The sequence below is a fragment of the Kribbella koreensis genome, assembly GCF_039525325.1.
GTDB lineage: Bacteria > Actinomycetota > Actinomycetes > Propionibacteriales > Kribbellaceae > Kribbella > Kribbella koreensis.
Map to the genome: position 1 here is coordinate 1 of NZ_BAAAHK010000003.1, position 56,394 is coordinate 56,394.

General features: G+C 69.4%; 53 protein-coding genes and 1 riboswitch (1 of these 54 only partly in view). Of the genes, 27 read left to right on the plus strand and 26 right to left on the minus strand.

From position 1 onward, the window contains the following. Positions 1–730, plus strand: a 730-nt coding sequence (gene narI, locus ABD116_RS03960) for a respiratory nitrate reductase subunit gamma (protein ID WP_343964882.1), incomplete at its 5' end; no start/stop codon positions are given. 25 nt (positions 731–755) lie between these two features. Here narI and ABD116_RS03965 read toward each other — a convergent pair. Further along, complete coding sequence (locus ABD116_RS03965; protein WP_343964883.1) at positions 756–2,186, minus strand: FGGY-family carbohydrate kinase; 1,431 nt, start codon at positions 2,184–2,186, stop codon at positions 756–758. Between the two features lie 120 nt (positions 2,187–2,306). On the opposite strand from ABD116_RS03965, the gene ABD116_RS03970 reads away from it, so the two are divergent. From ABD116_RS03970 to ABD116_RS04000, 7 genes are read left to right on the plus strand one after another with little or no spacing between them, the layout of a single operon-like run. After that, positions 2,307–3,200, plus strand: a complete 894-nt coding sequence (locus ABD116_RS03970; protein ID WP_343964884.1) for a nucleoside hydrolase — start codon at positions 2,307–2,309, stop codon at positions 3,198–3,200. After that, positions 3,197–4,495, plus strand: coding sequence for an ABC transporter substrate-binding protein (locus ABD116_RS03975; protein WP_343964886.1), 1,299 nt, complete (start codon positions 3,197–3,199; stop codon positions 4,493–4,495). Before ABD116_RS03970 ends, ABD116_RS03975 begins: the two co-directional genes overlap by 4 nt. Before the next feature lie 9 nt (positions 4,496–4,504). After that, the gene (locus tag ABD116_RS03980; protein ID WP_343964888.1) at positions 4,505–5,410 is read left to right on the plus strand and encodes a carbohydrate ABC transporter permease; all 906 of its coding nucleotides are present in this window, start codon (positions 4,505–4,507) and stop codon (positions 5,408–5,410) included. Beyond that, positions 5,407–6,297, plus strand: a complete 891-nt coding sequence (locus ABD116_RS03985; protein WP_343964890.1) for a carbohydrate ABC transporter permease — start codon at positions 5,407–5,409, stop codon at positions 6,295–6,297. The genes ABD116_RS03980 and ABD116_RS03985 overlap by 4 nt, the downstream gene beginning before the upstream one ends. 21 nt (positions 6,298–6,318) lie before the next feature. Then, entirely contained in the window at positions 6,319–7,320 is a 1,002-nt protein-coding gene (locus tag ABD116_RS03990) for a sugar phosphate isomerase/epimerase family protein (protein WP_343964892.1), read from the plus strand. Continuing rightward, positions 7,317–8,231 (plus strand): transketolase, encoded by a 915-nt coding sequence (locus ABD116_RS03995; RefSeq protein ID WP_343964894.1) that lies wholly within the window; start codon positions 7,317–7,319, stop codon positions 8,229–8,231. Before ABD116_RS03990 ends, ABD116_RS03995 begins: the two co-directional genes overlap by 4 nt. Continuing rightward, positions 8,228–9,193, plus strand: coding sequence for a transketolase family protein (locus ABD116_RS04000; RefSeq protein WP_343964896.1), 966 nt, complete (start codon positions 8,228–8,230; stop codon positions 9,191–9,193). Before ABD116_RS03995 ends, ABD116_RS04000 begins: the two co-directional genes overlap by 4 nt. Here ABD116_RS04000 and ribB read toward each other — a convergent pair. Further along, on the minus strand, positions 9,177–9,794 hold the full coding sequence (gene ribB / locus ABD116_RS04005) for a 3,4-dihydroxy-2-butanone-4-phosphate synthase (protein ID WP_343964898.1): 618 nt from the start codon (positions 9,792–9,794) through the stop codon (positions 9,177–9,179). The genes ABD116_RS04000 and ribB overlap by 17 nt on opposite strands. Before the next feature lie 117 nt (positions 9,795–9,911). Further along, positions 9,912–10,045: riboswitch (FMN riboswitch) on the minus strand. Positions 10,046–10,094: 49 nt separating this feature from the next. On the opposite strand from ribB, the gene ABD116_RS04010 reads away from it, so the two are divergent. From ABD116_RS04010 to ABD116_RS04030, 5 genes are all read left to right on the plus strand, one after another. Beyond that, positions 10,095–11,624: a glycoside hydrolase family 140 protein gene (locus ABD116_RS04010; protein ID WP_343964900.1), complete on the plus strand. Its 1,530-nt coding sequence runs from the start codon at positions 10,095–10,097 to the stop codon at positions 11,622–11,624. Positions 11,625–11,655: 31 nt separating this feature from the next. Next, positions 11,656–12,636 carry a sugar-binding transcriptional regulator gene (locus tag ABD116_RS04015; protein WP_343964902.1) on the plus strand — a complete coding sequence of 327 codons (981 nt, stop codon included), beginning with the start codon at positions 11,656–11,658 and terminating at the stop codon, positions 12,634–12,636. A gap of 282 nt (positions 12,637–12,918) precedes the next feature. Then, a complete protein-coding gene (locus ABD116_RS04020) occupies positions 12,919–13,329 on the plus strand; it encodes a hypothetical protein (RefSeq protein WP_343964904.1) in 411 nt (136 codons plus the stop codon). Further along, on the plus strand, positions 13,326–16,154 hold the full coding sequence (locus ABD116_RS04025) for a neutral/alkaline non-lysosomal ceramidase N-terminal domain-containing protein (protein ID WP_343964906.1): 2,829 nt from the start codon (positions 13,326–13,328) through the stop codon (positions 16,152–16,154). The genes ABD116_RS04020 and ABD116_RS04025 overlap by 4 nt, the downstream gene beginning before the upstream one ends. A gap of 2 nt (positions 16,155–16,156) precedes the next feature. Then, positions 16,157–17,599, plus strand: coding sequence for a WS/DGAT/MGAT family O-acyltransferase (locus ABD116_RS04030; protein WP_343964908.1), 1,443 nt, complete (start codon positions 16,157–16,159; stop codon positions 17,597–17,599). Here ABD116_RS04030 and ABD116_RS04035 read toward each other — a convergent pair. From ABD116_RS04035 to ABD116_RS04055, 5 genes are all read right to left on the minus strand, one after another. Then, the gene (locus tag ABD116_RS04035) at positions 17,568–18,302 is read right to left on the minus strand and encodes an esterase/lipase family protein (RefSeq protein ID WP_343964910.1); all 735 of its coding nucleotides are present in this window, start codon (positions 18,300–18,302) and stop codon (positions 17,568–17,570) included. The genes ABD116_RS04030 and ABD116_RS04035 overlap by 32 nt on opposite strands. A gap of 99 nt (positions 18,303–18,401) precedes the next feature. Further along, on the minus strand, positions 18,402–20,819 hold the full coding sequence (locus ABD116_RS04040) for an ABC transporter permease (protein ID WP_343964912.1): 2,418 nt from the start codon (positions 20,817–20,819) through the stop codon (positions 18,402–18,404). Between the two features lie 5 nt (positions 20,820–20,824). Then, positions 20,825–21,589: an ABC transporter ATP-binding protein gene (locus tag ABD116_RS04045; RefSeq protein ID WP_343964914.1), complete on the minus strand. Its 765-nt coding sequence runs from the start codon at positions 21,587–21,589 to the stop codon at positions 20,825–20,827. Between the two features lie 8 nt (positions 21,590–21,597). Further along, positions 21,598–22,296, minus strand: a complete 699-nt coding sequence (locus ABD116_RS04050; RefSeq protein WP_343964916.1) for a LiaF transmembrane domain-containing protein — start codon at positions 22,294–22,296, stop codon at positions 21,598–21,600. Between the two features lie 95 nt (positions 22,297–22,391). Beyond that, positions 22,392–22,667 carry a DUF1876 domain-containing protein gene (locus tag ABD116_RS04055; RefSeq protein ID WP_343966578.1) on the minus strand — a complete coding sequence of 92 codons (276 nt, stop codon included), beginning with the start codon at positions 22,665–22,667 and terminating at the stop codon, positions 22,392–22,394. Positions 22,668–22,878: 211 nt separating this feature from the next. On the opposite strand from ABD116_RS04055, the gene ABD116_RS04060 reads away from it, so the two are divergent. Both ABD116_RS04060 and ABD116_RS04065 read left to right on the plus strand, forming a co-directional pair. Beyond that, on the plus strand, positions 22,879–23,091 hold the full coding sequence (locus tag ABD116_RS04060; protein WP_343964918.1) for a DUF1918 domain-containing protein: 213 nt from the start codon (positions 22,879–22,881) through the stop codon (positions 23,089–23,091). A gap of 5 nt (positions 23,092–23,096) precedes the next feature. Then, positions 23,097–23,414, plus strand: a complete 318-nt coding sequence (locus ABD116_RS04065; RefSeq protein ID WP_343964920.1) for a hypothetical protein — start codon at positions 23,097–23,099, stop codon at positions 23,412–23,414. A gap of 6 nt (positions 23,415–23,420) precedes the next feature. Here ABD116_RS04065 and ABD116_RS04070 read toward each other — a convergent pair whose 3' ends face one another. Together ABD116_RS04070 and ABD116_RS04075 are read right to left on the minus strand one after the other, a co-directional pair. Continuing rightward, positions 23,421–24,170: a phosphatase PAP2 family protein gene (locus tag ABD116_RS04070; protein ID WP_343964922.1), complete on the minus strand. Its 750-nt coding sequence runs from the start codon at positions 24,168–24,170 to the stop codon at positions 23,421–23,423. A 17-nt stretch (positions 24,171–24,187) separates the two neighbouring features. Continuing rightward, positions 24,188–25,090 carry a hypothetical protein gene (locus tag ABD116_RS04075; protein ID WP_343964924.1) on the minus strand — a complete coding sequence of 301 codons (903 nt, stop codon included), beginning with the start codon at positions 25,088–25,090 and terminating at the stop codon, positions 24,188–24,190. A gap of 149 nt (positions 25,091–25,239) precedes the next feature. On the opposite strand from ABD116_RS04075, the gene ABD116_RS04080 reads away from it, so the two are divergent. Both ABD116_RS04080 and ABD116_RS04085 read left to right on the plus strand, forming a co-directional pair. Beyond that, entirely contained in the window at positions 25,240–26,139 is a 900-nt protein-coding gene (locus ABD116_RS04080; protein WP_343964926.1) for a lysylphosphatidylglycerol synthase domain-containing protein, read from the plus strand. Further along, entirely contained in the window at positions 26,136–26,777 is a 642-nt protein-coding gene (locus ABD116_RS04085) for a glycerophosphodiester phosphodiesterase (protein ID WP_343964928.1), read from the plus strand. Before ABD116_RS04080 ends, ABD116_RS04085 begins: the two co-directional genes overlap by 4 nt. Before the next feature lie 4 nt (positions 26,778–26,781). Here ABD116_RS04085 and ABD116_RS04090 read toward each other — a convergent pair whose 3' ends face one another. The 10 genes from ABD116_RS04090 to ABD116_RS04135 form a co-directional block, all read right to left on the minus strand. Beyond that, complete coding sequence (locus tag ABD116_RS04090) at positions 26,782–28,332, minus strand: heparinase II/III domain-containing protein (RefSeq protein ID WP_343964930.1); 1,551 nt, start codon at positions 28,330–28,332, stop codon at positions 26,782–26,784. Between the two features lie 533 nt (positions 28,333–28,865). Beyond that, the gene (locus tag ABD116_RS04095) at positions 28,866–30,062 is read right to left on the minus strand and encodes an acetate/propionate family kinase (RefSeq protein WP_343964932.1); all 1,197 of its coding nucleotides are present in this window, start codon (positions 30,060–30,062) and stop codon (positions 28,866–28,868) included. Then, the gene (pta, locus tag ABD116_RS04100) at positions 30,055–32,148 is read right to left on the minus strand and encodes a phosphate acetyltransferase (protein WP_343964934.1); all 2,094 of its coding nucleotides are present in this window, start codon (positions 32,146–32,148) and stop codon (positions 30,055–30,057) included. The genes ABD116_RS04095 and pta overlap by 8 nt, the downstream gene beginning before the upstream one ends. Positions 32,149–32,193: 45 nt before the next feature. Beyond that, positions 32,194–32,352 carry a hypothetical protein gene (locus tag ABD116_RS04105; protein WP_343964936.1) on the minus strand — a complete coding sequence of 53 codons (159 nt, stop codon included), beginning with the start codon at positions 32,350–32,352 and terminating at the stop codon, positions 32,194–32,196. A gap of 92 nt (positions 32,353–32,444) precedes the next feature. Further along, on the minus strand, positions 32,445–33,407 hold the full coding sequence (locus ABD116_RS04110; protein WP_343964938.1) for an ATP-binding cassette domain-containing protein: 963 nt from the start codon (positions 33,405–33,407) through the stop codon (positions 32,445–32,447). Positions 33,408–33,569: 162 nt separating this feature from the next. Beyond that, complete coding sequence (locus ABD116_RS04115) at positions 33,570–34,409, minus strand: universal stress protein (RefSeq protein ID WP_343964940.1); 840 nt, start codon at positions 34,407–34,409, stop codon at positions 33,570–33,572. Between the two features lie 27 nt (positions 34,410–34,436). Further along, complete coding sequence (locus tag ABD116_RS04120) at positions 34,437–36,074, minus strand: NAD(P)-binding protein (RefSeq protein ID WP_343964942.1); 1,638 nt, start codon at positions 36,072–36,074, stop codon at positions 34,437–34,439. Continuing rightward, the gene (locus ABD116_RS04125) at positions 36,067–37,074 is read right to left on the minus strand and encodes a thiamine pyrophosphate-dependent enzyme (protein WP_343964944.1); all 1,008 of its coding nucleotides are present in this window, start codon (positions 37,072–37,074) and stop codon (positions 36,067–36,069) included. Before ABD116_RS04125 ends, ABD116_RS04120 begins: the two co-directional genes overlap by 8 nt. A gap of 10 nt (positions 37,075–37,084) precedes the next feature. Beyond that, the gene (gene porA / locus ABD116_RS04130) at positions 37,085–38,329 is read right to left on the minus strand and encodes a pyruvate ferredoxin oxidoreductase (protein WP_343964946.1); all 1,245 of its coding nucleotides are present in this window, start codon (positions 38,327–38,329) and stop codon (positions 37,085–37,087) included. Beyond that, positions 38,313–38,903, minus strand: a complete 591-nt coding sequence (locus tag ABD116_RS04135) for a 2-oxoacid:acceptor oxidoreductase family protein (RefSeq protein WP_343964948.1) — start codon at positions 38,901–38,903, stop codon at positions 38,313–38,315. Before ABD116_RS04135 ends, porA begins: the two co-directional genes overlap by 17 nt. 121 nt (positions 38,904–39,024) lie before the next feature. Between ABD116_RS04135 and ABD116_RS04140 the strand changes: the two genes are divergently transcribed. After that, on the plus strand, positions 39,025–39,696 hold the full coding sequence (locus ABD116_RS04140) for a helix-turn-helix domain-containing protein (protein WP_343964950.1): 672 nt from the start codon (positions 39,025–39,027) through the stop codon (positions 39,694–39,696). Positions 39,697–39,740: 44 nt separating this feature from the next. Then, the gene (locus tag ABD116_RS04145) at positions 39,741–40,400 is read left to right on the plus strand and encodes an NAD(P)(+) transhydrogenase (Re/Si-specific) subunit beta (protein ID WP_343964952.1); all 660 of its coding nucleotides are present in this window, start codon (positions 39,741–39,743) and stop codon (positions 40,398–40,400) included. Positions 40,401–40,585: 185 nt separating this feature from the next. On the opposite strand, the gene ABD116_RS04150 is transcribed toward ABD116_RS04145, so the two are convergent. Beyond that, positions 40,586–41,242, minus strand: a complete 657-nt coding sequence (locus tag ABD116_RS04150; protein ID WP_343964954.1) for a response regulator — start codon at positions 41,240–41,242, stop codon at positions 40,586–40,588. A gap of 74 nt (positions 41,243–41,316) precedes the next feature. Here ABD116_RS04150 and ABD116_RS04155 point away from each other — a divergent pair, with 74 nt between their 5' ends. Next, on the plus strand, positions 41,317–41,769 hold the full coding sequence (locus ABD116_RS04155; protein ID WP_343964956.1) for a pyridoxamine 5'-phosphate oxidase family protein: 453 nt from the start codon (positions 41,317–41,319) through the stop codon (positions 41,767–41,769). A gap of 113 nt (positions 41,770–41,882) precedes the next feature. Here the strand turns inward: ABD116_RS04155 and ABD116_RS04160 are convergent, their stop codons facing one another. Together ABD116_RS04160 and ABD116_RS04165 are read right to left on the minus strand one after the other, a co-directional pair. Next, positions 41,883–43,538, minus strand: a complete 1,656-nt coding sequence (locus tag ABD116_RS04160) for a SulP family inorganic anion transporter (RefSeq protein ID WP_343966580.1) — start codon at positions 43,536–43,538, stop codon at positions 41,883–41,885. Positions 43,539–43,545: 7 nt separating this feature from the next. Then, entirely contained in the window at positions 43,546–44,472 is a 927-nt protein-coding gene (locus tag ABD116_RS04165) for a universal stress protein (RefSeq protein ID WP_343964957.1), read from the minus strand. A 167-nt stretch (positions 44,473–44,639) separates the two neighbouring features. Between ABD116_RS04165 and ABD116_RS04170 the strand changes: the two genes are divergently transcribed. Next, complete coding sequence (locus ABD116_RS04170; RefSeq protein ID WP_343964959.1) at positions 44,640–46,394, plus strand: GAF domain-containing sensor histidine kinase; 1,755 nt, start codon at positions 44,640–44,642, stop codon at positions 46,392–46,394. Here ABD116_RS04170 and ABD116_RS04175 read toward each other — a convergent pair whose 3' ends face one another. Both ABD116_RS04175 and ABD116_RS04180 read right to left on the minus strand, forming a co-directional pair. After that, the gene (locus ABD116_RS04175) at positions 46,395–47,273 is read right to left on the minus strand and encodes a universal stress protein (protein WP_343964960.1); all 879 of its coding nucleotides are present in this window, start codon (positions 47,271–47,273) and stop codon (positions 46,395–46,397) included. A gap of 5 nt (positions 47,274–47,278) precedes the next feature. After that, the gene (locus ABD116_RS04180; protein WP_343964962.1) at positions 47,279–47,845 is read right to left on the minus strand and encodes a hypothetical protein; all 567 of its coding nucleotides are present in this window, start codon (positions 47,843–47,845) and stop codon (positions 47,279–47,281) included. A gap of 196 nt (positions 47,846–48,041) precedes the next feature. Here ABD116_RS04180 and ABD116_RS04185 point away from each other — a divergent pair, with 196 nt between their 5' ends. Genes ABD116_RS04185 through ABD116_RS04200 form a run of 4 tightly spaced genes read left to right on the plus strand, consistent with a single transcriptional unit; the run spans position 48,042 to position 51,869 of the window. After that, positions 48,042–49,025, plus strand: a complete 984-nt coding sequence (locus tag ABD116_RS04185) for an Acg family FMN-binding oxidoreductase (RefSeq protein WP_343964964.1) — start codon at positions 48,042–48,044, stop codon at positions 49,023–49,025. After that, positions 49,022–49,513, plus strand: a complete 492-nt coding sequence (locus ABD116_RS04190) for a hypothetical protein (RefSeq protein WP_343964965.1) — start codon at positions 49,022–49,024, stop codon at positions 49,511–49,513. The genes ABD116_RS04185 and ABD116_RS04190 overlap by 4 nt, the downstream gene beginning before the upstream one ends. Next, entirely contained in the window at positions 49,510–50,889 is a 1,380-nt protein-coding gene (locus ABD116_RS04195; protein WP_343964967.1) for an MBL fold metallo-hydrolase RNA specificity domain-containing protein, read from the plus strand. Before ABD116_RS04190 ends, ABD116_RS04195 begins: the two co-directional genes overlap by 4 nt. Further along, entirely contained in the window at positions 50,883–51,869 is a 987-nt protein-coding gene (locus tag ABD116_RS04200) for an Acg family FMN-binding oxidoreductase (RefSeq protein WP_343964969.1), read from the plus strand. The genes ABD116_RS04195 and ABD116_RS04200 overlap by 7 nt, the downstream gene beginning before the upstream one ends. Positions 51,870–51,933: 64 nt before the next feature. On the opposite strand, the gene ABD116_RS04205 is transcribed toward ABD116_RS04200, so the two are convergent. Then, complete coding sequence (locus ABD116_RS04205) at positions 51,934–52,545, minus strand: Rv1733c family protein (protein WP_343964971.1); 612 nt, start codon at positions 52,543–52,545, stop codon at positions 51,934–51,936. 273 nt (positions 52,546–52,818) lie between these two features. Between ABD116_RS04205 and ABD116_RS04210 the strand changes: the two genes are divergently transcribed. Continuing rightward, the gene (locus ABD116_RS04210) at positions 52,819–54,264 is read left to right on the plus strand and encodes an HAD family hydrolase (RefSeq protein WP_343964972.1); all 1,446 of its coding nucleotides are present in this window, start codon (positions 52,819–52,821) and stop codon (positions 54,262–54,264) included. A gap of 99 nt (positions 54,265–54,363) precedes the next feature. Continuing rightward, positions 54,364–55,239: a universal stress protein gene (locus tag ABD116_RS04215; RefSeq protein ID WP_343964974.1), complete on the plus strand. Its 876-nt coding sequence runs from the start codon at positions 54,364–54,366 to the stop codon at positions 55,237–55,239. Positions 55,240–55,260: 21 nt separating this feature from the next. On the opposite strand, the gene ABD116_RS04220 is transcribed toward ABD116_RS04215, so the two are convergent. Next, positions 55,261–56,394: the 3' portion of an ABC transporter permease gene (locus ABD116_RS04220; protein ID WP_343964976.1), read on the minus strand. It continues 18 nt past the right edge of the window; 1,134 of the gene's 1,152 nt are visible here — the last part of the coding sequence; its start codon lies beyond the right edge, outside the window; it ends in the stop codon at positions 55,261–55,263.

Consider the following 56,394-nt stretch of genomic DNA (forward strand, 5'->3'; position numbering starts at 1 on the left):
GATGAACGAGTTCCTCTTCGTCATCGTCCCCTACCTGTGCCTGACGATCTTCGTAGCCGGTCACCTGTGGCGCTACCGCTACGACAAGTTCGGCTGGACCACCAGGTCTTCCCAGCTCTACGAGAACCGGTTGCTCCGGATCGGCAGCCCACTGTTCCACTTCGGCATGCTCGGCGTCGTGGGCGGCCACGTCATCGGTCTGCTGGTGCCGCAGTCCTGGACGGACGCCATCGGGGTCAGCGAACGGACGTACCACGTGGTGGCCGTGACCGGAGGCTTGCTGGCCGGCGTGATGACGGTGGCCGGTCTGGCCATCCTGGTCTACCGCCGACGCACGGTCGGTCCCGTCTTCTCCGCCACGACGGTGATGGACAAGGTGATGTACGCCTTCCTGGCGGCCGCGATCGTGCTGGGCATGTGGAACACGATCGCCGGCTCGATCCTGACGATCGGCGGCGAGTACAACTACCGCGAAGGCGTCTCGGTCTGGTACCGCTCGTTCCTCGCCTTCCATCCCGACGCCTCGCTGATGAGCCAAGCGCCGCTCGGCTTCCAGCTCCACGCCCTCGTCGCCTTCGGCCTCTTCGCGCTATGGCCCTTCACCCGCCTGGTCCACGTCTTCAGCGCTCCGGTCGGCTACCTGACCCGCCCCTACATCGTCTACCGCAGCCGCGACGACGCCGGCCTCGGCAGCCACCGCCCCCGTCGCGGCTGGGATCGGACCCGATGAGAACCAGCGTGGGTCTCGCCCGGGATCAGGAGGGTGCCTGTACCGCGGCGACGGCGCCGGCCCAGTGGGCGCGCTGTCGCCTGCGAGCGGACTGGTCGAGGGTGGGTTCGAAGACGCGGGTGGTTCGTTGCTCTGCCCAGCCGGTCGTCTGGCCGAGCGTCGTCCAGGCGAGTTCGGCGGCCCCGAGTGCTGAGATTTCGGCGACGTCGGAAACCTCCACTCCGAAGCCGAGCAGGTCGGCCTGGGTCTGCATCAACAGGCTGGACACGGTCGCGCCGCCGTCCGCGCGCAGCCGGCAAAGGGGAACTCCGGTCGCGCCGATCCAGTCGGTGATGTCGCAGATCTGGTGAGCGACCGCGTCGACACAGGCGCGGGCGATGTTCGCCCGCGTGGTGGCTGTGCTCATCCCGGTGATGGCCGCCCGGGCGTTGCGGTCCCAGTGCGGTGCCCCGAGCCCGGCGAAGGCCGGCACCAGGGTGACACCGCCTGCGTCAGGCACCGTCGCAGCCAACTCGACAAGCGTCCCGACGTCCGGCAGGCCGAGCAGTTCGGCGGTCCAGGCCAGCGCCGCACCTGACGAGACGATGTTGCCCTCGAGTGCGTAGACCGGCCGCTCGGTGAGCCAGGCCAGAGTGCAGCCGTCCGGGACGAACGATTCGACCGGCGTCATCACCGACGACCCGGTTCCATAGGTGGCCTTGACCAACCCCGCCGACCGGCACCCCTGGCCATACATCGCAGCATGCGAATCACCGAGGACCGCGACAATCGGAATCCCGTCCGGCAGTCCGCGGACGCCCGCGGTTGTCCCGAAGCCGGCATTCGAGGCGCGCACCTCCGGCAGCACGGAGCGCGGCACCCCGAAGGCGTCCAGCAGTTCGGTAGACCAGCCGAGCTCGACCACGTCGTACAGGAGGGTCCGGGACGCGTTGCCGGCCTCGGTCAGGTGCTCACGCCCACCGGTGAGTTGATGGATCAGCCACGAATCCATCGTGCCGACGTGCAGATCGCCGGGATCGAGCCGCGACAGTAGCCAGTTGAGCTTCGGTGCCGAGAACATCGCGTCAACCCTCAGCCCGGTGCGCGAGCGGACCAGTTTGCCGACAGCCGCCGGTAGCTGCGAGCACCAGGTGGATGCCCGCACGTCCTGCCAGCCGATCACCGGTGTCACCGATCGCCCGGAACCACGACTCCACCCGACGACCGATTCACGCTGCGTCGACAAGGCGATCCCGACGAGGCCGACTGGGTCCGCACCGGCGATCGCCTGCTCGACGGCCCGCAGGACGCTGCTCCAGATGTCGTCGGCATCCTGCTCGACCCAGCCAGGTCGAGGGCTCGAGAGCCCGACCGGCGCGGCGCCCGCGCCCAGTACCGCGCCGTCCGCGCCGATCAGAATCGCCTTCGTGTTCGTGGTGCCCTGATCGACAGCCAGTACGGCCTCTGCTCTCGCCACCTTCGACCGCACCCCTTCCGACAACTTTCAACCGAGCTCTTGACGGGACTCTAGCGGCGCGGTGAAACTCATGGCGAGCCTTTATGCGGTACTGAATATCTATTCACAGGATGGGAGCCGATGAAACCGAGCAGACGCCGGGTGATCATCAACACCGACGCCAAGAACGAAGCCGACGACCAGTTCGCGATCGTGCACGGACTGTTGTCGCCGACCTTCGACATCCGCGGCCTGATCCCCGCCCATTTCGGCACCCGCCGATCGAACCGGAGCATGGCGGAATCGCGCGAGGAGATCGACCTGCTGCTGGACCTGCTCGACCTGGCCGGCAAGGTGCCGGTCGCGAACGGCGCCCCGACCGGCATCCCGGACGAGCAGACTCCGGTGGACTCCCCCGGTGCCCGGCTGATCATCGAGGAGTCCAAGCTGGCCGGGCCGGGCGACCCGCTCTTCGTGTCCTTCCTCGGTCCGCTCACCGACATGGCTTCGGCGATCCTGCTCGACCCGGAGATCGTGCACCGCGAGGTGATCGTGATCTGGATCGGTGGCCGCGGCTACCACGGTCACAGCTCGTACCCCGGTATCGAGTTCAACCTGTCGAACGACATCCACGCGGCCAACGTGGTGTTCGGATCCGGCGTCACCGTCTGGCAGGTACCGAGCGACGTCTACACCAAGGTGTCGGTCAGCTACGCCGAACTCGACGAGAAGATCGGCGACGCCGGTCCTCTGGGCAAGTACCTCATCGAGCAGTTGCACGAGTGGAACGAGAAGTGGCACGGCGAGCCGATCGAGTCCCGCTCCCTCGGCGACTCGCCAGCCATCTCGTTGATGCTCTACCCCGACAGCGGCAACCTGCTGGTGCGTCCGGCCCCTCGGTTCGGCATCGACGGCTGGTATCTGCCCGGCACCAACAACCCGATCAGTGTGGTCGAACAGGTCGACGTCCGCTTCCTGCTGGAGGACATGTTCGCCAAGATCCGCCGGTTCGCCCGGCAAAGGAGCACATCATGACTGGCAGCACCTTCACCCGCCGGGGATTCCTCGGCCTCACCTCCGCCGCCGTCGCAGGCGCCGGTCTGACCGCCTGCACCGGGAGCGGTACGTCGACCAGCAGTGGCGCGACCGCGGCCGCCTCCAACAACCTGCGGTTGTTCACCTACGAGGACGACTCGACGATCGGCCTGCTGAAAGCGCAGCTGAAGAAGTTCGACGCGCAGAACGGTACGACGACCACCGTCGAGAGCCTGCCCGGATCGGGAGCGGCCGTCTACCCGGACAAGCTCCGGACCCAGCTCCTGGGCGGCAAGGGCCCGGACATCTGGCGGATCTGGGGTGGTCAGATCGGCAGCCCGTTCGCGAAGGCGAAGCAGGCACTCGACCTGACGCCGTACTACCAGAAGTACGGCTGGGACTCGAAGATCAACACCGCGGCGATCGGCGGGATGACGTTCGACGGTGTGAAGTCCGGCCTGCCGTTCGTCTCCCTCGGGATAGGTGCCTGGTACAACAAGTCGCTCCTTGCGAAGGCCGGTGTCAGCGCCCCGCCGAAGACCTACGCCGAGCTGGAGACGATGAACGACAAGCTGGTCGCCGTCGGGGTCACGCCCTGTGGTCTGGGCGGCAAGTACGGCTGGGACATCATGCGGCTGTTCGAGTACCTGCTCGAGCACACCGCCGGCCCGGAGCTGCACGACAAGCTGCTGACCGGCGCCGAGAGCTGGGACCGGCCCGAGGTCGTCGAGGCGTTCGCGTTGTTCAAGAAGTGGCAGGACAAGAAGTGGCTGCCGCAGGGCGCACTCGGCCTCGACCCGGCCGATATCGAACCCGGGTACGTCCAGGGCAAGACGGCGTACACGATCACCGGACCCTGGACCGAGGCGGCCGCCATCTTGTCGGCGAAGAAGAGCCCGGCCGCCTTCGGCAACTTCGAGCTGCCGACCGACCAGAGCCCGGCCCGGCACTCGGGCTTCGTCGAGGGCTACATGATCAACGCCAAGACCGGGAACGCCGACAAGAGCGCCGCACTGCTCGACTTCATCGTGCAGCCCGCGACGCAGAAGGCGATGCAGGTCAGTGCGTCGACGGTCAAGGGCGCCGAGCCCGACCCGAAGGCGCTGCCGCTGTCAGCGGAGTGGGCGCAGAAGTTCGGCGGCAACCCGTTCTACACGATCCAGGACCAGGCGTTCCCGAAGAAGCAGGCCGACCAGTACTTCAGCGTGCAGAGCGATCTGCTCCAGGGCTCGCTGAAGCCGGACGCCGCGGCGAAGAAGATGCAGGACATCGTCTCGGCCTGGGCGAAGGGCTGATCGGCCACCATGGCGACGATCGCACTGTCCAAGCCAACGAAGGTCAAGCGGGGCGGCAAGTGGTCGCCGTGGTTGTTCGCGCTGCCTGCCCTGGTGGTGTACGTCGCGTTCCTGGTGTACCCGGCGATGTCATCAGTGTGGTTCAGCCTGACCGACTGGGACGGTCTGAGCGCGACGTACAGGTTCGTCGGGCTGGAGAACTACGTCAAACTGCCGAGCGACCCGGTCGTCGTGTCCGCGGTCCGCAACAACGTGATCTGGACCGTGGTGACGATCGCGGTGCCGACCGTGATCGGCCTGGCGCTCGCGATCGCGCTGAACGGCAAGGTGCACGGCAAGCCGATCCTGCGGCTGGTCTTCTACACCCCGGCGGTCCTGCCGCTGGTGTCGATCGCCTCGATCTGGGGCTGGCTCTACAACCCGCAGTACGGCGCGATCAACTCGTTCCTGCGATTGATCGGGCTCGACGGGCTCGCGCAGCCGTGGCTGGGACAGGACTCGACCGCGTTGTGGGCGGTGATGGTGCCGGCGATCTGGTTGCGGACCGGCTTCCCGATGCTGCTCTACCTTGCCGCCCTGCAGGGAATTCCGGACGAGCTCTACGAGGCGGCGACCGTCGACGGTGCGAGCCGGTGGCAACAGTTCTGGCACATCACGATGCCGAGCCTGCGACCGGCCCACTACATCGTGCTCGCGCTGTCGCTGATCGACTCGTTCAAGGTCTTCGACATGATCTACGCGATGACGTACGGCGGTCCCGGTACGTCGACGCAGGTGATGGGAACCTGGATGTACTTCAACGTCTTCCAGTACTACCAGGCTGGTTACGGTACGGCGATCGCGGTCGTGATCACCCTCGTCGCAATCGCGGTGGGCATCCCGTACGTGCGGTCGCAGACCCGGGAGGCATCATGACGATCGCGCCGGTTCGGGTGCAGACCGCCGTACCCGCCGAGGTGGCACCGGCGAGCCGGCCGCCCAAGGGCCGGCGCGGGCTGGTGATGACTCTGGTGCTCGCGGTGGCGGCGATCTTCTGGATCTCCCCGCTGGCACTGCTGGTGGTCACCGCGGTCCGGCCGCTCGCGGACTTCATCGGCAGCGGGCCGCTGTCCTGGCCGGACCAGTTCACCCTGGCCAACTTCAAGGACGCGTGGGGCATCGGCAACTTCGCCACCACGTACCGCAACAGCGCGCTGCTGGCACTGATGAAGGTGCCGCTCGGAGTGCTGATCTCGGCCATGCTCGGGTTCGCCCTGGCCAAGCTGCGGATGAAGTTCCGCCGGACGGTGATGTTCACGGTCTTCCTCGGGCTGACCATCCCGATCTACATCGCGATCGTCCCGGTCTTCATCATGATGCGCTCGGCCGGCGCGACCGACAGTCTGTTCGGCCTGATCGGACCGTACCTCGCCTTCGGCATCCCGTTCGAGGTGCTGGTGCTGCAGTCGTTCTTCCGGCAGATCCCCGACGAGATCATCGAGGCGGCCAAGGTGGACGGCGCCGGCAACTGGCGGGTGTTCTTCACGATGATCCTGCCGCTGTCGTTGCCGGCCCTGGTGACGGTCGCGATCCTGGACGCGGTGGCGACCTGGAACGAGTTCCTGTTCGCGCTGATCCTGCTGAACTCCGACGCGCACAAGACGATCCCGGTCGGGCTGCTCAACTTCCAGGGCCAGTTCGCCAACAACAACACCGGTCTCGCGGCGGGCATCCTGATCGCCGTGGTGCCGATCCTGATCGCATACACCCTGCTCCAGCGCTGGATCGTCGGCGGCCTGACCGCCGGCGCCACCAAGGGCTGACCAGATATGAAGGAGATGACCATGACTGACATGCCGGTCTTCGGCGCGGGTATCTGGCACTTCGCGACCTACAAGGACCGCTACGCCACCGACGGCTACGGACCGCCGGTCGGGCTGCTCGAGCAGATCGACCGGGCCGGCGCCGTCGGGGACCTGTCCGTGGTCGACCTGAACTGGCCGTTCGTCGGCTACGACGGAACCCTCGACGAGGTGAAGGCCGCGCTGGCCCGCAACAACCTGAAGGCGATCGCGATCACTCCGGAGATCTACACCCGCGACTTCGTCAAGGGATCCTTCACCAACCCGGACCCCGCCGTGCGCAAACAGGCGATGGAACTGTTGCACCAGGCAACCGAGCTGGCGAAGGACCTCGGCTGTTCCTACGTGAAGCTCTGGCCGGGCCAGGACGGCTGGGACTACCCGTTCCAGGTGAACTACCACGACATCTGGAACCTGGCCCTGGACGGCCTGACCGAACTGGTCTCGGCCCACCCCGACATCAACTTCGTGATCGAGTACAAGCCACGCGAGCCGCGGGTGAAGATCATCTTCCCCAACGTCGCCCGCACCCTGCTCGGGATCGAGAAGATCGGGTTGCCGAACCTCGGAATCCTGCTCGACTTCGGGCACTCGCTCTACGGTCAGGAGACGCCCGCCGACGCGGCCCAGCTGGCGATCGACTACGGCCGGCTGTTCGCGATCGACGTCAACGACAACCTGCGCGGCTGGGACGACGACATGGTGGTCGGTTCGGTCCACCTGGTCGAGACGTTCGAGTTCTTCCACACGCTGCGCAGGAACAACTGGGAAGGCGTCTGGCAGCTGGACCAGTTCCCGTTCCGCGAGGACAGCGTCCAAGCCGCCAAGCAGGCGATCCGGTTCCTCAAGGCAGTGCACCACGCACTCGACCGGCTCGACGAGGACGCCCTGGCCGCGGCACAAGCCTCGCACGACGCACTGGCGGCGCAACGGCTGATCCAGAACGTCTTGCTCACCTGCCTGACCGAGCTGGGGGATGCATGACGCTGACGGTCGAACACACGACGATGCCGGTCCTCGGACGGCTGCCGATCCACAGCAGCCGTAGCGAGCAGGTGGCGCACATCGCCGAGGCCGCCCGGCAGATCCGGATCCAGGACCTCAAGCTGGTCCACCATGCCGGGGCCGGGCACATCGGCGGTGACTTCTCCGCGATCGACATCCTGGCGACCCTGTACGGCGCCGTCCTCGAGATCAGCCCGGACCAGGTCACCGATCCCGAACGCGACCGGTTCATCCTGAGCAAGGGGCACGTCGCCGGGGCGCTGTACACCACCCTGGCCGCGTTCGGTTTCCTCCCGGTCGAGGAGCTCGCCACCTTCCTGAAGCCGCTGTCCGCGCTGAACGGCCATCCCAACCGGCGCAAGGTCGCCGGCGTCGAGGCCAACACCGGACCGCTCGGCCACGGGCTGCCGATCGCGGTCGGCCACGCCTTGTCGGCCAAGCTGGACGTGTCCATGCGCCGTACCTATGTCCTGGTCGGCGACGGCGAGTTGCAGGAGGGCAGTAACTGGGAGGCGATGATGGCCGCCTCGCAGTACCAGCTGGACCGGCTGACCGTGATCGTCGACCGGAACCGGCTGCAACAGGGCGCCACCACCAAGGAGACCAACGACCTCGATCCGCTGCCCGACAAGGCGGCTGCGTTCGGCTTCGCGGTGGTCGAGGTCAACGGGCACGACCACGGCGAGCTGCTCGACGTGCTGTCCGCCGTACCGTTCCGGCCGGGCAAACCGACCTTCGTGATCGCCCACACCCACAAGGGCCATCCGATCTCGTACATGAGCAACAACGTCGCCTGGCACCACCGGGTCCCCGACAGCGCCGAGTTCCAGCAGGCGCTGACCGAACTGGAGTCCGTGGGCAGACCCCGATACGACAGGGAGTTGGTATGACCGTCGTCGACACCTCGATCGCCGACCAGCCGCGGTACGACTGCCGCGACGCCTACGTCGAGACGCTCGCCGAGCTGGCGCACGCGGATCACCGGATCGTCGGCGTGGTGAACGACTCGGTCGGTTCGAGCAAGCTGAACAGTTTCCGCAAGGCCTTCCCGGATCGGCTGATCAACGTCGGCATCGCCGAACAGGACATGGTCGGGGTCGCGTCCGGACTGGCCAACGGCGGCCGGATCCCGTTCGTCTCGGCTGCTTCCTGCTTCCTCACCGCCCGGGCGCTGGAGCAGATCAAGGCGGACGTCGCGTACTCGAACACCAACGTCAAGCTGTGCGGGATGAGCCCCGGGGTGGCCTACGGCGAGCTGGGCCCGACGCATCACTCGGTCGAGGACATCGCCTGGCTGCGCGCGATCGCCAATCTCACCGTCGTCGTCCCTGCCGATCCGATCGAGACCGCGGCCGCGCTGCGCTGGGCCGCGGCGGTCGAGGGGCCCGTCTTCATCCGGGTCAGCCGGATGAGCGTGCCGATGATCTACCGCGACGACTACCGGTTCCAGGTCGGCAAGGCGATCACCGTCCGGGCCGGGAACGACGTGACGCTGATCAGCAACGGGACGATCCTGTGGCGGGCCCTGGCCGCCGCCGAGCAACTCGCCGCCGAGGGAATCTCAGCCAGAGTGCTGTCGATGCCCACGGTCAAGCCGCTCGACGTCGACGCCGTCGTCGCGGCCGCGCGGGAGACGGCCGGAATCGTCACCGCGGAGGAGGCCGTGTCCGGCGGCGGGCTCGGCGGCGCGGTCGCGGAGACCGTCGTCCAGCACCACCCGACGCGGGTCTCGATCCTCGGCTTCCCCGAGTTCGCCCCGACGGGATCGGCCGGCTATCTCCTGGACCGCTATGGCCTGTCCCCCGCGGGCATCGCGGAGGCCGCGCGCCGATTGGTCAGGACAGGAAACTGACCAGATCGGCGATCGAGACCATCGCGAGGTCGTGCCTGTCGGCGAAAGCCCGCAGGTCCGGACCGGTCATCAGAGTGCCGTCGTCGTTCATCAACTCACCGATCACACCCACCGGTGGCAACCCCGCCAGCCGGACGAGTTCGACGGTGGCCTCGGTGTGACCCGGTCGCTGCCGGACGCCGCCCGGCACCGCACGCAGCGGCAGGATGTGACCGGGCCGGATCAGGTCCGTGGGCTGTGCCGCCGGGTCGGCCAGCACGCGGACCGTCCGCGCCCGGTCGGCGGCGGAGATGCCCGTCCCGACTCCGGTGGCGGCGTCGACGGAGACCGTGTACGCCGTCCGCAGGCTGTCCTGGTTGTCCGGAACCATCAGCGGCAACGCGAGCCGGTCGAGGATCTCGGGTGCGGCCGGTGCGCAGACGTAGCCGCTCGTGTAGCGCACCAGCAGCGCCATCAACTCCGGAGTCGCCAGGCCGGCCGCGAAGGTCAGATCGCCCTCGTTCTCCCGGTCCTCGTCGTCCACGACCACCACCGGCCGGCCGAGCGCTATCTCGTCGACGGCTCGCTGGATGGTGTCCAGCCTGGTCTTTACAGAACTCACGGTCGTTGTCCTCTCGGCATGGCGCTCCGGGGCAACGACAAGCTCCGCGACGGCAACGCGGACGCGACGGGTGGACTCACCCGGTCACGTCGGCAACGCACACCGTCCCGCAGACTGCCACGTGCATCTTCCCATCCGGACTTTTACCGTCGGTTCTGGAGTTTCACCAGATCAACCGGACGCTCTTGCGAGCGCACGGGTCGCGGACTGTCACCGCCGGCTCGGAATTTCACCGACCCCAGAGCACGTGTTCTACGTTTGCGCGCCAGTCTATCCGCACAGCTCACCACGTGGAGTGTCATGTCCATCTCAGTCCCTGACCCGGTCGTCTGGCGCGAGCTCGAGTTCACACTGTCGGGTCGGCACGCCGCTCCCTACGCCGAGGCCGAGGTCTGGGTGGATTTCGAGCACGAGGGTGGTACCCGGCTGCGGCGTCCCGCGTTCTGGGACGGTGGGGAGTCCTGGCGGGTCCGGTTCGCCGCACCCGAGCCTGGACGCTGGTCGTGGACCAGTGGCGGCGCGGTGGGCGGGCAGACCGGTCGCCTGGACATCGGTACGGCCGACGCCGACGAGCGCAATCCGTTCCTCGCCCATGGCTTCTGGCGGATGTCGGCCGGTGGCCGAAGCCTCGTCCACGCGGACGGTACGCCGGCGATCCTGGTGGCCGACACCGCCTGGGCACTCCCCTGGCGCGCGACCCCCGAACAGGTCCGGAGCTATGCCGCGGACCGGCAGGCGAAGGGCTTCAACGCGGTGCTCCTGATGACCGTGCAGCCGGACATGCGAGCGGTCGGGCCGCGCGACCGCACCCAGGACGAGGGTTTCGGCGTCGGTTTCGCCGACCTCGGCTCCGGTCACCTGAACGAGCTCGAGGTCGGCTATTTCCAGTACCTCGACGAGCTGCTCCGGATTCTCGTCGACCATCACCTGGTACCGGTCCTCCAGCCGGTCTTCCACGGCTTCGGCTGGAAGGGTCTCGACGTGGCCGGCCCGGTCGTGCCACCCGCGGAGTACGCGCGGTACTGCCGCTATCTCGTCGCGAGATACGGCGCGAGCCCGGCGATCTACCTCGTCGGCGCCGATGGCAGCGGCGACGAGCCCCAGATCGCCGCCGGTGGCGAAGAGGTGCACGCCTGGGACTGCTACCGGCAACCGACCGGCATCCACTACCGGCCGCACATCCGTCCGCAGGCCCATCAGGACGCCGACTGGCTGGACTTCCAGTGGTGCCAGACCGGTCACGAGGGTGAGCACGTCCCCGAGCGGGTCGCGGACATGTGGCGGAACCTGCCGGTCAAGGCCGTCGCCAACGGAGAACCGACGTACGAGAACACGGGACGAACCGGCAAGGCGAGCGGCTGGTGGCAGGGACACGAAGCCTGGAGCAACCTGTGCGCGGGCGGGACGATGGGAGTCGTGTACGGCGCCGGCAGCCTCTGGCAATGGCGTCTCCACCCCGCCGAGCCGGGGCACGAGGAGTACTTCCTCGCCCCGGGAGCCGACTGGCGTGCAGCGGTCGACTTCGAGGGATCGACCTACGTCGGTCTGATCAGCACGATCCTGGCCGGGCTGCCGACGACCGACATGGCGCCCGACTGGACGAAGGCGATCGCGGCGCGGGCCCTCGGCGTACCGGGGCGGCTGTTCATCGTCTACCGAGACCAAGGCGGGCCGGTTCCGGTGTTCGACGACACCGTCCCGCTCGGCTACCGGATCGTGGATCCCCGGGACGGCTCGGTCGTTGCGACCGGCAGGCGGCGGTCACCGGCCGATCCGCTCCCCGACGCCGGCGGCGCACCTCGGGTGTACATCTGTCTGGCTGGCCTATAGTCCAATCCTGATCGGCCTGAAGGGGGTCAAGGTGAACGGCAAGCGCGCAGTACGTCAGCCCGGGCTGGACGAGCTACGGCTGCTCGCGAAGGTGGCCCGGATGTACCACGAGAAGGGCATCCGCCAGCCGAAGATCGCGACCGAGCTGAACCTCTCCCAGGCGCGAGTGTCGCGGATGCTGAAGCAGGCCGTGGAGGTCGGGATCGTCCACACCGTGGTGACCATGCCGAGCGGCGTGCACAGCGATCTGGAGGACGAGCTGCAGAGCCGGTACGGTCTACGAGACGCCGTCGTCGTCGACACCGCGGGCTCGGCTGACGACGTACTCCCCGCTCTTGGTTCGGGGGCAGCCGCCTACCTCGACATGACGCTCAGCGGCGGCCACGTCATCGGGATCTCGTCCTGGAGCGAGACGCTCATCAGCGCGGTCGACCGGATGCCACGCAAGAGCGTGCCGGTGGTCGACAAGGTCGTCCAGATCGTCGGCGGTCTCGGCGATCCGGCGGTGCAGATGCAGGCCACCCGCCTGACCGCCCGCTTCGCCGAACTGACCGGCGCGATGCCTGTCTACCTCCCGGCACCAGGACTGGTCGGATCATCCGCGGTACGGCGCGCGATGATGAACGACGAGTCCGTTCGCGACGTTCTGGGCACCTGGGGTCAGCTCACCGACGCGATGGTCGGGATCGGCAGTCTCGAACCGTCCCCGCTCCTGCAACGCAGCGGCAACGCGGTCGCCGAACGGGACCAGGAGGAACTACGCCGGCTCGGCGCCGTCGGCGACGTCTGCTTCCGCTTCTTCGACGAGGACGGGAACCACGTCCCCTCGTCCTTCGACCAGCGGGTGATCGGCGTCAGCGCCAAAGAACTGCTCGCGGTACCCCGCCGCATCGGAGTCGCCGGCGGCGACCGTAAGTTCTCCGCGATTCGCGCCGCCCTGCTAGGCAGCTGGGTCAACATCCTGATCACCGACCTGGCGATGGCAACCCGCCTGGTCGAAGCCCCCCGATGACGCGATACATGGCGTCACGTTGAGCAGAGCCCGTGCGACGTAACCGGCCGGCCCGTCCGGTTGTTCTGGCGAACCCAGCGGCTGGATCGGGTTGGGCTCAGCCGTGCTCTTGCCGTACGGCGGCTGGTTCGCCGGCTCGAGCGTGATACCGGCCTGTGCCGCCTTCTGCGCAACGGCGATCTCGGGACGACCAAGCCTGATACCGATCACACACGGCGGATGTTGCGACGGGCCAACTCTTCAAGGCGGTCGAGCTCTGTCGCAGTCCACGGTTCGGCCGCGTTGCCGGCCCAGGAGTTGCATCGCCGCGGCGAACTGGCGCCGGTGTTCGACCATCTGAACACCTACGACGTGACGACGCATTTCAACGGCCAGAGCACGATCCGGACGCTCGCCGTACTGGCACCGGGACCGATCGCTCTCACGGTCTGGTACCTCTATGTTCACAGCCGCTTCGGGCAGTTCCCGTCGAACTACCAGGACGGCAACATCGGCTGGCCCGTCGCCGGCTGGCTGGAAGCATTCGACCGTCCGCATCTGCTGCCACTTCCAACAGTCAACCCACACACCACCCGCCCCATCCAGCTCTCGGCTGCTCACAGGACCAGTGAAGGGACCTTCGGCCCTGCCGTGAGCCGCGCGGGCGACGGATGCTGCTGCAGAGTGCGTGCGGACGGAGGCTCGCTGAGATGACCGAGTACCTCGTGGGTCGCGGCATCGCCGATATCACCGGTGAGCCGGTGGAGGTCGGCATGCTCGGCTACGGCAAGTCCTGGCAGCGCAGTGAGGGCATCCACCTGAGACTGCGGTCGCGGGCGTTCGCCGTGCTGCACCCGGCGAGTGGCCGGCGAGTGCTGTTGGTGATCAACGACCTGCCGATGGTCTTCGACAGCATCCACCGTGCGCTGCTGCACGCTCTGGCGCGGGAGTACGACGGTCTCTACACCGAGCAGAACACGATGGTGACCGCAACGCACACGCACTCCGGGCCGGGCGGCTACTCCCATCATCGGCTGTACCACTCGAACACCGGCGGCTTCCGGCCCAGGACCTTCACCGCGATCGTCGACGGCATGACCGAAGCGGTCCGCCGCGCACACGACGACCTGGCGCCGGCCGTGCTGACCCTCGCCCACGGCCGGCTCGAGAACGCCAGCGCCAATCGCTCCAAGGTTGCCTTCGACAACAACCCGGTGGGTGACCGGGACCATTTCCCCGACGGTATCGATCCACAGACGACGCTGCTGCGGATCGACCGCGACGGCAGCCCGGTCGGGGCGATCAACTGGTTCGCCACCCACAACACCAGCATGACGAACACCAACACGCTGATCAGCGCGGACAACAAGGGCTACGCCGCGTACCACTGGGAGCGGCTGGTCGAAGGCGTCGACTACCGCGCTCGCCGGTCCGCGGACTTCGTCGCCGCGTTCGCCCAGACCAACGCCGGCGATCAGACGCCGAACCTGGAGCTGAGACCCGGACACGGGCCGACCGCGAACGATCTGGAGAACACCCGCATCATCGGACTCCGCCAGTACGCCGCGGCCGCCGCGCTGATGACGGCCGGGGGCCGGACCCTGACAGCGGGAATCGACCACCGGCTCACCTATGTGGACCTCGCCGCCGTCACGGTACGGCCGGAATTCACCGGCGACGGCAGGGTGCACCAGACCGGCGACCCGATCGGCGGCGCCTCCGCACTGGCCGGCAGCCACGAGGACGGTCCAGCCTTCCGCGGCTTCCGCGAAGGCGGCAATCCCTTGTGGGACCGGCTCTCCCGGCTCGTCTATGCCCGTTCCCCACGGCTGCGGGACGCCCAGGCTCCGAAGGCGATGGTCGTCGGCGGGCGGGCGGTGAACCTGTTCGGTCCCTACGTCGCGCGGGCAGCGCCGATCCAGTTGCTGCGGATCGGTCAGCTCGTCCTGATCGGTATCCCCGCCGAGGTCACGATCGTCGCCGGACTGCGCCTGCGCCGGGCGGTCGCATCGATCCTGGCGGCTGACCTCGCCGATGTACTGGTCGCCGGCTACAGCAACGGCTATCTCCACTACGTCACCACCCCGGAGGAGTACGACACCCAGCAGTACGAAGGTGGCAGCACCCTGTTCGGTCGCTGGACCCTGCCCGCCCTGGTCCAGATCGTCTCCGAGCTGGCGACGGCGATGCGGGACGGGAAACCGGTCAGCATCGGCTCAGCCGGACCGGATCTCAGTGACCGTCAGCGGCACGCCCGGCCGCGGATTCCGCCTGACCAGCCGCCGCCCGGTCACCGGTTCGGCGACGTGCTCGTCGAACCGCGATCCCGGTACCGCCACGGCGACACCGTGACGGCGGTGTTCGCGGCGGCTTATCCGACCACGACCTGCATCGCAACGGCACCTACCTGGAGGTCCGCAGGTCGGACGGCCACAGCTGGACCACCGTCGCCGACGACGGCGACTGGTCCACCACGTTCCGGTGGCGGCGCGCCCGGCGCGGTCAGCTCGTGGTCGTCACCTGGACCGTGCCCGCTGCCGCGGAGCCCGGTGACTACCAGATCTGCTGGCACGGAGAGGTCCACGACCGGGTCCTTCGGCCCTACTCGGGATCGTCGCGGGTGTTCACCATCGAGAGCGGAGGAGGTGATGACGGTGCGGATCAGACTGCCGCGGCGCAACGGCCGGCGCGTTGACGTCCCCGGCGAACGGGCCATCATGCCGTTCGTCATGCGCCGGCGTACCGACTCAGAGGTCTACTTCGAGCAGCACATCGACATCGCGGCGGCGCAGGACTGGATCCGCCGCTGGAACGCGGCGGGCGGTCCGCCGCTGAGCCTCTTCGTCCTGGTACTGCACCAGGTGGCCCAGCTGCTGCACGACCGCCCCCGGCTGAACAGGTTCATCGCCCGCCGCCGGTACTACGACCGCGACGGCATCTACCTGTCCTTCGGCGCCAAGAAGGCGATGACCGACGACGCACCGCTGGAGATGCTCAAGCGGCGCTTCGAGCCGAACGAACCGCTCGCCACCACGATCCGCAGCCTCGAAGCCGCCGTGACGGAGGCACGCGTCGGGCATGGCGCCGACGTCGACAAGGAGGTGGACCTGTTCCTGACCCTGCCGACTCCCCTGCTGGACGTGGCGATCAGCTTGTCCCACTGGCTTGCCGAGCGGGGACTGCTGCCCGGCGCGCTGAGCCGCTCGGACCCGCTGTACGCATCGGCCGTGGTCTCGAACCTGGGCAGCCTCAAGACGGATGCGGCCTTCCACCATCTCTACCAGCACGGGGACTGCCCGCTGTTCCTCGTCGTGGGCCAGGTTCGGCCGACCCCGGTGGCCGTCGCCGGGACCGTTCAGGTGCGGCAGATGCTGACGCTGCGCTGGACCTTCGACGAGCGGATCGCGGACGGTCTGTACGCCGCCCGGTCCGCCGAACTGTTGCGGTCGTGGCTGGAGGATCCCTTCCACCGGCTCGGGTCGCCCGAGGAGGCCGTCCGGCACTGGCGTGGCGCCACCAGCGCCGTGGCTGAGGCGTGACGATGCGGCAGGTCGACGATCTCGGCATGATGTACCTGGCCGCGGAGAACAACCGGGTCAGCACCCACACCGCAGCCCTGATCACCTTCGATCCGTCGGCGTTGCCCGGCGGACGGCTCACGGCCGGCCGTCTGCGCGACCTCGTCCAGGAGCGGCTGCCACTGATCCCGGCGTTTCGCCGGCGGCTGGTCCGGGTTCCTTTCGGGCTCGACCGTCCGTACTGGACCGAGACCGACTGTGACTTGTCGTACCACCTGCGGGAGATCGCCCTGCCCGAGCCGGGCGACGACGAGATCCTGCGTGAGCAGGTAGCCCGGATCTTCTCCCGGCGGCTGGACCGCTCGCGACCACTGTGGGAGATGTACCTGATCCAGGGCCTCGCCAACGGTCGCGCTGCGGTACTGACCAAGGTCCACCACGCGGTCGCCGACGGCCTCGCGGGCGCGGAGATCGTCGCGACCCTCACGGACCCTGCACCGCAGCCGCGCACCCCAGCAGCGGCAACCACGCCGGTCCCTGCCACACCGCCCTCGCGGCCGTCCTCACCGTCGATGCTGTGGCGCGGCCTCACCGGCATCGTCCGCCAGCCGTTGCGGGCGGCGGCCGGTATCCCCTCCATGCTGTCCGGCGTCGACGAACTGCCTGTCTTCGGCACCATGCCCGGGGTCCGGCTGGTCGGCGCCGGCCTCGCCCTGGTCCGGCGGGAACACCGGCACCGGGCCCCGGTCCAGGCGCCGCGGACATCGTTCAACCGGCAGATCTCCCCGCATCGCCGGATCGGCATCGCCACCGTCGGGTTCGATCAGGTGAGGTCGGTGAAGAACCGGTTCCAGGTGAGTGTGAACGACGTCGTGATGGCGATCGCGGCCGGCGCGCTGCGTCGCTGGTTGCTGGACCACGAAGAACTCCCCCGGCGGCCGCTGACGGCAGTCGTACCGGTCTCGTTGCGGGCCGGCCGCTCGACCGCCTTCGGCAACGATCTCAGCGCCGTCGTGGTGCCCATTCCGACCGACGTCGACGAACCGGTCGCCCGCCTGATCGCCGCCCGGGCGGCGATGCTGACCGCGCTGCGCGATCTCGGCAGCACTGCTCCGGACGCGCTGGCCGACACGCTCCGGATGGTGCCTCCGGTCCTCGTCGTCCGAACCACCCAACTGCTGACCCGGCTCAACACCTGGGCTCCCCGGACCCCCGCGATGAACGTGAACATCTCCAACGTGCCCGGACCGCGGGAACCGTTGTACCTGGCCGGGGCGGAGGTCGAGTCGATCGTGCCGCTGGCCGGCATCACCGACGGACTTGGCCTCAACATCACCGTGATGAGCTACTGCGGGAACATACACATCGGCGTCGTCGCGGATCGTGACCAGGTTCCGGACGTCCAGCGGCTGGCCGACTTGATGGCCGAGGAGCTCACTGTGCTGGTTGGCGCGGCTGTCCGGTGAGGGTCTTCAGCCTGCTCGACAGCAAACGCTGGACGGTTCGGTCCGCGCCCATCCCGTTGTGGGTACTGCGGACCTCGACGTGCTCCGCCGCAGGGTCGAGACAGGCGCGCCAATCGACGACTCCGTCCTGGCGTGAGTAGAGCGAGACGAAGGGCAGCCCGTCTGGCCAGGCGGACTCGAGCAGGGCACTCGTGCGATCCGCACAGCCTCCGGACAGGCAGTCGGTCGAGACGAGCCAGGGCCACGCACCGAGGTTCAAGCGGGCCAGCAGATTCACCTGGGTGATGATTTCCGGGGTTGTCGCCAGTTGGTGCAACAGTGGTGAGGCCAAGGTGACAAGGCCCGCCACCTGGTCGGGGCGGCGTACCGCCAGCATCCGGCAGAGCGTGCCACCGCGGCTCTGCCCGACCAGCGCGACGGGTCTGCCGGCTTCTTGGACCACCTGCTCCAGCCGGCGTTCGAGCAACTCGAGCAACATCTCGGTACAACCGCAGTTCAGCACGATGCCGCTGGTGAAGGTCGCATGGCCCGAGCGCCTCAGGTGCCGCGCAAGCGGAACCAGCGACCAGTCACCGGCCAGGAAGCCGGGGACCATCAGCACCGGTACTTCGTCCGACCGACGAGGGTCCACAGCCGCAACCTGTGGTCCGAGCGCCTGGAGGTACGCCAGCCACCCGAGCACCTCTCGCCCACGCGACGCCACGGATGGACTGTACGGTTCCCAGGTCCGGTCATCGGCCATGCTTGTCGCCCTCCTCCTTCGAAGTGTAGGCACCCTCGAGGAGTTCGCGACCAGGCCTGACTACTCCACTACCCGCAGGGCCGCGGGGATGTTCATCCGGCGGTCGCGTCGCAGCGACAGGACCGGGGCGAGGGCAACCACCGAGACGCCCACCACGAGCGTGAGCAGCACGGTGCTGGTGGACAGGGTGGGCTCGACCAGGAGCTCTGGTGTCACCTGGTCGAAACCGGAGACGATGTACCGCAGCCCGGCGTAGCCGCCGGCCAGACCGACGAGGGTGCCGAGCAGGCCGATGACGGCGTTCTCGGCGATCGCCATCGCCAGGACGACCCGCGGCGGCAGGCCGAAAGCGAACATCGTGGCGTGTTCGCGAGTCCGTTCGTCGGCGCTGATACCCGCCGTGTTGAACGCGATCAGCAGCGCCAGCAAGACGGTGGCGCCCTCGATCACCCGGAGAATGCCGGTGAACTGGGCGAGCGCGTTGTCCAGCACCTCGGCGAAACCACCCGCCGCCTCGATCGCCGCGACGCCGTGCAGCCGGAACAGGCTGCTCCTGAGCTCATCGCTCCCCCCGGAAGGAACCACCGTGACCTGGTTGGCGGTGCCGGTCAGCCCGAAGAGCTCAGCTCCACCTGTGTCGAGATAGGCGAAAGTGCGCCACGGGTCGGGATGCAGCGCGCGGACCGGTACCTGGGTGGTGACCAGGCGGAAGCCGTCGGCCGATCTCACCGGGTGCCGCAGACCGACCGTCGAGCCCGGCTCCACACCCAGGTCGTCCGCTGCCTTCCTCGACAACACGATGCCGTCCTTGCGACCGGTGTCGCGAAGCAGAGTCGGAGCCCAGATCTTGTTGCCGAGATCGGTCACCTGGACCACGACGTCGACCGCGGTCCCCCCATCGGTGAGGGTTGCCGGGACCGCCAGTTGAGGCTCCGACGCGGTGACGCCGGAGGTCCCGGAAACCGCGCGGATCGCGTCGGAGCTCAGCGGGTAGTACGTGTCCAGCGTGACCACAAGCCGATCGGGACTGCTGTGCGCGACCTCCGCCCGGTTCGCCTGCCCGGCGGCGGAGAAGGTGTCCAGGAGTCCGAGTACTGCCACGAGCGAAGTCATCGCGGCGGCGATACCGAGCACGGTGAACGCAGTCCGCCGCGGGGCTCGGAGCACGTTGCGCAGCGACATCGACAGGTAGGCGCGTCCAGGCAGATGCGCCTTGGACAGCAGCGACAGCAGGCGGCCTCCTGATCGCGCCGCGCCGTACGCGCCCGTCCGGATGGCTTGGACCGGATCCATCCGGACAGCGCGGATGATCGGAACGACGGTAGCGAGTATCGGGATGAGCAGCCCCAGTACGGCGGCCTGCAGGAACCGGCCCGCCTGGAACGGTGTCACCCAGACCGGCAGGGGCAGCAGGTCCGCCATCACACTGCCCATCGCCCGGCCGACGAGCCAGCCGACGCCGATGCCCGCCATCACCCCGACGACAGCGATCTGTACGCCGACCAGCATCGGCCGGACCGCGAGCCGGCGGGCCGGTACGCCGAGCGCCATGCCGATGCCGATCTCCCGGCGCTGGGCCTCGATCATCCGGTTGACCAGGTTGAAGGTCGCGAACGCCGCTCCGAACAGGATCAGGAAGGCGAACACGTTCCAGGTGGTCTGGTCGTTGCGGGCGTCCTCGTACAACGCCCGGTGGACCGGATCCTCGGCCTGAGTGGTGACGGTTCCACCGAAGGGCGCCACCGCCGCGGCGAGTTGCTCTCGCAGCGCCTGCTGGTCACTCCCCGGTCGCAGCAGCAGGACCAGATCGTTCACCTTGCCCGGGTGCCCCGTCGCGTGCTGTGCGGCGGCCCGCGGCATGAACACGACGGCGTACCCCGTCTCGCCCAGAACCATGCCGCTGCGCCCGATCACCTGGAAGTACTCCGGCGTGTAGCCGGTTCCGACGTACTCGACCGATGTACCCGCGCTGAGCAACAGGCGTCCCTGTGCTGGAAGGTTGTGCGCGGCCGCGAACTTGGACTCCAGCACCGCCACCGCGGTGTCGTTGGAGCGAAGGCCCCGGCCGCCGTCGACGTACAAGGCATTGACCGGGGCCTGACCGGACGGCATGCCCACGACCTCGCCGGGGACGAGTAGCGGGCCAGTGCCGGTTGGAACCTCGACGAGGGTGGGTGTGACCAGTCGCTCGATCACCGCGGTGACAGCGGAGGCATCCCGCAGACCGGCGACAGCGCGCGCCAGCGATCCCTCGGCGGCGAACCCGCCTTCCGGCAACTGCACGCGTAGGTCATGCATCGCCAGACTGTGATAGCTGCGGTCGTTCGACTCGATGCGCCAGGCGCTGGTGCCACCGAGACCCGCGTACACACCGGTTCCCACGGCGATCACCAGGGCGAGCGTCGTCACCAGGAGCCAGCGGCGCCGCAGGTCGCGCCACGACCAGGTGAGCCAGAGCCGGAGAGAGCCCGCACGCATGGCCGTCACCAGTGCAGGTCCGCCGTGCGGCACTTACCGCCGCTCGGTGGACCGTCGCTGACGATGCGGCCGCTGGACAGCTCGATCACCCGGTCCGCCACCCGCGACAACTCGCGGTTGTGGGTGACGACCAGAACCGTCTTGCCCGCCTCGGCCTGCTGCTGCAGAAGTTCCAGGATCTGTACGCCGGTGCCGAAGTCGAGCTCCCCGGTCGGCTCGTCGGCCAGCAGGATCGGGTTGTCGGTGGCCAGCGCCCGGGCGATCGCGACCCGCTGCTGCTCGCCACCCGACAACTGGTGCGGGAAATGACGCATCCGGTCGGCCAGGCCGACGCGGGCCAGCTCGGCCCGCGCGACCTCGGCCGCTGACCCGCGTCCGGCGACCTCGGCCCCGAACTGCACGTTCTCCAGGGCGGTCAGTCCGGGGAACAGGTTGAAGGTCTGGAAGACGAAGCTCACGGTATGGCGCCGCAGCGCGAACTGCGCGCCGCGCGACGCCCCGGTCATGTCCCGGCCGTTGAGCGCGACCCGGCCGCCCGTCGGAGTGTCGAGCAACCCGATCATGTTGAGCAGCGTCGTCTTGCCACTTCCCGAGGGGCCCAGCACGACGACGAAGGCAGTCTCGTCGACATGAAGGTTCACGTCCGTCAGCGCGGTCACCGTCGTGTCGCCGATGACGTACTGCTTGACCACGTCGTCCAGATCTATCCGGGTTCCGACGGACAGGTCCGGCGACGACTCGCGCAGATGAACGCTGGTGCTCTGGTCCATGGCGGTCGTCAGTTCTGGTGGGCGATGGTGGTGTCTTGGTGGTGGTCGAGGGCGCGGGGCTCGTTGGCGACGGTGACGCCGCCGAGGATCGCGAGGCCGTTGAGGTTCAGGACCGGGGCGTTCGGTGGCAGGTAGCCGTCGGCGTGGGTCTTGTCGTCGAAGCCGCCGAGGATGGGGGTGCCTTTGATGGCAACCCGCCACCCGTGTGGGACGAGGACGTCCACGCCGCCCATCAGGGCGAAGGCGTCGACCGTGGCAGCCTCATCGATCCGCGACTCGCGCAGGTCGAGCGTCACGCTGCCGGCGATCGCCGTGGCGTCACAGCGCTGCAGGTGCTCGGAGCGGTCGGTCATGCGGGTACCACCGAACAGTGCGAAGGTGCTGCCCGAGCCGGTGCTGGGGCTGTGGTTGCTGCGGGTCAGACCGAACAGCACGATCAGGCCGACGACGACGAGCAACGCCGGGCCGAACAGGCTGCCGGTGGTCCACGACAGCTGGTCGGCCAGCAGCACGAAGCCCAGCGCGATGAGCAGCAGTGGGCCTACCGTCGCGCGCCGCCTCGTCACCAGCGCCGTCAGGCCGAGGCCGATCACGGCGATCGGCCACCAGTCGGTGACTCCGCCCAGGCCGGCGCCGGCGGCCTGGAGTATCCCGATCACACCAAGGGCCAGCAGTACCAGCCCGATCCAGATCCGTACCGGTGTCATCACAAACTCCTTTCCTCCACCTTCCACGCTTCCGCCGGCCACGCGTCCCGGGCAGGGTCCAAAGTCCCGGGAGCGTGTGCCGGAGTGCCACCCGGTCAGCTGTGCAGGTGGACGTGGTGCTTGGTGATCTGCTCGATGTCACCGGTCGCGGCGTGGAGCAGCTCGCGCGACAGCTTCGACAGCGCCCGGGCCACCGCGACCTCGTCGCCGATCTCCGCGATCTCGCGGTCGCCGGGGTTGCGGTGGGCGGTCCCCCGGCCGATCAGGTGCGTGTCGTCGTCGGTGTGCAACCGCGCCTCGGCGTGGGTGCTCCGGTCGTCCTCGTGCTCGTCGATGAAGATCTCGACGGTCCATCGTTTCGTCGCCACCATCGTCGTCACCCCTTCTTGCTAGACAGTTCTGCACTGTCATCGTCGGCCGCCGCAGCGAGCCGGCCCAGAGTCGTCCGGTCCCTTCCGATGGGACCTGCCCGGCGCCGGCCGGGACCTAAGTCCCACCCGACCGGGTCCTTGAGCCCTGTAGCGGCCGGGCGACCGGGGATTGGCTGGAAGGACGACTTGCCCCACGGGAAGGACCAGCACGATGAAGGCAACGCCTGGCGACTGGGTGGTGGTCGAGAGCACCCATCTGAGTGAGATGAGGCGGCACGGTCAGATCTTGGAGGTCCACGGTCCGGCCGGCGATCCGCCGTACCTGGTCCGCTGGGACGACACCGGCACCGAGACCGTCTTCATTCCGGGCCCAGGAGCCCACATCATGACGGCCGAACAGATGCGAGAGCAGCACAGCCGTTGACGACGATGCCCAAGAGAAGCCCCCGCCGCGGCTGGATCGCGGCAACAGCGGCCTGCCTGCTGTTGCTGACCGCCTGTGCCGCCGGGGCCAACGATGTCGCCGGAGCCGGCGCGGGGCACGACGCCGGCTTCTGGCTGGGCCTGTGGCACGGCCTGATCAGCCCGATCACCTTCGTGATCTCCCTGTTCACCAGCAAGGTGAGCATCTACGAGGTGCACAACAACGGCAACTGGTACGACGTCGGCTTCGTCCTCGGCATCGCGACGGCCTTCTCGGGCGCCGGCCGGGCCGGGGCCGCGGCGCCAGGCCGCCGGGAACGTTGAGCCCTTTTATTGTGAATGGTCGGTACGCCGTTCGCGGGCTCTGGCCAACCGGGTTGCCACCGCGAGACCGAACAGCGCGACGGTGCCGCCGGCCAGGGCGTCGAACAGGTAGTGGTTCGCGGTCAGTACGACCGAGATCAGCATCCACAGTGGCATCAGCCAGCCGAACAGCCGGGCCAGCCAATGGCCGGCGAATCCCGCCACGGCGATCCCCATCAACAGGTTCCAGCCGAAGTGCAGGCTCGGCACCGCGGCGTACTGGTTCACGAAGGCCGGTGGTTGCAGGACCCGGTACGCCGAGGTCTGCTGGGTCACCGTGTCGACGAAACCGTAGCTGGTCAGGAATCGCGGCGGGGCGACCGGGAAGAGGGCGAAGATCGCCAGCCCGATCCCGCCGGAGATGAGCATCGCGTCGCGAAACCGCCGGTACGCGGCGCGATGCCGGATCAGTAACCACAGCAGGGTTGTCAGCACGACCGGCCAGTGGCCGTAGATGTAGATGTAGTCCGTGGCCCGCAGCAGCCAGCCGTGCTGCGACGCCGCGGCCTGCAGTGCCGGCTCGGTGAACAAACCGACGGACTGCTCGAGGTTGACCACGTGCGCGGCGTTGCGGAAAGCAGTGTCGACCCGGCTGTCGATCAGGCCGCGGACACCGAAGTACAACACGATGCCCCCGGCGATCACGGCGATCTCACGCAGAACCGGCCTCATCTTCTGCGAGGCGCGCAGCGCGGCCTGGCGGCTGATCGTGACCATCTCTACACCCCTCCCGGTCAGCAGGCGAACAGGTTGACCTGCCAGCGCCCGTCCGAATCCAGGTCGGCGCTGAAGGCCACCCCGCCGACCGTGCCGTCGGCTTCGGGGTTCCGGGTGACAGGGCCCCAAACGACCTCGGGCAGCCGGGTCAGCACGGCGCCGCCCCGCGACCCGCAGCCGCCGTTCGCGAGCGTGACGTAGCGGACCAGCAGCAGCACCTCGGCTGTACGCCGGGAACTGCCCGGCACCGGCGCCAACGGAGCAGTCGAGCGGGCCAGCGCGCGGGCGGCGGCCACGTCATCGGCGTACCGCGCCGCGGCCGGGTGGCCGTTGCGGAGTTCGCGCAGCAGGTTCGCGTACGGATCCGACGGCTGGAACTCGAAGGATCCCATCGCGTACCGCCTCGACGTCAGGTCGCTCAGCACCAGGACCACCGACTGAAGGAGGTCGTGCGACATGCCTGCTGGGATCGCGCCTGCCACCGGAGCCAGCTTGGCGGCCCGTACCTTCTGAGCCACCCCAGGGTTCGCAGCGGTCCACGGCGGACCGGACGCGTTGATCGCCGCCGCGGCCTCCTTCAGTTGACGATCCAGCACGCCGGCCGAGGAGAAGAACGTCGAGAGCGAGTCAGCCGCGCTGCGCCGGTTGGTGGGCGCATTCGACGGCACAGTCGACGTCGGCGACGGCCGCGCGGAGGTCGAAGGCCGGGTGGACGCGGAAGGCTGAGTAGACGCCGAAGGCTGGGTGGAAGCCGGGCCGCTCGGCGTCGCGGATGCGACGGGCCCGGGGCCGTCCGTCCGCTGATCGCGATTCACCAGAACTATCACCGAGCCGGCCGCCAGTGCGACCGCGAGCACCACTGCGAGCAGCAGGACGATCCGTCTGCTGCCGCGATCAGGAGTCGTACCGGACTTGAGCATCACCGTTCACCCCACTGGCTTCTGGAATCACCTGCCTACACTGAAACCGACGCCGCACAGTTGCTCCCAGGGGCGTAGTTCCGCACACACCGGGCCGAAAGTCTCCTGTGTCACAAGGAGACGCTGCCCGGGAGTCGGAAGGAGGCCGCGTGCACCACGGCCGGAAACAAGTCCAGGCCTGCCTGCGGTTCGGGCGGGCGCTCATCGCCAACCGCGCGGTCCGCGTCGCCGTACTCGTGATCGCCGTCACCGTGTCCGTGTGGAACTTCGAGCGGATCCCGCACGCCGCGATCCTGCCGGCGATCATCGGCCTGCTGCCGTTCGCGATCGGCAAGTACGTCCTGTGCCCGCTGCGCTGGCACGCCGTGTCGACCAGTGGCAGATCGCGCCGCTGGCATCTGCGGACCTATGCGGAGAGTGAGATCCTCGGCCTCATCTCACCAGGGCATGCCGGCGCCGACCTGTGGCGGATCCACCGGCTCGAGGGCGTCGGGGTACGCCGCGCCCCCGCCGTCGCCGAGGTCGCCCTCGACCGGTTCGTCGGCGCCGTCGGGCTGGTCGTCGCCGTCGTGGTCTGCGGAGTGGCGCTCCCGCCGGTCGTGATCGCGGTGGCGCTCGGCATCGCGGCCGTCGCGCTGGTGGCCGCGATCGTCGTGTCCCGGCGGCGTCCCGGGCTGACCCGACGCTGGCCGTTGCCGTCGCCGAAGGTGTTCGCGCTGGGGATCGTCTTGTCGATCGGCTATCAGGCCAGCATCCTCGGCCTGCTGATCGGGGCGTTGCAGGCCGTCGGCGACTCGGTGTCCCCGTTCCAGTTGATCGCCGTCTTCGGGGCCAGCCAGATCGCCGGAATCCTGCCCGGCGTGCACGGCGCGAGCCCGCGTGAAGGTGCCTTGGTCGCCGGTCTCGCCTCGATCGGCGTTCCCTGGAGCGCCGCGTTCGGGGCGGTCGCCCTGACGGCGCTGCTCTACTGGGTTCCGGCGCTGCTGCTGGGCGGCGGTTCCCACTTCCTGCGCTGGCGAGGCAGGTCCCGAGAGCCTGCGACAGCATGAGACCGCGGTTGGTGGTGGCGCATCGGGCCGGCAACGACCTCGGCGCTTTGCGGGCCGCGCTCGACGCCGGCGCGGACCTGATCGAGGCCGACGTGCACGCCTTCCGCGGTCGCCTCGAGGTACGTCACCTGAAGTCGCTGGGCCCCCGCTGGTTGTGGGAGCGGGACGAGCTGCTCCTCCGGCGCGACATCGAGCTGTACGAGCTGCCCGAACTCATCGAGGCGATGGGCGGCGAACCGCGGTTGTTGCTGGATCTGAAAGGGATCCATCCCCGTCTGGCCGGCCGGGTGGCGGCCGTCCTGCGCGACACGTGTCCGGACACCGTTGTCACCGTGTGTACCCAGCACTGGTGGATGCTCAGGGCGTTCCGGGAGCTGCCGTCGGTACGACCGGTGCTGTCGGCCGGGAGCCGGCGCGGCCTGCGGCGGTTGCGTTCCAGGCTGCGCAGCAGGCCGGCGTACGGGGCCTGTGTTCACCGGCGACTCCTCACCCCCGAGCTCGTCACTGAGCTGCGGCGCGGCGCCGAGGTCGTCCTCACCTGGCCGGTGGACAACGAGGACGACCTCGTCAAGGCGCACGCCCTGGGTGTGGACGGCATGATCGGGAAGGACCTGCGGTTGTTCGATCCGGAGCACTGACGCGCTACGGCGTCGCCCGGTAGAGCCCTCCCCCGGCCGACACTCCTACGGAGACCCGTTGGCCGGCAACATCGAGGGCGATCACGTAGCTGGTGCCTGACCAGTGAGTCGTGTAGGTGACCGATCCGGTCGCCCGCACCGGTACGACGAACGACAGGATCGTCGCGGACGTACCGGACCTTGCCTGCATCAGGGTCGGCGCGGACTTCCGGTTGAAGGTGCTCGGGTAGTACCAGCCCTGGATCGGGTTGGTCTGGCCCTGCTTCACCAGAGTCGCGCCTGGCGGAAGCGCTTGCCGGTAAGGGATCTGGAAGATGATCGTCCTGGTCGAGTCGCCCGGGGCCATCGCGATGGCGGTAGCGCGGGAGTACACGGTCGCGCGCTGGTCGGCGGGCAGGTGCCACAGAGTCTGGAACGCCTGCGGTGTCTTGGCCAGTCCGCGGTCGAGTGAGACCACCAGGTCCGGATCCTTCAGCACCAGTACTGCGCGCGTCCGGCTGATCGAGGTACCCGGTACGTCGCTGAACTCGTAGAACTCGGCATTCGCCTTCACCAGCGACCTGGTCAGCTTGGTCACCGGAAGGCGGTCGGCGGTCCGTGGTGTCGTCATCATGCTGTGCGCGGCGGGGCTCTTCGCCCAGGTACGCCAGACGTCGTTCTGATACCCCGCGTGCCCGCTGTCGACGAGGATGTCGCGGCCACGAGCGGTGTAGGTGATCGACGTGTGGTCACTGTGTCCGTGCATCGCCCGGGCCGGACCGAACCTGATGCTGTACGTCGATTCGCCGGTGAAGCCCCGGACCGCGCCCCACCCGGTCCTGCCGAACACGTAACCGGCCGAGTAGATCCCGACCCGCTTCGACGGTGCGGTGCCTCTGGTGCCGAGCGATGCGGCGTACTCCATCGGCGTACCGGGCGCGGCAAGGGTCGCCAGCAACTCCGAGTCACCGAGCTGGTGCAGCTTGCCGAGCGAAGTCGTGGCCAACGCGAGCCAGGTCGCCATCAGCGTCCGCCGGCTCGAGATGGTCGACCCGGGGACGGCGCCGCAGTTCTGCAGCACGGTCACCGCACGCCCCCACAGCGAGTAGTTGAACTGCGCGTACCCGACGGACTGCTCGTTGGTCGAGCCCTGGGTATCGATCGAGGTGGTGATCCCGGCGGCCAGTCGGCTCTGCGCGGTCTGCTTGTAGTCGGACCGGCCCAGCGTGCAGCCGACCCCGAACAGGGCGATGCTCTCGTCGGTGCCGTGGTTCCAGGCACCGCTCCAGTTCGCCGTCAGGAACCTGGCGTGGTTGACCAGCGCGGTGTCCAGCCAGGCGTACTTGGCCGGCAGCGTGGTGACCTGCAGGCCGGACAGGATCGCCTGGCGCAGACAGATCAGCACGTTGGTCCGGTGCATGGTCGACTCCCAGGCGCCGACGTCGGCCTTCCAGGAGTACGGATTGTCACGCGACCAGTCGTAGGCGATCGTGTTCACCCGGGTCAGCGCGGTCAGGTCGCCTTGACCGGCCGCGACGATGCCCTGGCCCAGCCAGCGCAGCGAGTGGAACCACATGTACCAGCTGGGGTTCTTGTACGGGTTCAGACGCCAATTGATGTTGCCACCGCCGTTGCCGACCTTGTACGGCGCGAACGGTCCCCAGGTGTAGATGTCGCGATACAGGTTCGCGAGCGGCGTCTGGTCGTCGACGGAGCTGAACCCGGGACAGGTGTAGAAGCCCGCCGCGACAGCCTTCGACGGGTCTGTCCGGATGTCGTCGGCCGGCGCGGCTGTCGCCGGTACGACGTTGCTCGCGCCCGCGACGAACTGCGCGCCGACGGCTCCGGCAGATCGGGCAGGATCGCGATCCCCGGTGTCGCCACCGGCGATGACGACGCCGTGGTCATCGCCCCGGTCATCATCGCGATGGCCGTGATCACCACGGCCAGGCCCCTCGGTTTCATCGGTTCGTTCCCCTCCGCAGCAGCGCCGCCGGGCGGCGGCGGTTCACTGCTTAGAGGGTCCGATCGGTGTCAGGGAGCGACCAGGGTCCTAGGTCCCCAACAGAACGGGACCCCGGTACCGCGGCCGCGCAGCCCGGCGGCCTGTCAGGAGCTTCCGACGACCGCGAGCGCCTCGCGCGCGATCTGCCACTCCTCGTTGGTGGGGATCACCAGCACTGCCACCGGGCTGTCGTCGGCGGACACCAGCCGGCTCCCCTCCGCGGCCGCATCGTTGCGTTGGGCATCTATCCGGATCCCCAGCCGCTCGAGCCCGCCGAGCGACGCCGCGCGGACGTCGGCACCGTTCTGACCGACCCCCGCCGTGAAGACGATGGCGTCGACGGTACCGAGGACGGCGTAGTACGCGCCGACGTATTTCTTGATCCGGTGGCAGTAGACGTCGAAGGCCAGTTGGGCGACCGGGTCACCGGCCTCCACGCGGGTGGAGAGTTCGCGGAAGTCGTTGCCTCCGGCAAGGCCTTTCAGGCCGGAGTCGAAGTTCAGGGCGTGGTCGACCTCCTCGACGGTCCAGCCGAGTTCGCGGACCAGGTGGGCGTGGATCGCCGGATCCAGGTCGCCGGAGCGGCTGCCCATCACCAGTCCTTCCAGCGGGGTCATGCCCATCGAGGTGTCGACCGAGACGCCGCCCCGGATCGCCGCGGCCGAGCAGCCGTTGCCGAGGTGCAGGACGATCACGTTCAGCCCGGCCGGGTCGCGGCCGAGGAATCGTGCTGCTTCAGCCGAGACGAAGGCGTGGGACGTACCGTGGAAGCCGTACCGGCGGATGTCATGGTCGTCACGCCAAGCCAGCGGCACCGCGTAGGTGTAGGCCGCCGGCTCGAGGGTCTGATGGAACGCGGTGTCGAAGACCGCGACCTGCGGCAGCTCCGGGAAGAGCCGCCGAGCCACCCGCATCCCCTCGAGATTCGCCGGGTTGTGCAGCGGCGCCAATGGCACGAGCGCGGTGACGGCGTCGATCAGCTCGTCGTCGATCAGCACAGGGTCGGCGAACCGCGATCCGCCGTGGACCACGCGATGGCCGACCGCGGCGACCTCGACCGCGTCCAGCGACGGGCCATGGGTCTCGAAGGCGTCCAGGGCCGCGCGCAACGCGTCCTCATGGGTGTCGATCTTGCCGTCGGTACTCGTCTCGCCGTCAGGTCCGCGATGCAGGTGCCGGCCCTCCGCCTCGCCGATCCGCTCGACCAGGCCGGACCCGGCCGCCTTCCCCGACCCGGCGTCGATCAGGCTGTATTTCAGTGACGACGAGCCTGCATTGATCACCAGCACGTGCTCACTCATCAGTTCCACCCCGTACGCCGTACTGCGCCTGAACCGCCGTGATCGCCACCGTGTTGATGATGTCCCGCACGGTCGCCCCACGGGACAAGTCGTTCACCGGCTTCCGCAAACCCTGCAGCACCGGTCCCACGGCGACCGCATTGGCCGACCGCTGCACCGCCTTGTAGGTGTTGTTGCCCGTATTGAGGTCAGGGAAGATGAACACCGTCGCCCGGCCCGCGACCTCCGAGTCCGGCAACTTCGTCCGTGCCACCGCGCTGTCGATCGCCGCGTCGTACTGGATCGGCCCCTCCACGAGCAACGAAGGCGCCCGCTCCCGGACGATCCCGGTCGCCTTCGACACCTTCTCGACGTCGGTCCCGCTGCCGGACGTACCGGTCGAGTACGACAGCATCGCCACCCGCGGCTCGACCCCGAAGGCCGCCGCGGTCGCCGCCGACGAGATCGCGATGTCAGCCAGCTGCTCGGACGTCGGATCGGGGTTCACCGCGCAGTCGCCGTACACCAGGACCTGATTCTCCAGGCACATGAAGAACACCGAGGAGACGACCGAGACACCGGGCAGCGTCTTGACCACCTCGAGCGCCGGCCGGATCGTGTGCGCGGTGGTGTGCACCGATCCCGACACCATCCCGTCGGCCAGGCCGAGCTGCACCATCATCGTGCCGAAGTACGACACGTCCCGGACGACTTCGCGGGCCTTGTCGAGGTCGACCCCGCGGTGCTGCCGCAGCCGGTGGTACTCCTGCGCGAACCGCTCCCCCAGCTCCTCGTCGTCCGGGCTCAGGATCCGCGCGGCCGAGAGGTCCACGCCGAGCGCGGCCGCCTTCGCACTGATCACGACCGGATCGCCGAGCAAGGTCAGATCGGCGACACCACGGCGCAGTACGACGTCGGCGGCACGCAGGATCCGCTCCTCCTCACCCTCGGGCAGCACGATGTGCTTGCGCTGGGCAACAGCTTCGTCGACCAGCTGGTGCTCGAACATCAACGGCGTGACCGCCGCGCTGCGCGCCACCGCGAGCCGGTCCAGCAACGCGGTCCCGTCGACGTGCTGGTCGAACAACGCCAGCGCCCGGTCCACCTTGCGCGCCGAGTCCTTGGTCAGCCGGCCGCGGACGGCGGTCAATGCAGTCGATGCGGCGTGGGTACCGAGGCCGGTCTCGATCAGCGGCATCGTGCTGCCGATGCCCTCGATCAGTCGCAGGATCTGCGGCGGCAGCTCGAAACCACCGTTCAGGAAGATCGCCGAGACCTGTGGGAAGTTCTGCGAGGCGTGCGCCATCAGCACACCGACCACGACCTCAGGGCGGTCCGCCGCGGTGATCACCGCTGCGCCTTCGAACAGCCGGTCCAGCACGTTCGGCATCGTCATCCCGGCCACCACCAACCCGCTGGCCTCCCGCGCCAGCAGCCGCGGATCGCCACCGAGCAGCCGCCCGTCGACCGCCTTCATCAGATCCGTCACGGCCGGGGCGCTGAGCAGCGGCTCCTCGGGGATCGCGTACGCCGGTACGCCGGTACCCGCCAGCGCCGCGATGACCGACGCCAGCTCATCACCGCCGACCCGGTTGGCGACGACCGCGAACAGCGAGCCGTGGTTGGCCGCCAGCTCCGCGCCGGCCATGTCGGCCAGCGTCCGCAGGTCCGCCGGGCTGCGCCCCGAACCGTTCAGCACCAGGAGAACCGGCGCTCCGAGGTTGGCCGCGATCCTCGCGTTGTAGGAGAACTCGGTCGGCGTCCCGACGTCGGTGTAGTCGCTCCCGACGATCAGCACCGGGTCACCACGATCAACTACGTCGCGGTACCGCTGCACGATCCGGTCGAGCGCCGCGTCGGGGTCCTTGTGCACCTCGTCGTACGTCACCCCGACGCATTCGTCGTACGGCAGCGAGACAGCGTCGTGCGAGGTGAGCAGGTCCAGGACGTAGTCGCGTCCGCCGTACAGCGCGGTGTCCGGCCGCACGATCGGCCGGAACACCGACACCCGCTCAACCCGCTTGGACAACTGCTGGAGCACTCCGAGCGCCACCGTGGACTTGCCGGTATATCCCTCCACCGATGCGACGTACACGCTGCTCTCCATGGCCGAAACCCTAGTCGGTACTCCGGAAGCATCAAGCTGGACCGGTCAGCGGTTGGCCGCCTTGCGCCGGACGTACCCGATGGCGCCGGTCCCCAGGAACAGCACGATCCCGATGATCGCGAGCCAGACCAAACCCTTGATGGCGAAGCCGATGATCGTCAGGACCAGCCAGAGAACCAGGAGAACGATCAGAAAGACGAGCATGAGTTGCCTCCGTTTCCACGAATGATGGCCACCGGGTCGTTGCGCGGTGGAGGCCGGTCCGACAGTGTCCCGTCGTACCGGCCGTCTGCAGGTCACCTGCCGGGCGGGCCGGCGATCGTCGCGTGCGCCACCTGTCTCGACCCGGGCGGCGGGCGGGCCGACGGATCCGATCCGGTCAGCCGGCACCGTCGCGCATCACCGGCCGGCCGCGGGACTGAACCATGCGGCGCCGAGGACCGGTTGAGGATTCGAGGTTTCGCCGCGGCCGGTACCTCTGAACCTGAGCAGGTCGCCGGCGCGGTGCCGAGTGCCGGCACGGCGGTGGACTCCGGCGCCGGGGTGGGTTCTGCCGCGGAGGGAGGTTCCGGCATGGGGACGGGAGCCGGCGCGGTGGTCGTGCTCCGGTCGGTGGCCGTCAGTTGGGAGAAGGTTGCGATCCGGTCGGCGTAGGACTCCGCCTCGGTCTCGCTCTGGGCGGTGACCAGTACTGCGGCGCCTTCGGCCGCCACCTCGCGCAGGACCTCCGCCAGCGTCACGCAACCGGCCTCGTCCAGCTCTGTCGTCGGGTCGTCGAGGACGACGACCTCTGGGCGGTGCATCAGGGCCTGGACGATGCCCAGCCGGCGCAGTTGGCCCCGGCTCAGCCGGCTCATGGGCTGGTCCAGGTCCAGCTCCAGCCGCGCGGCCAGCTCCAGCGCGTACGCCGTCGTGCAGTCCCGGACCGCCGCGCAGATGTCCAGTACGTCGCGGGAGGTCAGCGACCCCATCGTCTCCAGGTCACGGACCAGGAAGCCCAGCCGTCCCTTGAGCGCGGCCGCGCCGTCCAGTGGGTCCAGACCCAGCACTCGGGCCGTACCGGTCGATGCCGGCAGCGCGCCCACCAGAACCTGGCTCACCGAGCTCTTGCCGGACCCGTTCGGACCGACCAGCGCGACGACCTCACCCCGCCGGACCCGCAGCTCGCCCAGCTCGACGCCGTACACCGACAGGCCGTCCACCACGATCGGTTCGTCCAGCGCCAGGTCGGTGGTGGTCTGCTTCCGGATGGTGTTCATCGCCCTTTTCCTTCCCTCGATCCTTGCCCCTGAGTCTTCCGTTTCCGGTGTGACCTGGCACACGGGAATCGGACCTGACCCGAGAGGCCGCTGGACCCGGGAAGGGGCCTCGTCACGCGGGCCGAAGGTCCCCACCCCCGCAGGGACCTTCCGGCAAAGACCTCAGCGACGGACGACGACGACCGGGCAGTCGGCGGTCCGCAGCAGACTCTGGCTGACGGAGCCGAGCAGCAGGCCGGCGACACCGCCGCGGCCCCGCGATCCGACGACCACGAGCGACGCGCCGGTGGTCAGTTCGGCCAACGCCGTCGCCGGACGGCCGTCGACGACCCTGGCCTTCACCTTCACACCGGGGTACTTGTCGCAGTACGTCGCCAGGCTCTCCGCCAGCCAGTCCCGCAGCAGGGTCTGCGCGTCGGCATTGGCTGACTCACCCCGGCTCTGCGGCTGCCGGCAGTAGACGACATCCAGCGGTACGCCGATGCGCGCCGCGTACTCGAACGCGAACTCGATCGCGCGCTCGGAGTCCGGCGACCCGTCCGTACCGACCAGGATCGGCCCGGTCCTGTCCGTCCCGCGGACGACTACGACCGGACACGCCGCCCGAGCGGTCACGGCGGTCGCCACCGAGCCGAGCACGGTCCCCAGCCGATGGTGCGCCCGCGTCCCGACCACGATCAGCTCGGCCTGCGGCGCCTCGGCCAGAATCGCGTTGGCGGCGCTCTCGCACGCCAGCCAGCCCGAACCTGCCTCGTAGCCCAGGCGATCACGCACATAGGCGACCGCGGCGTCCAGCTGCGCCTGGTACTCGTCGACCGGCGTGTGCGGGATGTAGCCCTCCGCGCCGATGGCCGGCCACTGACTCACCTCGGGCAGATAGGCGCGGATCACCCGGACGGCCATTCCGCCGGTCCGGGCCGCGTCGACGGCCCAGTGCAGGGCCAGCTGGCTCTCCGGAGTCTCGTCGACCCCGACCAGGACGAACTTCTTTCCTTCGTACATCGGTCAATCTCCTTGCCATCGGCAACTTCAGGAACGTTCGGGGAACATCTCGATCACGCCGCTCGGGCACTCGGCGGCACACAGCCCGCAGCCCTTGCAGAAGTCGAGGTCGATCTCGTACTTGCCGTGCCCGAGCTTGATCACCGCGTTGTCCGGGCAGACGCTGAAGCAGTTGTCGCACTCCAGGCAGTTGCCGCAGGACATGCAGCGGCGCGCCTCGAACAGCGCGGTCGATGCGTCCAGACCGCCGGTCACCTCGTCGAAGGTGCTGATCCGGCGGGCGAGCTCCAGCCGGGGCCGGACGGTCGCCGGCGCGTCGGAGTAGTACCAGGTGTTCAGCCGGTCGTACGTGGCCAGGTCGTGGCGGGGCGGCCGCTGATCCGTCGTACCGCGCAGCCACGCGTCGATGTTGCGGGCAGCCTTCTTGCCGTGCCCGATCGCCACCGTCGCGGTGCGTTCCGACGGGATCATGTCGCCACCGGCGAACAGGCCCGGCCGGCCGGTCATCAGATGCGCGCCGACCTGGACCACATGGTCGCTGATCACGACATCGTCGAGTCCCTCCACCAGCGCCAGGTCCGACAGCTGCCCCAGGGCCAGGACCACCGAGTCTGCGTCCAGGTCCTCGAACTCACCGGTCGGCTGCGGGAACCCGGTCTCGTCGAGCTTCATCTTCTCGATCCTGATCCGGCCTTCGTCGGCGTACGCGATGGTCGACAGCCAGCGCATCCGCACCCCTTCCTCGAGCGCCTCCTCGACCTCGATCTCGTGGGCCGGCATCCGGTCGCGGGTGCGGCGGTACACGACGACGGCGTCGGTGGCGCCGAGCCTGCGGGCGGTCCGGGCGACGTCCATCGCGGTGTTGCCACCGCCGTAGACAGCGACCCGGCGGCCGAGCAACGGCTGCTCGCCCTCCTCCACCCCGGCCAGCACGGAGACGGCGTCGAGGATGCGGGCGGAGTCACCAGCGGGAATGTCCGCTCGCCGGCCGATGTGCGCCCCGACCGCCAGGAAGACGGCGTCGAAGGCGGCCAGCTCGGCCTCCAGGTCCGTCACTTTGGTACCGAGCTCCAGCCGGACTCCGAGGTCGGTGATCCGGCGGATCTCCGCGTCGACGACGTCGCGCGGCAGCCGGTAGGCAGGGATGCCGTACCGCATCATGCCGCCGGCTTCCGGGCAACTGTCCCGGACGGTGACCTCGTGGCCGAGCAGCCGCAGGTGGTACGCCGCCGAGAGCCCCGACGGGCCGGCGCCGACCACGAGCACGTGCTTACCGCTGGGAGGCAGCGTCAGCGTGACGTTCCAGCCCTGCTTGATCGCCTCGTCGCCGAGGAAGCGCTCGACCGAGTTGATGCCGACCGGCTCGTCCAGGGTGGCCCGGTTGCAGGCCGTCTCGCAGGGGCGGTAGCAGATCCGGCCCATGGTGGCCGGGAACGGGTTGTCGGCCATGATCGCCCGCCAGGCCGACTCGTAGTCCGCCTCCTCGGCGTGCTTGAGCCACTGCTGGATGTTCTCCCCGGCCGGGCAGGCGTCGTTGCAGGGCGGCAGCCGATCGACGTACGCCGGTACTTCGGTCCGCCAGGCGCCGGTCTTGTTGGCCAGGCTGGATCCGACGTCGAGGGTGATCGCGAACGGGAGCGAATCGTGCTTGCTTGCCTCAGGCATCTACCTGGCTCCTTTCCGGTTCGGTCAGGCCGAAGATCCGGACGTTGCGGTCCGCCTCGGCCTGGATCCTGGCGATGATGTCGTCGCGGCGCTGCTCGCCGAACAGGTGCCCGAACCGGCCCTGCGGCCGCAGGTAGTCCTCGACCGGCCGGCGCCTGCGGATCTTGGAGACCGCCACCACCTCGCCGTCCTCGGCCTCGAAGACGGGGAAGACCCCGGTCTCGGTGGCCAGCCGGGCGATCTGGATGGTCTCGTTCGACGCGGTCCGCCAGCCCAGCGGGCAGGGCACCAGGACGTGCAGGTACCGCGCGCCGCGGAACTCCATCGCCCGGGTCGCCTTGTACTCGAGGTCACGGAGGTCGGCGACTGTCGCCGTCGCGACATACGGAATGCGGTGCGCCATCGCGATCGCCGGCAGGTTCTTGCCCTGCCCGAAGTCGTTGCCCGGTTGCGGGCCGACGGCCGGGGTGGTCGTCGTCGCCGCGCCGTGCGGGGTCGCGCCGGACCGCTGGACGCCGGTGTTCATGTAGCCGCCGTTGTCGTAGCAGATGTACAGCACGTCGTCGTTGCGCTCGAACATGCCGGACAGACAGGCCAGCCCGATGTCGACGGTCCCACCGTCGCCACCCTGGCCGATCACCCGTACGCCGGTCTGCCCCTTCGCCTTGAGTGCCGCGGCGACCCCGGTGGCCACCGCCGGCGCGTTGCCGAACAGCGAGTGCAGCCACGGGACCTGCCAGGCGCTCTCGGGGTACGGCGTGGAGAAGACCTCGAGGCAGCCCGTCGCGTTGACCGCGACCATCTGGCGGTCGGTGGCCCGCATCACGGCGTCCAGGACGTACCGGGCGCCAAGTGCCTCGCCGCAGCCCTGGCAGGCTCGGTGCCCGGAGTTGAGCGAGTTCGTCCGATGGGTGTCGGACTGCACGGTCTGCAGTTCGCTGTCGAGCAGCCGGTTCCCGGCCGCGTAGCTTCCGATCTGGTAGAACCTCACGCGTTCCATGGCTGTCCTCTCAACCGGTCCGGGTACCGAGGTCGCGCAGCAGGTTCTCCGCGGCCGGGCCGGAGCGCCGGATCGTCCTGGTCCGCTGCAGTTCGCGCTCGACCAGATCCCGCTTCAGGTCGAGGAAGGTCAGCGGTTCGAGCTCGTCCGCGGCGGCGTCGTGGAACAGCCGGGTCAGCGAAGCCTTGGTGATCGGCCGGCCACCGAGGCCGGCGATGACGGTGTAGCCGTGCAGCGAGATCCCCGACAGGGCCATCCGGACGTTCGCGGAGACGATGCCGCCGATACCGACCGCCAGCGCGCGCTCCAGTACGACGACCCGCCGCGCGTTGCCGAGCGCGCTCCGGACGGCGTCCAGCGGGAACGGCCGGAACGAGGTCAGCCCGAGTGCGCCGATCCGCATTCCACCGGCCCGGAGCTCGTCGACGGTGTCCTTGATCGTGCCGAGCACCGATCCCAGGGCGACCACGATGGTCTCGGCGTCGCCGCATCGGTACGGACGAACCAGCCCACCGGAGTCACGTCCGAAGGCCGCGCCGAAGTCGGCTGCGACCGCCGGGATCAGGTCGAGCGCCTGCATCTGCTTGTCGTGGGCGAGGTACCGCACCTCGGTGAAGGCGTCCGGGCCGACCATCGCGCCGATCGAGACCGGGTCGGCCGGGTCGAGCACCTGGCGCGGAACGTACGGCGGCAGGAAGGCATCGACCTGCGCCTGGTCCGGGACGTCCACCTGCTCGACCGCGTGGGTCAGCACGAAGCCGTCCATACAGACCATCACCGGCAGGGACAGCTCCTCGGCGATCCGGAACGCCTGGATGTGCAGATCGAGCGCTTCCTGGTTCGTCTCGGCGTACAGCTGGATCCAGCCCGAGTCGCGCTGGGACATCGAGTCGCTGTGGTCGTTCCAGATGTTGATCGGAGCCCCGATCGCCCGGTTGGCCACCGTCATCACGATCGGCAGGCCGAGGCCGGAGGCGTTGTACAGCGGCTCGGCCATGTAGAGCAGGCCTTGGCTGGCGGTGGCCGTGTACGCCCGCGCACCGGCCGCGGAGGCGCCGATCGCGACCGACATCGCGGCGAACTCGGACTCCACGTTGACGTACTCGCACGGCGCCAGCTCACCGGCCTTCACCAGTGAACTGAGCGCCTCGACGATGTGGGTCTGCGGCGAGATCGGATAGGCGCAGATCACCTCCGGCCGGCAGAGCGCGACCGCCTCGGCGACCCCGCGGGAACCCTCAATCTGCTTGCGCACGAACCCTCTCCTCGAGCTGGGCGCGGACATGGTCATAGGCCTCGTCGGCCGCGGCGACGTTGCCGGCCGCGACGGAGCCGGAGAAGCGCTCCCGGATCGCCTTGTTCACCGAGGCGACGTCGACCTCACCGGTGAGCGCCGCGAAGGCGCCGAGCAGTACCGCTCCCGGCAACGGACGGCCCAGGTGCTTCAGCGCCAGCTCGCTCGCGGGCACCGTCATCACCCGGTCCCTGGCGAACCGCTGGACGTAGTCGGCCAGACCGAGCGCGGCCAGGTCGCGGGACGTGTTGATGAGCAGATAGCCGTCGGTGTCGAGACCGTCGAAGACATCCACCTGGTGCAGCAGGGTGGCGTCCTGGATCAGTACCGCGTCGGGCTTGCCCACCGGCTCGTGGCTGCGGATCGGCAGGTCGTCGATGCGGCAGTAGCCGACCACCGGCGCGCCCGTGCGTTCGGACCCGAACGTGGGGAACGCCTGCGCGTACCGCCCTTCGGCGAAGGCCGCGACGGACAGCAGCTCGGCAGTGGTCACCACCCCCTGGCCGCCCCGTCCATGCACTCGTATCTGGAACATGCATCGATCGTCTCCGCCAGGCACCGGCGGCCGGGAGGGACATAGGTCCTGTGGTCACAGGGCAGATGGCAGATGATCGCCGGGGCCGCGGCGCGGTCTGATGTTCACGGAGGCGATGGCCATGAACACGACGAAGCGGACCGGGCAAGGACACGGCTGGACCGGCGGCGATCTGAGCCGGCGGGTGCGTGGCCGGCGAACCGCGCTCGGCCTCAGCCGGGACGAGGTCGCCGAGCGGGCCCGGATGGATCCCTCGTACGTCGACCGGATCGAGACCGCTCCGGTCGCACTGACCGGCGGCGACCTGATCCGGCTGGCCGACGCGCTCGACACCACCATCTCCGATCTGCTCGGCGCCCACTCCGAGCAGCCTGCCGGCCACGGCCGGGCAGCGCGGCACCCGGTGCTCGACACCATGCGCGAAGACGAGTGCCGCCGGCTGATCGAGCCCGGAGGCGTCGGGCGGATCGCCTTCCAGCTGGTCGGCCGGCCGTACGTCGTACCGGTGAACTTCGCGATGCACGACGGGGCCGTGGTCTTCCGGACCGGCGCGACCACCGCGCTGGGCCGCTACGGTACGGGCGCGGTCGCCTTCGAGGTCGACCGGATCGACGACGGCATGCACGAGGGCTGGAGCGTTCTGATCGACGGCGTCGCCCGGCAGGCAGGCCCGCACGAGACCGCGCAGCTCCGCAAGCTGCTGGACCTCGAACCGTGGGCCGGCGGCGACCGCCAGGTATACGTCGTGGTCGAGCCCGAGCAGATCACCGGACGCCGCATCCGTACCTGGTGACGCCTCCTCGTCGCCGTGGACCGGCGGCCCTCGGGGTCACCCCGGTGAGAGCGGACAGAGCACGCCCAACCCAGTACCTGACCGCGATCGTTCTCGGGGTCACCTTCGTGCTCCCGATCGGCGGCGCCGACATGCCCGTGGTCGTCTCGCTGCTGAACGCCTGCACCGGTATGGCCGTGGCGATGGCCGGCTTCCTGCTCAGCAACACGGTGCTGATCACCGCCGGCGCGCTCGTCGGTGCCTCGGGCACGATCCTCACCGTCTTGATGGCCAAGGCGATGAACCGGTCGCTGGGCAACATCGTGGCCGGTGGGTTCGGCAGTGGCGACCACGCCGTCCCGGCCGGGATCACCGACGACCAGGGCGGAGCCGTGCAGTCCGTGGCGGCCGACGACGTGGCGATGCAACTGGCCTATGCCGGTTCCGTCGTCATCGTCCCGGGCTACGGACTGGCCGCGGCCCGGGCCCAGAACGAGTTGGTCGACCTGGCCGGCACGCTCGCCGAGCGTCCTCGATGCCGACAAGGCCGGCTCCGTGATCGTCATCAAGCGGTCGATGGGGCACGGGTACGCCGATATCGACAACCCGCTGTTCACCGATCCGAAGACCCGGATGCTGTTCAGCGACGCCAAGACCGGCCTCGACGCCATCGCCCAGGCCACCAAGGCGCTGGTCGGCTGATCCCGCCGCGAAATCGAGGATGACCGGTCCGCAGGGACCTGGGTCCCATGAACTGAGGGCCTGTGGCACTGATCTCGGCAGGATCGGCCAGGTTCGATTGACGCAGGCGCCGGGGGACTTGACGGGAGTCTTCAGGTGACTGACTGGAGTCCTTACCGCGTGATCGAAGTGGAGGAGATCGATGGACGGGGTGTTCGGACCCGGTAGCTCACTTCGCCGGGCGGCGTTTGGTCCGCTCCACGGCGTAGACGGCCGCCTCGGTGCGGCGTTCCATGTCGAGCTTGCGGAGCAGGCCGGAGACGTAGTTCTTCACGGTCTTCTCGGCCAGGAACATCTCCTGGGCGATCTGCCGGTTCGTCTTGCCCTCGGCGATCAGGTCGAGGATCCGGCGTTCCTGCTCGGTCAGCGACTTGTACCGCGGGTCGTCGTCCTCCTCGGCCGGGTGCCGCAGTCGCTCGAGCACGGCTGTCGTCATCGCCGGGTCCAGCAACGACTCCCCCGCGGCCAGGCATCGCACCGCTCCGACCAGGTCGGTGCCGCTGACCTGCTTGAGCAGGTACCCGGCCGCGCCGGCCATGATCGCGGTGAAGAGCGCCTCGTCGTCGGAGTACGACGTCAGCATCAGGCAGGCCGGCGGGTCGTCCATCGCCGACCGCAGGTCGCGGCAGACCGAGATGCCGTCGCCGTCGGGCAGCCGGACGTCCAGTACCGCGACGTCCGGGCGCAGCGCGGGCACCCGCGCGATCGCCTGCGCGGCCGTACCGGCGTCACCGATCACCTCGATGTCCTCCTCGGCCTCCAGCAACTGCCGCAGCCCGAGACGGACCACTTCGTGGTCGTCCAGCAGGAACACCTTGATCGTCATCGCGCGCCACTCCCGCCCTCGCAGACTGTCCTGGGGAACAGGGTAGACCGCTCTCCGCTCCGAAGGAGGTCATCATGACCGCAGCGGCTCGCCGCCGGTTCGACCACTCGGGTCTGCAGATCCTCGATGACGACGAGTCACTGCGGCTGCTGTCGTCTGTCCAGGTCGGCCGGCTGGTGTTCACCCGGGGTGGCCTGCCCGTGGTGCGCCTGGTCAACTTCGCGCTCGACGGCCGGTCGCTGCTGTTCGCCACCGCGGACGGTGACAAGTACCGCGCTGCCGAACGCGGCGACGTGGTCGCCTTCGAGGCCGACGAGGTCGACCTCGACCGTCATCTCGGCTGGACCGTGACCGCGACCGGGCACCTGTCGGCGGTCGACTCGGACGAACTGCCGGACAATCCTCCGGTCAGGCCGTGGGCGCCGGACCGCGAACGCCATCTCATCCGCCTCACCATCGAACTCCTCGAGGGCCGCCGCCTGCTCGCCTGGGGCCAGCGGCCGCATGCCGAGGGGAGCAATGCCTGATGACCGCCCGTGGTGGTTGCGTACCAGCGGGAGCGGGCGGCCGACGTCCCGGCTGACCGAGGAGATCCACCGCAGCGTGGTCCAGGGCCCGCGGGCCCTGACTGCCGCGCCGGTCAGCCGGCGCTATGGGCGCGGAAGGCCTCGATCGCGGTGGGCAGCGTCAGAAAGATCCGGCCCGGACCGAGGCGATCCAGGAATCCGGCTGCTTCGAGATCGTCGCGGAGTTCCTGCTTGACCCGGGCCAGGGCCAAGACGATGCCGCGTGCGGTGAGTTCCTCCCGCAGCGAGTCCAGGGCGTCGATCGCGGTGATGTCGATCTCGACGTTCGCCTCGGCGTTGAGCAGCAGCCACCGGACCGGCTCGGGTGCGGCGTCGACGGCCGCCAGCGCGCGCCGGTGGAAGTTCTCGGCGTTGGCGAAGAACAGTGGTGAGTCGTACCGGTAGACCACCAGTCCGGGCACCGGACGCGCCGTCGGATAGTCGTCCACATCGTGCATCCCCGGTACGCCGGGAGCGATCCCGAGGATCCCGTCATGAGGTCGCGCGACCCGGCGGAACAGGTCCAGGACCGACAACGCGACCGCCACCAGTACGCCGTACAGGACATCGAGCGCGACGACGCCGACGCACGTCGCCAGCGCCAGGATCAGCTCGCTGCGCCGGAACCGGGCGAACCGCCGGAACTCGCCGACGTCCACCAGGCGTACCGCGGCGTAGACGACCAGGGCGCCCAGAGCCCCGGTGGGGAAGGTCTCCAGCAGCGGGCCGGCGAACAGCAACGTGGCGATGACCATCGCGAGCGCGACCAGCGAGTAGACCTGGCTCTTTGCCCCGGCTGCTGCGGCTACAGCGGTACGGCTGCCGCTACTGCTGACCGGGAACCCCCGCAAACCACCCGCCGTCAGGTTGGCGATGCCCAAGGCAAGCAGTTCCTGATCGGCGTCGACCCGTTCGTGCCCCTGGCTCGCGAAGGCGCGGCCGGTCAGCACCGTGTCGGTGTAGCCGACCAGCGCAACACCCACCGCGGGCAGGATCAGCAGCCGCAGATCGTCGGCGGTGATAGCCGGCAGAGTCGGCACTGGTAGTCCGGAGGGCACATTGCCGATCAGAGCCACCCCGTGATCTCCCAGGCCTGCTACTGCAGCGACCACAGCCGCCAGCACCATCACCAGCAGCGGCGCCGGAAGACGTGGCGCCCACCGGGCCGCAGCGAGCAGCAGAACAAGCACAGAAAGCGAAAGCACCAGGGTCGCCGGATGCCAGGACCCGATCTGCCGGACGGCCGACGACAGCTGCGCGGCCGGAGATTCACCGGAGACCTTGCTGCCGGTCATCCGGCCGAGCTGGCCCGCGATCATGATCACGGCGATGCCGGCCAGGTACCCGACCAGCACCGGCTTCGAGAGGAGGTCTGCCAGAAAGCCCAGGTGGAGCAGCCACGCGACGATGCAGATGACACCGACCAGCATGGCCAGGGCGGCCGCCAGGGCCGCATACCGCGATGGATCACCCGTCGCCAAGGCTCCCAAGGTGGCTGCCGTCATCAGGGCGGTGGTCGATTCGGGTCCGACCGACAGCAGCCGCGAAGTACCGAGCACCGCATAGACCGCCAACGGGCCCAGTACTGCCCAAAGGCCGGCGACGGGCGGAAGGCCTGCCAGTTGGGCATAAGCCATCGCCTGCGGGACCAGGTAGGCGGCTACCGTCACCCCGGCGATCAGGTCCGCGCGCAGCCCGCCGCGGACGTCGGCGAGCCCCGTCGCGAACATCACCAGCTCAGTATGTCGGCACCACGACGTCAGTGGTGGGCTCGACCGCGCGGTACCTCCGGTCGCGCTCTTCGGCCGTCACGTGATGAGGAACGATCGCGACCGGGCAGGTCATCGCGGCCACCGCGCGGCGGGCGACCGGGTCGCCGACCGGCAGCAGCCCGGCCCGCGCGCCGAGTACCACCAGACCGACGTGGACGCCTTCGTGGACCAGCGCTTCCACGACCGGCTTGGCTGTCAGGAACCTGGTGACCTTGACCTCCGGGTACTCCTCGTCCCAGCCGGCCAGGGTCTCGGACACGGTCAGCTCGCCGCGGCGTACCCAGGAACCCTCGACGTCGTCGGGGTCGTGCCGCGGTGCGTGCTGCGCGTGCACCACGGTCAGGTCACCCTCACGGTCGGCCGCCGCCCGGAAGGCGAACTCCACGGCCTCGAGGGACAGCGGCGTACCGTCGATGCCTACGGCAACTTTCCGGTCGAGCAGCGTCGGCCGCCAGTTGAGCGGCACCACGATCACCGGGCAGCCGGTCCGCGCGGTCAGGAAGATGTTCCCCTGCGCGGCCACCAGTCGCTGCGGCCCGCGGGTCTTGGTCCGGCCGACGACGAGCAGCCGGGCATGCCGGGCCGCGTGCGGCAGCACCTTCAGCCGGGCGCCCTCCTCGGACACCGCGGTGGTCTGCAGTTCGTAACCGTAGTGGTGGCGGACATGAGCCACCGCGTCCCGAAGAGCAGCGGCCGCGAGTTCGGCGGGCGGTTGTGGCTGATAACCCGGTGTCATGGGGTTGAACGAGCTGTGCGCCTGGTACGGCGCCACCAGAACGAGCTCGGCACCGGAACGCGCCGCTTCCAAGCACGCGTAGTCGACCACGTGAAAGTTCTCGGCGCTGCCGTCGACCTCGACGACTACCGGTCCGGTCCGTGCCCAGGTACCCATGTCATCCTCCTCATCTATTGACTCCAGCGTCTCGCCCGCGACGGCCCGGCGGGAGTGCCGCCGGACACCGGCCCGCGGGACCGAAGGCGCCGATCCGGAGGACCTTCGGCCCACCGAAAGGCCACGGTGGGTAGGAATTCCCTCTGCGGTTCCGTACGGTGGTCGACATGGGTGGGAGGGAAGAGGTGACGCGCGCCTCGTGGGACGAGGGGGCACTCGAGTTCGCCGGGCTGTCCCGGGTCCGGCTCGACGCGCTGCTGCAGGAGTTGCTCGGCCGCGTCGACGAGATCATGGACTCCCAGGAGCGCCTCCGCGCGCTGCTCGATGCCGTCGTCGGCATCGGCGCGGACCTCGATCTGACCAGCACGCTGGACCGGATCGTCACCGCCGCCTGCGAGCTGGTCGGCGCCCGCTACGGCGCCCTGGGTGTGGTCGGCCACGACGGCAAACGCCTGGTCCGGTTCATCACCCACGGCGTCACCGCTGAAGAGATCGCCGCGATCGGCCCGTACCCCGAAGGCCACGGCATCCTCGGCCTGCTGATCGACCATCCCACCCCGTTGCGGCTGACCGACCTGGCCGAACACCCACGCTCGTTCGGCTTCCCCGCCAACCACCCGCCGATGCGCAGCTTCCTCGGGGTGCCGATCCGCACCCGCGAGCACGCGTTCGGCAACCTGTACCTGACCGAGAAGGCCGAAGGCGCCGACTTCACCGAGGACGACGAGCGCACCGTGACCGCACTGGCCGCCGCGGCCGGCGTAGTGATCGACAATGCTCGCCTGTACGCCGATACCGAGCGGCGCCGGCGCTGGCACGAAGTGACCGCCGAGATCACCCAGCTGATGCTCGGCGAGTTCGATCCGCAGGAAGCGCTCCAGCTGATCGCGTCCCGGGCCCGTGAAGTCTCCGGCTCGATGGTCGGCGCGGTCCTGCTGCTGGACGGCGAGGAGCTGGTGGTGCAGGCGATCGACGGGCCGCCGGCCTTCGACCCCTACCTCGGCCGCCGGATGCCAACCGGTCTCCCGGTGGTCGGCGACGTGCTCAGCGGCGACGAGCAGGTGATCCTGGACGACCTGTCCACCTTCGCCAAGGAGAACGGCCGGCTGGCCGACTTCCCGGAGCTCGGCGACCTCGGCCGGACCATCCTTGCCCCGCTGCCGGGCGGCGAGGACAGCACCGGCGGCATCCTGATCGTGGCCGCCGAGCGCGGCACGGTGCTCGAGGTGACGGTCGGCACCGACCTGGTCCGGATGTTCGCCGACCAGGCGACACTGGCTCTCGACCGGGCCCAGGCCCAGCAGAACCGCTCGATCCTCGCGGTGCTGGAAGATCGCGACCGGATCGCCAGGGACCTGCACGACCTGGTCATCCAGCGGCTGTTCGCCACCGGCCTGCAACTACAGGGGATGCACCGGATGGTTCGCCCCGACGTCCAGGAACGCATCACCAGGGCGGTCGAGGACATCGATGCCACCATCCGCGACCTGCGCGGCGCGATCTTCGAACTCCAGGCCCGGCCCACCAAGGCGTCCCTGCGCAGCGACCTGCAGAACCTGGTCAGCGAGTACGCCGAACCGCTGGGCTTCCGCGCCGAGCTGATCCTCACCGGCCCGATCGACACCGCCGTACCGGGCTCGGTGCGACCGCAGATCCTCGCTGCCGTCCGGGAGTCGCTCTCGAACGTCGTCCGGCATGCTCAGGCGACTGCCGTCAAGGTCGAGGTCACCGTCACCGGTACCGAGGTCACCACCCGGGTCTCCGACGACGGGATCGGGATCGGCAGCTCCGGCCGGCGAAGCGGTCTGCACAACCTCGAGGAGCGAGCCGCCACATTAGGTGGCGCCGTACGGCTGGAGTCCAACCAGCCGCACGGCACCGTGCTGGAGTTACGCGCTCCTCTCCACGCCGACCCCAGCTGACTAGGCGTCGCGCTGTTCGAGATGAACAACGGCGACGGGGCAGGTCGCATGCTGCAGAACCCCTCTGGCGACCGAGCCGAGCAGGACGGTGGCCACCTTGTGGTGGTGCCGTCCACCGACGACGAGCAGTTGCGCGTCGGCGGCCTCGGCGGCGGCGATCAGTCCGTCCACGGAGTGACCTCGCCGGACCTCGGACTCGATGGTCAGCTCGGGGTACTTGTTGCGCCACTGCTGGGCGATGGCCTCGAAGTGCCGCTCCGCGTTGCGTGACCACTCGTCACTCACTCCGGCGACGTTCATCGCGTCCCAGCTGTAGATGGCCGGCAGGTCCCAGACGTTCACCATCCGCAGTGCCGTGTGCCGCTCGATCGCGGCGGTCGCGGCGAACTCGATGGCGGTCTCCGAATCGCCGGAGTCGTCCAGCCCTACGACTACCGGTCCGGCGTGATCGGAGGGCTTCCACCCTTCCGGCACCACGACCACCGGCACCGTGGCCAGGTTCGCCACGGCCTCGGAGGTGGAGCCGACCAGCAGCCGCTTCACCGAGCTCATCCCCCGGCGCCCGACCACCAGCATCTCGCCGCTGCCGGCGAGTTCGGCCAGCGTTTCCGCCGGCGGACCGACCATCAGGTTGGTGGTGTGGTCCCGGACCGGATCACGGCTCTCCATCTTCCGCTGGACCTCGTCCACCAGGTTGAGCGCCGCGTCGTCGACGACCTTGGGCTCCCAGTACGGCGCGTGCCGCAGCCCTTCGTCGAGGACGTGGACCGCCCGGAGCGGGGCCTTGCGGATCAAGGATTCCTGCAAGGCCCACTCCAGCGCGCCCGTGTCTCGCCAGGAGCCGTCGACACCCACGTGGATCACAGGCTGCTTGGTCATCGGACTCACCGCAACCAGGGGTACCGCTCGACGATCGACAGCCGCGACCACCACTGGCCGAGACCCCAGACGTTGCCGGCGGCAACGAGAGCGAGAACGATCAGGGTGACGGCGCCGACGATGTGGTCGTCGAGCACGGGGTTGTTCTCGGGCGGCAGCACCGCGCTCCACATGAGGAGGTACAGGACCGTGCCGGCGACCGCCGCGATCCGCATGCCGATCCCCAGCGTGAGGGCGAGGCCGATGCCGGCCAGGCCGATCATGAACAGCGGGGTGACCCAGAAGTCACCGACCAGCGAGTGGTAGAAGCTCTCGAACGGGCCGCTGGCGCCCTTGCCGAGGAATCCGGCGGTCGGGTCGCCGCCGTCGATCCAGCCCTTGCCGGACTTCGTGGCGTAGCCGAGGCCGAACACCTTGTCGACGAAGGCCCACAAGAAGGTGAGGCCGTAGAGGATCCGGAGGACGGCGAGTGCCCGCCCGGCGGCCACCCGGGTGGTGCGGGTCGGTCCCCGATCGCCGTCGGGCTCCATCACAGGGGCGGGAACGTGCCGCCGGTGCGGTGTGGTGGTCATGGTCTTTCCTTTCGGTTTGTTGGGACACATCGATCGTCAGGGCCGCGGCGCGGGTGGCGGCAGAGCCCGTGGTCACCCTGGTTGGTGCCGAAGGGCCTGACCGGACGGGACCCATGCCCACTGCCTGCCGGCCCGGCCCCGGTCGACGCTGGAAGTGCGGCAGGAGTTGCCGCGCGAGCAGTTCGTGGAGGCCCTGATGCCCGAAGACCAGCTGTCGATGGAACAGATCGACGTCCTGCTCGGCGCCGCCGTGGCGGCTCCGAGCATGCACAACACCCAGCCCTGGCGGTTCGAGGTGAACGGCACCGTGATCGACGTCTTCGTGGACGGCTCGCGCGCACTGCCCGCCGAGGACCCGACCGGCCGGGCGATGCGGATCGCGGCCGGCGCCGCGATCTTCAACCTGCGCTGCGCCGCGGCCGCCCTGCACTACGACAGCTGGTACGGCCTGGTACCGGACCCGGCCGACCTCGACCTGGTCGGCCGGATCGTGCTCCAGCCGACCGACTCCGCTAACCGCGAACTGCGCGAACTGTTCGACCAGATCCCCCGCCGGCACACCAGCCGGGAGCCGGTCCGGCCGGTCAAGGTCCCGACCGATTCGCGGGTCGCGCTGACCCGGGCGGCGATGGCGGAGAACGCCGAGCTCAGTTGGCTGCCACCCGACCAGGTCCACGAGGTACTGGGGCTGCTGATCGACACCGACCTGCGCGAGATCGGCGACTGGCACCGCCGCGCCGAGCGCGCCCACTGGGTCGGCGGCGATCGCGCCGTGGACGGGATCCCGAGCTCGGTACTGGGTCCGAGGTCGGCCGTCTATCCAGCGCCTGTCCGCGACCTCGGTACCAAGCCCGCCGACCAGACGCGCGCCCGGACGACCTTCGAGGCCGATCCCGTACTGGCCGTCCTCTCGACCGCCGGTGACTCCCTGGCCGAGCAGGTCGCGGCCGGCCTGGGCCTCCAGCACAGCCTCCTGGTCGCCACCCGTGACGGCCTGAAGGCCGCGTTCCTGAACCAGCCGCTCGAGTTCGACGACCTGCGCAGCAAGGTCCAGCGGATCACCGGCAAGCCCGGCTTCGCCCAGATGGTGATCCGGTTCGGCCACAGCACGGTCCGCGCCACGACGCCCCGGCGACCCGTCTCCGCCTTCGTCCATACCGGTTCCGAGGAGCAGTCATGACGGACATCGCCGCCCTGCAGAACGAGATCACCCGCTGGGAGAACGACCTGGCCGCCCTCGAGGACGAGTGCCTGGCCGAGGGCTGGACCGAGCCGGAGAAGCTGCTGATGACCTTGCAGCGGACGTCCGGCACCTACCGGCACCGGGTCCTGCCACGTCTCCAGGCCGAGGGGGCACTCCTGTTGCCGGCTATCCCGGACAACGAGGCACCCGCCGCCCTCGCGGCGTACAACCAGATCATCATCGACGAGCTCTCCGAGCTGGTCGGCCGGCTGGACGAGCTGCGGCTGGAGCTGATCCGCTTCGGGCAGGCAACCCAGCTGCAGATCCAGGCGACGGAGATCCTGGCGGCTCTGCGGGCCCTCGGCCGGGTCGTCCTCCGCTTCGGCCAGAACGTCGAGCTTCCCAGCCTGACCGCCCGGCTGACGCCCGAGCAGTCCGATCAGCTGACCGACGCCGTCCACAGCTACGAGAGGTCGCTGCGATGACATCCGGCGTGCTCACCTTCCTCGGCGCGGCAGGCACTGTCACCGGAAGCAAGTTCCTCTACGAAGAGGAGGGACAGCGCTACCTGGCCGACTGCGGTCTGTTCCAGGGCGAGGCGGCCTGGCGTCGCCGCAACTGGGACGACTTCCCCGTCGATCCCGCCAGTCTCCGTGCGGTCGTGCTCACCCACGCACACCTCGACCACTGTGGCTACCTGCCGGCCCTTGTCCGGCAGGGCTTCCAGGGGCCGGTCATCTGCTCGGAGTCCACCGCGACGGTCGCCTCGATCGTGCTGCGCGACGCGGCACACCTGCAGGAGGAAGATGCCGAGCACGCCCGCGCCGGTGGCTACTCCCGCCACAACCCGCCGCTGCCATTGTTCGACACCGCTGACGCCGAACGCGCGATCGCGCTGTTCCAGCCGGTCGGCGATCGCGCGATCGAGCTGCCTGGCGGTACCACGGTCAGGCTGCACCGCGCGGGGCACATCCTCGGGTCGACCTTCGCAGTCCTCGAGCGGAACGGACATCGCCTGCTGGTCAGTGGAGACCTCGGCCGGCAGCAGCATCCCTTGCTGCGGCCACCGGTGACTCCCCCGGCCGTCGACGCCATCGTCGTCGAGTCGACCTACGGCAACCGCAAGCACGCCCCGCTGGATCGCGAGCGTCTCGGCCGGTTGATCACCGCCACCGCCCACCGCGGCGGGGTCACGCTGATCCCGGCCTTCGCCGTCGACCGGACGGCGATCGTGCTGCACACACTGGCCGGACTCGCCCACGATGGGCTGATCCCGCACCTGCCCGTGTTCGTCGACAGTCCGATGGCGCTGGCCGCCCTGAACGCGTACCGGACCGCCATCCAGGAGAAGGCGCCCGAGCTGCGCCCCGATCTGGTCGGCACCGACGACCCGTTCGATCCCGGTGACCTCCGGCTGGTCCACAGCGCCGAGGAGTCCCAGCGGCTGAACAGCCCCGGACGCCCGTGCATCATCGTGTCCGCCTCGGGGATGGCGACCGGGGGCCGGGTGCTCCATCACCTGACCCACCAGTTGCCCGATCGGCGCAACACCGTGCTGCTGACCGGCTTCCAGGTCCCCGGTACCCGCGGGCGCAGCCTGCTCGACGGCGCCACCTCGGTGAAGATCCACGGCCGTTACGTCCCCGTCCGCGCCCAGGTCACCGACCTGCCGGAGTTCTCCGCGCACGCGGACTCCGACGAACTGGTCGACTGGCTGGCCGCGGCCCCGGAACCACCGCAGACGGTCTACGTCGTCCACGGCGAGCCGGACGCCCGGCAGGCCCTGGCGGACCGTATCCGCAAGGAGCTCGGCTGGCTCGCAGTCGCGCCCCAGCATTCGGAAAGAGTCAGATTATGGTGATCCAGTACGGCAACCCGCTGCTCAGCCACGACGAGGTCGGCATCCTGCTCAACTCGGCCGGGCTGGCTCCGTCGATGCACAACACCCAGCCCTGGCGGTTCGAGATCACCGGTCAGGTGATCGACGTGCTGCTCGACCCGGACCGGACACTGCCGGCCGAGGACCCGTCCGGGCGGATGACCCGGATCGGCCTGGGCGCCGCCGCGTTCAACGTGCGGGTGGCGGCGGCCATGCTCCGGTACGAGACCACGCTGGCGATCGACCCGGACCCGGACCGGCCCGACATCGCGGTCCGGATCTTCCTCGGGTCCCGCATGCGCACGACCGTGTCACCGCTCGGCACCCTGTACGGCGAACTGCGCCGCCGGCGGACCTACCGTGGTCCACTGATCGCGGCCGAGGTGTCGCCGATGGTGATCGAGCAGATCAGCGCGGCCGCCCGGGCCGAGGGAGCCGACCTGCGCTGGCTGGGCGCCGACGCGAAACACGAACTCCGCCGGATCCTGCACACGGCCGAAGATCTCGAGTTGCACGACGAGGACCGGCTGACCGAACGCGGCCGGTGGGTCGGTGGCCGGCGCTTCGGCGACGGCGTCCCCGCATCCGCGCTCGGCCCGCTTCCGACCCACCCGACCCTCGTGCGTGATCTCTCGGCCGGCTTCGGCGATCCCGACCGGGACGCGGCGGTCTTCGAGGCCGATCCGCAGATCGCCGTCCTCACCACCGCCGTCGACGACCAGGTGGACTGGACCCGCGCGGGCCTGGCCCTCCAGCACGCGTTGCTCACGGCAACGACCTACGACATCGCGGCATCGTTCCTCAACCAGGCCGTCGAATACGCGCCGCTGCGCGCCCGGGTCCAGGACCTGGTCGGCCACAGTGCCCGGCCGCAGGTCATCATTCGCGCCGGCTACCCGGAACACGCGGCAACGGACACTCCGCGGCTCGACTGGCACGAGACGCTGGACGCCTGGCAATAACAATCCGCCCAGCACGACGGCCCGGTCCGAGAGGAGGGACCGGGCCGTCGTTGGTCTCAGCTGGTCAGCCGTCGTGGTGGGTCCAGCCCGGCGCCACCTGCTCCCACTCGGCCGCCCAGTCGGCGAGTCGCCGCCGATCCAGTGCCCGCCGGGCGATCAGCAGCAGGACCCACAGCACCAGCCAGCAGCCGATGACGGTCCCGAACCCCACGGCGTCGCCGATGGCGGCGCTGTCGCCGGCGGTCCGGGGCGGCTTCACCAGAGCGCCTGAGCGGTCGACCCAGACCACCACCTCGGTGTTCGCCTTCGTGCCCAGCATGAGGTCCACGAGGCCGCGGTGGTCGACGCCGGTCTCGTCCTGCCAGACAACGGGGACGGGCCAGGTGATCCGGCCGAGTTCCTGGCCCGTGATGGCCGGCGCGTCCGCCGTGGTCCGGGCAGCGAGCTGGCGCAGTACGGCGCGTTGCTCAGCCACTCGCGACTCGTCAGCCTTCTCGACCGAAGTACCGACGGCTGCTCCCGCCGGGATCAGCAGGATGCCCGCGAACAGGGCGATGACGGCGAGCGCCGCCTCGAACCGATCGGACGGGCGGCGCAGCGGGTTGTGCCCGCAGCCCAGTCGGCGAGCCTGCATCACGACCCATGGCTCGCCTCGTCGCGGTCGGCCGACGCCCATCACTGCCCCCTTGGATCCGGGGACCGGCCGACCCGCCGGAACCAGTCTGCCGTCCTGATGACGGTGAATCTCGTGGCCTCGGCCACCTCTGGTTTGTCGCTGGTCCGGCGGGTCGACCGCTTCCCCTGTGCCTTCAGGATCACCGAACCGCAAGGCCTCCGGGCAGGGCCCAAGGTCCCTATCTGTCAGGCCGGACGCCCGAGGCAGCCAGACCCGGCAAGCTGGTGACCTTCGGCCCTGTGGGCTGCCACGGACGGCGCGGAGAGTCGTTGCATGACACACAACCGGATCTCTGGCCCGGTCCTGCTGCGGCCCTCACCCAGCGACCGGCGGTCCACCGTGCTGACCGAGGCGCTGGCGTATGTCGGTGGGGTCGTCCTGCTGACCGGCATCGGTCTGGTCGCGGCCAGGTACTGGCCGGACCTGCAGGACTCGGCCCGATTGGCGATCACTGCCACGGCGGCTCTGGTGCTGCTGTCCGGTGGGCTGGCCATCCCCGGGCAATCGCCGGCCGCCCGGCGCCTTCGCGGCACGATCTGGCTCGGCTCGACCGCGGCAGCCGTGCTCTTCTTCGGTCTTCTCGGCGACACCCTCGGCTGGCGGCCGATGAACATCACCTTGCTGGCCGGCCTCGGCAGTTCGGCGTACGCCGTCGTGCCCTGGTTGCTGAGCAAGCGGATGGCCGGGCCGCAGCTGGTACTCGTCGTCACGACCCTGGTCGCCGCTGGGGCCATCGGTGCGCACGCCAACGCGCAGTACTGGCCAGGGCTGGCCGTATGGTTCGCAGCGCTCGAGTGGTTCCTGCTGGCCCACGGCAGCCTTGTCCGCGCCGAGCACGTCACCCAGCTGGCTGCCGCTGCCGGACTGGTCGTGGGCTCCGGAATGATGATGCCGCTCGACATCGGCATCGTCGTCGGTCTCGTGACGGTCGCCGGTCTGCTGGTCTACGCCTTCAGGGGCTGGAACCTCGCACTGGTCACCATCGGGGCGATCGGAGCGCTGCAGATCCTCCCGATCGCGGTGAACGAATGGTTCCCCGGCCGGCTTGTCGCTCCGCTCGTGTTGCTGGCCGCCGGGCTGATCCTGGTCGGTACTGCGGTCGTCCTGGCCCGGCGGGCAACTGACGGCTCGGAGACCGCGTCAACGGGAGGTGGCCCGGCGTCACCGGTGAACGGTTCAGCGCTGCCGGACAACGGAGCGGCGCTGCCGGAGAACGGCCCGGCCCGGCCGGAGAACGCGTCGGCGTCCGTCGACGCGATGCGGTTCGACGCCGTCGTCTTCGACCTCGGCCGGCTGACCGCCGGTTCCGCCGGGGCAGCGGTTCCCGCCCTGTCGGCCTTGATCGGCCGGCTCGTCGCAGCGGGTCTGTCGACCGCCGCGGTCTGGACCGACCTGGCAGCAGCCGAAGAACTGGCACAGGCCGGACTCGGCGAGCTGTTCGACCTCCACGTCGGCGCATGCGAACCCGGGTTGGCGAACCTGCCGGAACCCGACGCGTTCCTCGTCGCCGCCCGCCGGCTCGGCGTACGGCCGTCGCGCACTGTCGTCCTCGCAGCGACGCCCGCCGGAGCCCAGGCGGCTCGCGCCGGAGCCTTCGGGCTGGTGATCGGCATCGGCCGGGGCCGCCGCGCCGGGGAGCTTCGGGTCCTCGGAGCCGATCCCGTCGTCGCGGACTACACCGGGATCCGGATCGCCGCCGACCACCAGCCAGTGCGCTGAGGTCCGACGGCCCCGCCGTGACGGGACCAAGAGCCCTGCCCGGACCTGGCTTTCACGACGACAGTCGAAGCAGAAGGAATCAAGCTCCGAGGAGGCATCATGTCGTCACCAACCGCCCCGATCGTCGTCGGATACGACCGCTCGCAGGAAAGCACCGCAGCCGTCAACTGGGCCGCCGCCGAAGCCGCGCGCACGCACGTGCCGCTGCGTGTCGCCGAGGTGTTCGAGCTGGTGATCATGGACCGTCCCTCGCCCGGCAAGGTGGTGCCGCTGGCGGCACTCCGCACTGCCCGCGAGCGCGGACTCGAGACTCTCGCTGCCTCCATCCGGCAATCCCACCCGCACCTGCAGGTGGAAACCGTGCTGCTGGAGGGCACACCCGCGCCAGAGCTGATCGAAGAGACCAGCCAGGCCCGGATGCTCGTCCTCGGCACCCGTGGCCTCGGTGGGTTCGGCGCCATGATCCTCGGCTCGGTCGCGGTCCAGGTCAGCGCGCACGCGAACTGCCCGGTCGTCGTGGTACCGCCGGACACGCTGCCCACCCTGCACGCAGTGCGGCGCGTCGTGGTCGGCGTGGACGGGTCGAAGGTGTCGGCCAGGGCGATCGACTTCGCCTTCCAGGAGGCCGAGGCGCTCGACGGCCAGGTGATCGCGGTGAACGCCTGGAGCAGCCCGTTCTCCACCTACGAGAACGGCAAGGGTGAGCTGGTCTTCGACAACGCCCAGGTCCGCGACGCGGCCGAGGTACTCGTCTCCGAGGCCATCGCCGGACCTCGTGCGGACCACCCCGACGTCAAGGTCGACATCGAGCTCGTCCCCGGCCGGCCGGCCCAGGTCCTCCTGCACGCGGCCGAATCGGCCGACCTACTCGTCGTCGGCTCCCGCGGCCGCGGCGGCTTCACCGGTCTGCTGCTCGGCTCGACCAGCCACCAGGTCCTGCACCACGCCCACTGCCCGGTCGCGATCGTCCGCTAGCCCAACCATCCGGTTGCACCGTCAGGCGGTCAGCCTGCGGTGCAACCGGTACGACGCCGCGACCAGCAACCCCGCCGCGAACAGCGTCAGAACGGCCAGCGGCCCGGCGATATCGGCGATCGAGCCGCCCTTGGACAACACGACGATCCAGGCGTCGACGGCCCAGGCATGCGGGGTGATGTGGCCGATCGTCCGCACCACCGGCGGCACGATCTCCAGCGGCCACATGCAGCCGCCGAGCATGCCGAACCCGATCCCGATCACCGGTCCGATGGACGAGGCCTGCTCCGGAGTGCGGAAGACACTGCCGCTGAGCATCCCGGCTCCCGCACCCAGCGCGGCCCACACGACGACCAGGGCCGCCGCGGCGAGCGGATTGCCCCAGCTCACGCCGAAGAGCAGCCCACCGACCGCAACGATCAGGGCCGACTGGACCAGGGCGAGCAGCAGATAGCAGAGCGCCTCACCAGCCACCAGGTCACGGGAGCGGATCGGTGCGGCCAGCGCCCTGGTGTAGATCCCCAGTCCACGGGTCTGCGCGATGGCGGCGCCGGAGGCGAGCGTGTTGATGAACACGAACAACAGCAGCATCGTCGGGGCGCTGTAACCGAAGCCGGTCGGCAGGTAGTCGCTCTCGGTGGCGACGTTCTCCACCCGGGTGCCGATCCGTGGGGTCGCCCGCCGCACTTCTGTTGCCCTTGGCAACTGAGACGTCAGGCTGCCGCCGGCGTACCGGGCCGCGAAGGCCGCGGCCTGGATCCGCTCGGCATGCCGGCTCACGGCCGCCCCGATGGCCGCGATCACCGCCGAGCGCGTCGACGGCGCGCCACCGGCCAGTACTTGCAGCTCCACCGATCGCCCCTGCGTCACCAGCGAATCGAGATCCGCCGGCACCAGCACCACCGCATCCAGTTCGCCGCGGCGTAACGCAGTACGGGCCTCCTGCTCGTCGACGAACGTGTGCACCGGACCGGCACCGGACAGCTCGTCGACCAGGGCGCTCGCCTCCGATCCCGGCCGAGCCGGTACGCCGAGCCGGAAGCCGCCCGGGCTCTGCACGATCGCGCCGATGATCACGATCATCAGCACCGGTAGCAACACGACGAAGAACAGCGCGGTCCGGTCCCGCACCATCCGCCGCAGCGACGCCGCGGT

Bases quoted from the DNA above. Each gene is read 5' to 3' on its own strand.
- ABD116_RS04075 (WP_343964924.1), bottom strand. From the start codon at position 25,090: ATGCTCAAGTCCGGTACGACTCCTGATCGCGGCAGCAGACGGATCGTC.
- ABD116_RS04200 (WP_343964969.1), top strand. From the start codon at position 50,883: ATGGTGATCCAGTACGGCAACCCGCTGCTCAGCCACGACGAGGTCGGC.
- ABD116_RS03975 (WP_343964886.1), top strand. From the start codon at position 3,197: ATGACTGGCAGCACCTTCACCCGCCGGGGATTCCTCGGCCTCACCTCC.
- ABD116_RS04140 (WP_343964950.1), top strand. From the start codon at position 39,025: ATGAACACGACGAAGCGGACCGGGCAAGGACACGGCTGGACCGGCGGC.
- ABD116_RS04180 (WP_343964962.1), bottom strand. From the start codon at position 47,845: ATGACCACCACACCGCACCGGCGGCACGTTCCCGCCCCTGTGATGGAG.
- ABD116_RS04155 (WP_343964956.1), top strand. From the start codon at position 41,317: ATGACCGCAGCGGCTCGCCGCCGGTTCGACCACTCGGGTCTGCAGATC.
- ABD116_RS04160 (WP_343966580.1), bottom strand. From the start codon at position 43,538: ATGTTCGCGACGGGGCTCGCCGACGTCCGCGGCGGGCTGCGCGCGGAC.
- ABD116_RS04135 (WP_343964948.1), bottom strand. From the start codon at position 38,903: ATGTTCCAGATACGAGTGCATGGACGGGGCGGCCAGGGGGTGGTGACC.
- ABD116_RS04210 (WP_343964972.1), top strand. From the start codon at position 52,819: ATGACACACAACCGGATCTCTGGCCCGGTCCTGCTGCGGCCCTCACCC.
- ABD116_RS04110 (WP_343964938.1), bottom strand. From the start codon at position 33,407: ATGAACACCATCCGGAAGCAGACCACCACCGACCTGGCGCTGGACGAA.
- ABD116_RS04090 (WP_343964930.1), bottom strand. From the start codon at position 28,332: ATGTGGTTCCACTCGCTGCGCTGGCTGGGCCAGGGCATCGTCGCGGCC.
- ABD116_RS04125 (WP_343964944.1), bottom strand. From the start codon at position 37,074: ATGGAACGCGTGAGGTTCTACCAGATCGGAAGCTACGCGGCCGGGAAC.
- ABD116_RS04095 (WP_343964932.1), bottom strand. From the start codon at position 30,062: ATGAGTGAGCACGTGCTGGTGATCAATGCAGGCTCGTCGTCACTGAAA.
- ABD116_RS04170 (WP_343964959.1), top strand. From the start codon at position 44,640: ATGGGTGGGAGGGAAGAGGTGACGCGCGCCTCGTGGGACGAGGGGGCA.
- ABD116_RS04055 (WP_343966578.1), bottom strand. From the start codon at position 22,667: ATGGTGGCGACGAAACGATGGACCGTCGAGATCTTCATCGACGAGCAC.
- ABD116_RS03980 (WP_343964888.1), top strand. From the start codon at position 4,505: ATGGCGACGATCGCACTGTCCAAGCCAACGAAGGTCAAGCGGGGCGGC.
- ABD116_RS04060 (WP_343964918.1), top strand. From the start codon at position 22,879: ATGAAGGCAACGCCTGGCGACTGGGTGGTGGTCGAGAGCACCCATCTG.
- ABD116_RS04010 (WP_343964900.1), top strand. From the start codon at position 10,095: ATGTCCATCTCAGTCCCTGACCCGGTCGTCTGGCGCGAGCTCGAGTTC.
- ABD116_RS04045 (WP_343964914.1), bottom strand. From the start codon at position 21,589: ATGGACCAGAGCACCAGCGTTCATCTGCGCGAGTCGTCGCCGGACCTG.
- ABD116_RS04190 (WP_343964965.1), top strand. From the start codon at position 49,022: ATGACGGACATCGCCGCCCTGCAGAACGAGATCACCCGCTGGGAGAAC.
- ABD116_RS04215 (WP_343964974.1), top strand. From the start codon at position 54,364: ATGTCGTCACCAACCGCCCCGATCGTCGTCGGATACGACCGCTCGCAG.
- ABD116_RS04120 (WP_343964942.1), bottom strand. From the start codon at position 36,074: ATGCCTGAGGCAAGCAAGCACGATTCGCTCCCGTTCGCGATCACCCTC.
- ABD116_RS04115 (WP_343964940.1), bottom strand. From the start codon at position 34,409: ATGTACGAAGGAAAGAAGTTCGTCCTGGTCGGGGTCGACGAGACTCCG.
- ABD116_RS04205 (WP_343964971.1), bottom strand. From the start codon at position 52,545: ATGGGCGTCGGCCGACCGCGACGAGGCGAGCCATGGGTCGTGATGCAG.
- ABD116_RS03970 (WP_343964884.1), top strand. From the start codon at position 2,307: ATGAAACCGAGCAGACGCCGGGTGATCATCAACACCGACGCCAAGAAC.
- ABD116_RS03995 (WP_343964894.1), top strand. From the start codon at position 7,317: ATGACGCTGACGGTCGAACACACGACGATGCCGGTCCTCGGACGGCTG.
- ABD116_RS03985 (WP_343964890.1), top strand. From the start codon at position 5,407: ATGACGATCGCGCCGGTTCGGGTGCAGACCGCCGTACCCGCCGAGGTG.
- ABD116_RS03990 (WP_343964892.1), top strand. From the start codon at position 6,319: ATGACTGACATGCCGGTCTTCGGCGCGGGTATCTGGCACTTCGCGACC.
- ABD116_RS04175 (WP_343964960.1), bottom strand. From the start codon at position 47,273: ATGACCAAGCAGCCTGTGATCCACGTGGGTGTCGACGGCTCCTGGCGA.
- ABD116_RS04070 (WP_343964922.1), bottom strand. From the start codon at position 24,170: ATGGTCACGATCAGCCGCCAGGCCGCGCTGCGCGCCTCGCAGAAGATG.
- ABD116_RS04050 (WP_343964916.1), bottom strand. From the start codon at position 22,296: ATGACACCGGTACGGATCTGGATCGGGCTGGTACTGCTGGCCCTTGGT.
- ABD116_RS04185 (WP_343964964.1), top strand. From the start codon at position 48,042: ATGCCCGAAGACCAGCTGTCGATGGAACAGATCGACGTCCTGCTCGGC.
- ABD116_RS04165 (WP_343964957.1), bottom strand. From the start codon at position 44,472: ATGGGTACCTGGGCACGGACCGGACCGGTAGTCGTCGAGGTCGACGGC.
- ABD116_RS04030 (WP_343964908.1), top strand. From the start codon at position 16,157: ATGCGGCAGGTCGACGATCTCGGCATGATGTACCTGGCCGCGGAGAAC.
- ABD116_RS04195 (WP_343964967.1), top strand. From the start codon at position 49,510: ATGACATCCGGCGTGCTCACCTTCCTCGGCGCGGCAGGCACTGTCACC.
- ABD116_RS04105 (WP_343964936.1), bottom strand. From the start codon at position 32,352: ATGCTCGTCTTTCTGATCGTTCTCCTGGTTCTCTGGCTGGTCCTGACG.
- ABD116_RS04065 (WP_343964920.1), top strand. From the start codon at position 23,097: ATGCCCAAGAGAAGCCCCCGCCGCGGCTGGATCGCGGCAACAGCGGCC.
- ABD116_RS04040 (WP_343964912.1), bottom strand. From the start codon at position 20,819: ATGCGTGCGGGCTCTCTCCGGCTCTGGCTCACCTGGTCGTGGCGCGAC.
- ABD116_RS04085 (WP_343964928.1), top strand. From the start codon at position 26,136: ATGAGACCGCGGTTGGTGGTGGCGCATCGGGCCGGCAACGACCTCGGC.
- ABD116_RS04025 (WP_343964906.1), top strand. From the start codon at position 13,326: ATGACCGAGTACCTCGTGGGTCGCGGCATCGCCGATATCACCGGTGAG.
- pta (WP_343964934.1), bottom strand. From the start codon at position 32,148: ATGGAGAGCAGCGTGTACGTCGCATCGGTGGAGGGATATACCGGCAAG.
- ABD116_RS04150 (WP_343964954.1), bottom strand. From the start codon at position 41,242: ATGACGATCAAGGTGTTCCTGCTGGACGACCACGAAGTGGTCCGTCTC.
- ABD116_RS04000 (WP_343964896.1), top strand. From the start codon at position 8,228: ATGACCGTCGTCGACACCTCGATCGCCGACCAGCCGCGGTACGACTGC.